The sequence below is a fragment of the Janthinobacterium sp. GW821-FHT03C08 genome, assembly GCF_059420905.1.
Genome location: NZ_JBWKUP010000013.1, coordinates 112196 through 167143 on the forward strand (window position 1 = coordinate 112196; position 54948 = coordinate 167143).

Sequence of the window (54948 nt, forward strand, 5' to 3'; positions counted from 1 at the left end):
CGGCGATAAACATCAGCCGGCACTGGCTGTCGAAATGCGTGGCCAGCGCGCCCGCCAGGGCGATGCCCGGCAGCAGCAGGGCGGCCGCCAGCCAGGCCCGGCGGTAGCGGTAGGCCGCGTGGAAATACAGCGGCAGCAGGGCGGCAAACAGCCAGGTGAGGCCGCTGACGGCATACAGGCGCGCAAGATGCACGGGATAGGCGTAGCCGGCAATGCCACGCCAGCTTTCCGCCACCAGCAGCAGGGCGGCGGCCAGGCACAGCGCCGAAAACACGGCCCAGTGCGGGTGGCGCCGGTAGCGCAGGGTCAGGCCCAGGAAGAGCAGGGCGATGGCGCCCAGCGCGCCGGCCAGCAGCAGCGGCGGCAGCTTGCGCCACGCTAGCGCCGCCTGGTAGGCTTGCTGCTCCTGCAGCCATAGCGCATGCAATGGCGTGTCCAGGCGCGCCGGCACCCGTTGCGTCGACAGCCGCAGGCGCAGCCGGTGCGTGCCGGCGGCCAATTGCCGTGGCGCCAGGGGGAAGGCCACATCGATGTTGCCCGGGCGTTCGTCGGCCGCGCGGGACGCCGGCTGGCCATTGCTGCCGATCAAGACGCCATCGAGCCATAGCTCGCTGGCAGCCAGCGCCGACAGCACCAGCACCTGCGTGGACGCCGGCGTGGCGGCCAGGACCAGGTCGCGCTCGACGCACAGCAGCTGGCCCCGCTCGAGCAGCTGGTGCAGCGGGGCGTCGGGCGCCGCAGGACCGCTGCCGCAGGCGCGCCAGCCATCGTCGAGCGCCAGCCTGGCCATGCCCATGGCAAGGGAGGGCAGGGCCAGGCAGCACAGCAGCAGGGCGCGGAGGAGTGGGGGCATGGCGGGCATTGTAGCTGCTTATTTGCAACATATTCGCGCTCGCCCGTGCCGTTCATGCGGACAGCGTGCATTTCGTGCACGGCCCGCCACCGGCGCGCGAAATCCTTTTACCATGCAGCAGCGCCGCGCGGTGGACGGGGCGATACGGGGGAAAGATCGATGATGCAATGCAGCAAATATGACTGGTCCGCCGGCGCGCTCGCGCTGGCGCTGCTATGCGGCCTGGCGCAGGCCGGCTCCGCGCATGCCGCCGGCGCCGCCTCGGCGCCTTCCGCCGCGCTGGCCGCGCGCCTGGCCGCTTTCGACGGCTGGGTGGCGCAGCGCATGGCCAGGGAGCGCATGCCGGGCATGACCATCGGGTTCATGCAGGACGGGGTGACATGGGTGCAGGGCTATGGCTATGCCGACCTGGAAAACCGGGTGCCGGCGACGCCCCGGTCCAGCTATCGCCTCGCTTCCGTCACCAAGCCCATGACGGCGGTGGCCATCCTGCAACTGGTGGAGCAGGGCAAGGTCGACCTCGATGCGCCCGTGCAGGCCTATGTGCCGTATTTCCCCGTGAAGGCGTTTCCCGTGACGGTGCGCCAGCTGCTGGGCCACCTGGGCGGCATCGACGCCTACCGCGATCCCCAGGCCGAGCAGCATTTCAAGGAACACAAGACGACGCGCCAGTCCATCGCCGTCTTCGAGCAGTTCGACCTGATCGCCGAGCCCGGCACGCGCTACCGTTACACCAGCTACGGCTACAACCTGCTGGGCGCCGTCATCGAAAGCGCCTCGGGCGAAAGCTATGGCGGCTACATGCGGCGCCACGTGTGGCAGCCGCTGGGCATGGACGCCACCGTGATGGACGACCCCGATGCCGTGATCGCCCACCGCGTGCGCGGCTACCGGCTGGCCGGCACGCAGGTGCGCAATGCGGAATTCGTCGACATCAGCAGCCGCTTCTCGGCCGGCGGCACGCGTGCCAGCGTGCCCGACATGCTGGCCTTCGGCCAGGGCATCCACGACGGCAAGGTGCTCTCGGCGGCCAGCCTGGCGGCCATGGTGCAGCCCATGGCCACGCACGCGGGCCGCCTGACGGACTACGGCATGGGCTGGGAAACGTATCCCACGGGCGGGCGCTACGTCATTTCGCACAGCGGCCAGCAGCCGGAAACGGCGACCTACCTGTTCAGCTTTCCGTCGCGCCGGCTGACGCTTGCCGTCGCAGCCAACCTGGAGCGGGTGAATACGGAAGCGTTCGCGCAGCGCCTGTTCGAGGTGGTCACGGGCGAGCCGTGGCAGCTGAAAACCTATGTTGCCGATGCCGCCGCGCAGCGCCATTACCGCGTGGCGCAGGGCCTGTTCGAGGAGGGCCGCGCGTACGCCGAGCGCACGCAGGCACCCTATGCGGACGGGGCCGCCACGCGCGCCGCCTTCCAGCAGATCAACGGGCAAGCCCTGGCGCCCGACGCCGCGGCGGCGCGCCCCTTCATCGACGCGGCCCGCCATCCGGCCGGCGGCCGCGTTTTCCTGGCGGCCGGCGCCAGCATGGCCGAGGTATTGCGCGCATCGGGCGTCGACCTGAACCAATACTCGCGCGGCGGCGCGCTGGCCTTTGCGCGCGACTACGTGCTGCTGTCGCAAGGCGCGCCGGCCGGCGCGCTGCCCCGCTTCGAGCCCGCCTTCGAGCAAGCCGTCGTGGCCCTGGCAGGCAGCTGGGACCGCACGGGGGCCATCGCCTGGCCGGCGGCGCCCGTTTCCGTCGCCACGCTGGACGCGACCTTGCGCGCGGCCTTCCGCGGCCAGCGCGCCTATCCCGATTTCATGCCCGAGCTGCTTGAGCTGGCGCAAACGGCGGCTGCGCGGGGCGACGCCGGCGACGCGCTGGCGGCGGGCAGGCTGGCCGTGGCCCTGTATCCGCTCAGCGATGGCGCGCACGCGCTGCACGGCCTGGCCTTGCTGCGCGCCGGCGCCACCGACGCGGGCATCGCCGCGCTGCGCGTGGCGCTGGAACGCGACCCGCTGGGCGCGGCCAGCCCGGCGGCGCTGAACGGCGCTGCCTACCGGCTGCAAGGCGAAGGCGCCATCGGGCCGGCGACGGCCGTGCTGCAGGCGGCCGTGCGGCTGCATCCGCGCGACGCCAACCTGCACGACAGCCTGGGCGAGTTGTATGCGGAGCAGGGGCTGCGCGCGCAGGCCCTGGCGGCGTACGGGCAGGCATTGCGGCTCGATCCCCGCTATCCGGGCGCGGCGGGGGCGAAGGCGGCGATGCGCCAGCTGGGCGGCGAGAGCGGCGTGGCCACGCCATGATGGCGCTTAGATGATTTACGCATAAACAAGGGTGAAAAGATTCCTTTTTGGAAATAAGGACGCTGCGGTCTAATGGCGGCATTGACAGCCACCCGAGGAATCCCATGCAGACCCGTCTACATTTCGCCGCACTGTTGCTTACCAGCGTAGCCTTTGTCCAGGTGGCGCAAGCCGACCAGCTGGCCAGCATCAAGGCGAAGGGCGAACTGGTCTGCGGCACCCTGGGCACGGACGAACCGAACAGCTTCATCGACGCCAGGTCGCGCGAGCTGGTCGGCTATGAAGTGGACCTGTGCCGGGCCATTGCCAAAAGCCTGGGCGTCAAGCCGGTGGTCAGGCAGCTGGCCGTGGCGGCCCGCATCCCCGAACTGCAGCAGGGCCGCATCGACATCCTGACGGCGTCCCTGACGCACAACAAGGAGCGCGAGGCGCTGATCGACTTTTCCCTGTCCACCTTCTACACGGGCCAGCGCGTGCTGGTGAAAAAGAGCAGCAATATCACCAGCATCGCGGGACTGGCCGGCAAGAAAGTGCTGACCGTCAAGGGCGGCACGCAGGAGCCGAATATCCGCAAGGCCGTGGCCAACGTGGACGTGGTGACGTTCGAGACGGCGGGCCAGGCTTACCTGGGCTTGCAGCAAGGCAAGGGCGTCGGCTATGTCGACGATGAAGTGTCCCTGCTGAACAACTACGCCAAGCTGGGCGCCGCGCAAAAGGATTACCTTGTGCTGCCGCAAAACATCAGCCAGGAAGTCTTTGCCTTCGGCATCCGCAAGGGGGAGAAGGGCTTGAAGACGGCCGTCGACAACGTCCTGCGGGGGCTGGAAAAATCGGGCGAGGCTGAAGCACTGTTCTTCAAGTGGTATGGCCCCACGAGCAATGTGAAATTCCAGAAGCGCACCTTCAAGATCGAATCGGACAAGATCGACGCCTGAGCAAACCTGCTGCGCGGCACGCTTTGCGGCCTGCGATGCTCACCGGCTCGGCGCCCCCGTGCTCCGGCGCGGTGGTGCTTCCTGGCCGCAAATCACTGCCGCTCGCCACGGTTTTCTTAGGCATCAATGATATTTCACCATCATGCTCCAATTTGATCTGAACTTTCTGCTGGCCGGCGACTACCGCGACTGGCTGCTATCCGGCCTGCTGCTGTCGCTGCGCCTGATGGGCATGACCCTGCTGCTGGCCCTGCCGCTGGCGTGCGGCGTGGCCATGCTGCGCCTGGCGCCGTCGCGCCTGCTCAACGGCCTGGGCGCCGCGTATGTCGAGCTGATCCGCAACGTGCCCTTGCTGGCCCATTTCCTGTTCTGGTACTTCGGCGCGCCCGAGCTGCTGCCCGAGGCGTGGAAGGAACGCTTGTATGCCGGCAATATCGAAGCCGTCAGCGCCGTCACGGCCCTGACCCTGTACACGGCCGCCTACATGGCGGAAGACATCCGCAGCGGCATCCGCGCCATCCCCGCCCAGCAATTCGAGGCGGGCCGGGCGCTGGGTTTCAGCTTTCTCGCCACCATGCGCCTGTGCATCCTGCCGCAAGCCTTGCGTCTGGCCGCGCCGCCGCTGCTGTCGCAGACCCTGACCCTGTGGCAAAACACCAGCATCGCCACCGTCATCGGCGTGGCCGAGCTGATGTACCAGACGCAGCGCGTGGAGGCGGCCTCGTTCCGCAGCGTGGACGCTTTCGTCTTTGCCAGCCTGGCTTACCTGGCCGTCTCGCTGCTGATCGCCGGCCTGGCGGCCCTGCTGCACAGGAAGGTGGCCTGATGCTGGAACTGATCCACGATTACTGGCTGTATTTTCTCGTCGGCCGCTATCCGCAGGGGCCGCTGGGCGGCCTGGCGCTGACGGTGCTGCTGGCCAGCCTGGCGCTGGTGCTGAGCCTGCCGCTGGGCTTGTTGCTGGGTCTGGCGCGCCTCAGCTCCTGGCGCCTGCTGCGCTGGCCCGTGGCCGCGCTGATCCACGTGGTGCGGGGCATTCCCCTGCTGCTGGTGATCTTCTGGGCCTACTTTTTCCTGCCCGGTATCACGGGGCATGAAAGCGGACAGTTCGGCACCATGCTGGCCGCCCTCGTCCTCTTCGACGGCATTTACCTGGCCGAGATCGTGCGGGCGGGCGTGCAAGCCGTGCCGCGCGGACAGGTGGAGGCGGCCCGTTCGCTGGGCCTGAATTATCTGGACAGCATGCGCCAGGTCGTGCTGCCGCAGGCGCTGCGCCACATGCTGCCCTCGCTGGTGAACCAGTTCGTCTCCACCATCAAGGAAACCTCGCTGGGCTACATCATCGGCCTGGCCGAGGTGTCCTTCATCGCCTCGCAAATCAACGGCCTCGTGCTGACCAAGCCCGTGCAAGTGTATTTCCTGCTGGGCATGACGTACTTTGTGTTGTGTTTCAGCCTGTCGCGCGCCGCCTTCTGGCTCGAGCGGCGCCAGGCGCGTCTCCTGAAAGCGGCTGCATGATTACCTTTGACAACGTCAACAAATACTATGGCGAGTATCACGCCTTGCGCAACATCAATGAGCACGTGGCCAAGGGCGAGGTGCTGGTCGTGTGCGGGCCGTCCGGCTCCGGCAAGTCGACCCTGATCCGCACCATCAACCGCCTGGAGCCTGTCGCGTCGGGGCGCATCGCGGTGGCGGGCCAGGACATCCACGCGCCGGGCCTGGACGTGAACGCGTTTCGTTCGCAGATCGGTTTTGTCTTCCAGCAATTCAACCTGTTTCCCCATTTGTCGGTGCTGGACAATTGCGCGCTGGCGCCGCAGCGCCTGCGCGGCCTGGGCCACAAGGAAGCGCAGGAGCGGGCGCTGGCCCTGCTGGAACGGGTGGGCCTGGCGCACAAGGCCCGCGCCATGCCGGCGTCCCTGTCGGGCGGCCAGCAGCAGCGGGTGGCGATTGCCCGCGCACTGGCCATGCAGCCGCCGCTGATGCTCTTTGATGAACCGACGAGCGCGCTGGACCCGGAAATGGTGGGCGAGGTGCTGCAGGTGATGCGCGACCTGGCGCGTGACGGCATGACGATGGTGTGCGTGACGCATGAAATGGGCTTTGCCCGCGACGTGGCCGACCGGGTCTGGTTCATGGACCACGGGCAAGTGCTGGAGCGGGCCGCGCCCGAGGATTTCTTTGCGCGGCCGCAACATGCGCGCGCACAACAATTCCTGTCGGATATTCGCAGCCCGTTCAGCGCGAGCGCGTGAATGAGCGCATGATTGCGTCTATGAGTGAGTGGCTGTGTGCGCAAGCGAACGGTATCCCGGCGTTGTCCGGCGCACGCTATCGAGGCGGCGCATGGTGCGCCAGCAGCCGACGAGGAGGGCCGTATCATGTCACGCATCATCGCAGGTCATTTTCAATTGCAGGAGCAGATCGACGCCGCGCGCGCCGCGCTGAACCAGGCGGGGTTTCCCGACAGCCGCATCAGCGCCTTTTTCGTGAACCAGCCGGGACAGCATGATCTGCACGCGCTGGGCGGCGACCGCGACATGTCGCCGGGCGCCAGGGAAACGCCCACGGGCGTGGTGGAAGGCGTGGCCGTGGGCGCCGCGGTGGGCGCCGGCATCGGCGCGGCCACCACCCTGGCGACGGGGCCGCTGGGTCCCGTGGTGGGGGCGCTGGTGGGCGCCCACGTGGGCTCGCTGTACAGCTTCAACAAGATGAAGGAGGCGGGCGAGTCCGAAGGCAATGGCGAAAACCGCCACCAGCCCCGCCATCCCGGCATGCTGATCGCCGTGGCGCTGGGCGGGCTCGACGAGCGCGAACGGGCGCTCGAGGCGCTGCACCGGCTGGGCGCCGAGCATATCGAGGAAGCGCAGGGCACGATCGCCAATGGCGATTGGCACGACTTCGACCCGCTCAGCATTCCCGTGCTGGTGGCGTGAGCGGGCGCGCCGGCCGCGCACCATGCATAAATGCCGCGCTGCACGAAATTTAGGTATTATTCTTGTTAGTATGATTAATGAATGCCGACAGGGATAGTTCCGTGCGCCCCAAGCAAGACTGGACCCAGGTGACTGCCCGCAATACTTGCCTCGCATGCTAACGAGTATGGATAGGAGGGCGCGTCATGACACAGGCATGGTTCATTCTGACACGGGCCGACGGGCGCGACATCTGCGCGCCGTCGCCGGCACAGCTGGCCGATGCGCTGGCCGAGGTCTACCGGGGCACCGCCGTCGCGCCCGATGGCAGCCCGGCCGCCGTCCTGTTGCGTTTTGGCTACGATGACGGCTTGATGTATCAGGTCGAGGTCGCTAGCGGAGGCGAAGTCACTTTCGAGGAATGGTCGGACCGCGATTGCGAAATCGCCCTGGCCAGCCCGCGCCGCATGTCGGCCCTGCCGCAGGACGATGCCCTGCAGCTGTGGCAGTGGCTCACGCAGCGCCAGGTGGCGAAGATCCGCAGCCAGCCCTGGCAGGGCAGCTAGCTTGCCCCTGCCAGGGCGCGGCCTAGTGCGCCATCAGCACGGGGATCGTCATGCTCTGCAGTATCGTGCGCGTGACGCCGCCCAGGATGGTTTCGCGCAGGCGCGAATGGCCGTAGGCACCCATCACCAGCAGGTCGGCCGACAGGTCGGCCGCGTGCGACAGCAGGGCTTCGCCGATATCGCCGCGCCGCACGCCCCCGCCATCGAGCAAATGCACGCGCGCGTCCACGCCGTGGCGCGCCAGGTATTGCAGCAGTTCCGCGCCCGGCTGTTCGCCGTGTTCGGCCGCATGCACCTGGGCATCGAAGATGGCCACGTGCACCTGTTCGGCGCGCTGCAGCAGGGGCAGGGCGGCGCTGACGGCGCGGCTCGCCTCCTTGCTGGCATTCCAGGAAATGAGCACCTTGCGCGCGGCCGCGGGCGGCGCCAGCATGGGCAAGGGCGGCGCATACGGCACGATCAGCACGGGCCGGCCCGAATGCAGCAGCACGTAGGCGGGGAAATCGCGCATCACGGACGGCGACTTGTCCTTGGCATTGTACTGGCTGATGACCACCAGGTCCGCGTAGCGGGCCAGTTGGCTGATGCCGCCCGCCGCTTCGTCGTCGACGACGCGCTGCTCGTATGAGGCGACGCCGGCCGAACGCACCTGCGGCTCGAAGCCGTCCAGGGCGCGCGCGGCCCGTTCACGCAGGAAATTGAGGTGCAGCGCCAGGTTCGGATCGGCGTCGAGGTCGGGCTGGTTCTGGTACAGCAGGCGCGACACGCCCGTCATGGACACGCCTGTCAGGTGGCCGCCGCACGCTTGCGCGATGCTGGCGGCCGCGTCGATGCGGGCGCCGCGGCTGGCGCTGTCGTCAAGGTGGAGCAACACGGTTTTATACGTCATGGCCTGACCTCTCGCTGTGGAGTAAGCCCTATTCTGGCACAGACCGGGGCGCCGGCCGCGCACGCGTGCGGCCGGCGCGGCGCATCAGCTCATGCCGATGATGATGATGTCGGCGTCGCAGTTGCGGTAATGAATCACGATAATGATGATGCGCCGCAATTGCGCAGCCCGCTGCGCCACCTCCATCATGGCGCGGTCGGCGCGGTTCTTCATCGTCACCTGCACTTGCGAGGCGTCGCTGACGGGGATGCCCATGGCTTTCAGCGCCGCCTTCGGGTTGGCCATCAGGGCCAGCGCATGATGCGGATCGAGTTCCGCCTGATGCAGCGATTCCACGTCGCTCATGCCCGGATTGATGTCGTTGAACAAGTCCCTCAATGCTTCTGTGTCGTCCTGGATTTCCATCGCGTTCTCCTTTGGATCATGCCATCAGGCAAGGACTGTCCGCCTTGCCTGCCGAGGTGCCATCACCTCTTTGATGAGTATGGTTTTGATAATTTTTTGCATATGGACACAGCGCAGACGAACGCGGCTATAAGCAGGCCGAGCCTTTGATCTGGCGCAATGCCAGCTTCAAAAGTGCCACCTACACTTGATCCCACGCAGAACAACCATAACAAGCGGGGAGAGACGGCAATGAAGGAACAAAAGGTAGCGCTGGTGACGGGCGGCCTGGGCACGGCCTTGTGCCGGCGCCTGCACGATGCGGGCATGGTGGTGGTGGCGGCCCACACGCCGGGCAATCCGCGCGTGGAACACTGGCTCGATGAACAGCATGCGCAGCAGTATTGCATGCATCCGCTGCCCCTCGACGTGACGGACTTCGCCGCCTGCAGCGAGGCCGTGGCGCGCGTGCTGGCGCAGTTCGGCAGCGTCGACGTGCTGGTGAACAATGCCGGCATCACGCGCGACCAGAGCATGCGCAAGATGGAATTGCCGCACTGGGCCGACGTCATGCGCACCAACCTCGACAGCCTGTTCAACATGAGCAAGCAGGTGCTCGAACCCATGCTGCAAAAGCGCTGGGGCCGCATCATCAATATTTCTTCCGTGAATGGACAGAAGGGCGCGTTTGGCCAGTGCAATTACGCGGCCGCCAAGGCGGGCGTGCACGGCTTCAGCAAGGCGCTGGCGCTGGAAGTGGCGCGCCACGGCATCACCGTCAACACGGTGTCGCCCGGCTATCTGCGCACGCAGATGGTGACGGCCGTCCCCGCCGAAATCATGGAAACGAAGATCCTGCCGCAGATTCCCCTGGGCCGCCTGGGCGAGCCGGGCGAAGTGGCGGCACTGGTGGCCTACCTGGCGTCGGACGAGGCGGCCTTTGTCACGGGCGCGAACATCGCCATCAATGGCGGGCAGCACATGAGTTGAGCGGGCGCGCTTGCAGCAGGGCAGTGGAGGAGACCCGCCCGCTCAGCCGGCACGCACGATGCGGGCGAGGGGCGGCAGCAGTACGGCAGTGCAGCAACAGGTGACAAAGGCAGCAAACAGAGGCAGCAAACAAAGGCTGCAAACAAAGGCTTCAATCAAAGGCTGCAAACAGAGGCAGCAAACAAAGGCTGCAAACAGAGGCAGCAAACAAAGGCAGCAAGCAAGGGGCAGGGCAGCGATGCTATGCCCCTTGTGGCGATGCTGGGGGCACGGCTGGGTCACGGCTGGGTCACGGCCGGGGCGTCAGGGTACGCCGCGCCCGGCTTTTTCCAGCCGCGTCTGGCAATCGATGCACAGCCGCGCTTCCGGGCGGGCGTTCAGGCGCGACAGGCCGATGGCTTCGCCACAGTTGTCGCACAGGCCGTAGCTGCCGTCGGCAAACCTGGCCAGCGCCTGCTTGATGCTGGCCAGCTGCGCCAGATTGTGCTCGGCCGCTTCGCTGACGAGGTCGTTCAACGTGCGCACGCTGGCATTGTCGGCCGGCGAGGCTTCGATTTCATTGAGCAGCGAGGCGCGCGCGTCGGCTTCGGCCATTTCGCTGTCGATCTGCTCTTGCAGCGCCTGCTTGCGCTGCTCCAGCACGCCGCGCAGGCGCTGGAGCTGGTCTTGCGGCAATCCATTCATGGCAGTCACCCGGTAGAGGTCTCCCACCCATCATGGTAGTCCAAGATCGCCATGTCTGCTTGCGCTGGCACCCGCGCCGCGTTTGAGGTGGCGCAGGTGGGCCGCGGCGAATCTATGCTGGATTTTTCAGGCAGTTGATCATCCAGGCGACGCCGAACTGGTCTTTCAACATGCCGAAGCGCTGGGCCCAGAAGGTTTCCTGCAGCGGCATCTGGATGCTGCCGTCGCGCCCCAGGGCGTCGAAAGCCCGTTCCGCTTCCTCCGGCGTATCGAGGGTCAGGCAGACGGAGCAGCCGCTCATGCCCTTGGCGGCATCGCCGGGACAGCCGCCGTCCGAGCCCATCAGCATGGTGGGGCCCAGCTGCACGGAGCCGTGCATGATCTTGTCATACCAGTCTTCCTTGACCTGTTCCTGGCCCGGCGAGCCGCGGAACGGCATCAGGCACAGGTTTTCACCCTGCAAGTGCTGGCGGTAGTATTCCAGTGCCTGCGCGCAGTTTCCATCGAATTGCAAATACGGTTCGATACGCATGTTGGTCTCCTCTGGTCGCCCCGCCGGCAGGATTGCCATGCGGGGACGTCCCAGTATAGGCGCCCGCCAGCGAAATTCAATCAGTCCGGCGCCATCTCTTGCAGCCGCTCACGCACCTTGCCCAGGGTGCTGAGGATGCGCTCGGGATTGCCTGCCAGCACGGCGCTGCCCATATGCAATAAGCTCGTGGCCAGGCTGATCCAGTGGCGTATGTCATCGTTGCGGGCGATGCTCAGGCGTACCATGTCGAGCAGGCCGCTGAGCTGGCGCTGCGCCGTGTCCAGGCCCGCGACCGTGTGCCCGGCGGCATCGGCATACAGCTGGTTGGCTTGCTGGCGCAGGGCCACTTCCAGCGCGAAGACGGCTTGCGCCTGGCTGTGCGTGATGCCGTGCTCGCCCTGGCTGGGGCGCTTGCGGATGGCGCGCATGACGGCGCCATGCAGGGTGACAGCCGCCTGCGACAGGCTGTCGGCCAGCTGTTCCACGCGCATGGCGCTGCTCAAGGCCGCTTCGCGGCGTTCGCTGCCTGGTGATCCGTCCATATTGCCTCCGTGTATGCGGCAGCCAGGCGCGCATGCTCGCGCGCCAGCGTCGCCAGTTGCCGGCGCGCCAGCGTATGGCGCAGGCCCGCCAGCCGGTATTCCTCGCTTTTGCTTTGCTGCAGGGTTTTCGCCAGCACGGCCAGCAGGCGCTGCTGCGGCGCGTCGGCATACGCGAGGTCCATTTCCAGCAGCCCCAGCACCATGTCGCGTTCGTTGTCGCTGCTCTTGTCGTACAGCATCAGCAAATGCTCGAGGGCGGCCAGCAGGGTTTGCAGGGGCGGATCGCCGTCGCGCAGCACCTGCGCCAGGCGCGCCTGCTGGCTGGCACCACCGGCCAGGCGCGACAGTTGCTGCAGCAGGACGGTGTAGGCGCTGACATGGCGGTCGTCGATGCCGCTGCCGGGCCAGGCGCGGATGGCGGCCCCGGCGCCGGCCAGCTCGGGGCCGATGTCGTATGCGTCGGCCTGGGCCAGGCGGCCCAGCGCCTGCAGGTACAGCCGCACGGCTTGCGCCAGGCGCGCCACGTCCGCCTGCGCGGCGCGGCGTCCCGCATCGAGCTGGCGTTCGCGCGCCTCTTCGGCGGGCGACAGGTAGGGGCGCACGCGCTGGTAGCTGTCCACGTGGCGCCGGGCCAGTTCGCCGAAGGCGTTCAAGGCCTCGCCGCTGGCGGCCAGCGCGCGCACTTGCGCCAGGTCCGCGGGCGGGCTGGCGCAGCCGGACAGCATCAGCAGCAGGCAGGCGATGGCGCCAAGGCGGGCAGGCAGGGAAGACACGTCACCTCGCGATACGATGAAATACTGTATGGAAAGGTATTGTGGTTCTACCCGGCCCCGCATGCCTTGTGCGGGCGCAAGCGTCGTGCGATCAGCCCGTCGCCAGCTGCTCGCGCCAGCCCAGTCCGGCCACGGTATCGCCGCTGGGGCGGTATTCGCAGCCGACCCAGCCCGTGTAGCCGACCTGGTCCAGCAGCTTGAACAGGTGGCGGTAATTGATCTCGCCCGTGCCCGGCTCGTGGCGGCCCGGGGTGTCGGCGATCTGGATGTGGCGGATGAGGGGCAGCAGGGCGCGGATGGTGTTGCTCAGTTCGCCTTCCATGCGCTGCATGTGATAGATGTCGTATTGCAGGAAGATATTGCTGCGCTGGCAGTCGGCGATGATGTCGGCCGCCTGCTGGCTATGATTGAGAAAGTAACCGGGCATGTCGTAGTGGTTGATGGGCTCGATCAGCACCCTGATGCCATGGGGGCGGCAGGCGTCGGCCGCAAATTGCAGGTTGCCGATCAGGCTTTGCCGGGCCCGCTCCAGGCTCATGCCGGCCGGCACGATGCCCGACATGCAGTGCAGCTGCGTGGCGCCCAGCGCCAGCGCATAGTTCAGCGCCAGTTGCACGCTGGCGCGGAATTCCTCGCCCCGCCGCGGATCGCAGGCGATGCCCCGTTCGCCCCGCTCCCAGTCGCCGGGCGGCAGGTTGAAGACCGCCAATTGCAGATGGTGGCGCTCCAGCCGCATGGCAATCTGCCGCGCCTCGACGGCATAGGGAAACAGGAATTCCACGGCGTCGAAGCCCGCTTCCCTGGCGGCGGCGAAGCGGTCGAGGAAGGGCAGGTCCGTAAACAGCAGGCTGAGATTGGCGGCAAAGTTCGGCATGGTCTGGGCGCGAAGGGGAAGATGACCCTATCCTAGCCCAAATCGGCAAATGGTGGCGTGCATGAAAAATGCGCCCGCCAACCAGGTTGGGGAGCGCATCTCAAGAAAGGCAAACGGGGTCTGCAAGCGTAGCGAGCGGGAGTGATATTGCGTCGAGTAGCGCAGCCGTACCGGAGTACGGCGAGCAACGCAAACGCAATAGCGTCCCGCGCAGCAGCTTGCAGGCCGCGTTTTAGCGGCCGCGGCCGCCGGAGCGGTGATTGGCCGCCGAACGGGGCGCATTGCCCGAACGGTTGCCGCCGCCGCCCGACGGGCCGGCGCTGCGTGGCTTGGCGCCGCCGCCACCGGTTTTCACGCGCACCACGGCGCCGGCTGGCGCGCGGCTGTTGTTGCGGTGGCCGCCGGTGCCGCTGCGCAATTGCACAGGCTGGGCACGTGCCGTCGGGTCCGGCTCAAAGCCGGCGATCACTTCGCGTGGCAGGGTTTGCTTGATCAGCTTTTCGATGTCTTTCAACATTTCGTGCTCATCCACGCAGACCAGCGACACGGCTTCGCCCTTGGCGCCGGCACGGCCCGTGCGGCCGATACGGTGCACATAGTCTTCCGGAATGTTCGGCAGATCGTAGTTGACGACGTGCGGCAACTGGTCGATATCGATGCCGCGCGCGGCGATGTCGGTGGCGACCAGCACTTGCAGGGTGCCATCTTTAAATTCCGACAGGGCGCGCGTGCGTGCCGACTGGCTCTTGTTGCCGTGGATGGCCAGGGCGCCGATGCCGTCCGCGCCCAGCTGCTCGACCAGTTTATTGGCGCCATGCTTGGTGCGCGTAAACACCAGCACCTGCGTCCAGTTGTTCGACTTGATCAGGTAGGACAGCATCGGGTGCTTCTTGTCGCGGTCGACGGGATGGATCTTTTGCTTGATCACTTCCACGGTCGAATTGCGGCGCGCCACTTCGATCATGGCCGGCTTGTTCAGCAAGCCGTCTGCCAGGGCCTTGATCTCTTCCGAGAAGGTAGCCGAGAACAGCAGGTTCTGGCGCTTCGGCGGCAGCACGGCCAGCACTTTCTTGATGTCGCGGATGAAGCCCATGTCCAGCATGCGGTCGGCTTCGTCAAGGATCAGGATTTCCACTTTCGACAGGTCGACGGTGCCCTGGCCCATGTGGTCCAGCAGGCGGCCCGGCGTGGCGACGAGGATGTCGACGCCATGTTTCAGCTGCTTGATTTGCGGGTTGATGCCGACGCCGCCGAAGATCACGGCCGAGTTCAGCTTGGTGTACTTGCTGTAGGCGCGCACGCTTTCCTCGACCTGGGCGGCGAGTTCGCGCGTCGGGGCCAGGATCAGGGCGCGGATGGGGCGCGTCGAAGTGTTGCTGGTGATGGCAGCGCCGTTCGCGTCGGTGGACAGGCGGTGCAGCACGGGCAGGGTGAAGCCGGCCGTCTTGCCGGTACCGGTTTGTGCGCCGGCCAGCAAGTCGCCGCCAGCGAGCACGGCGGGAATAGCCTGCGACTGGATCGGGGTCGGCACGGTGTAGCCGTGTTCGGTAACGGCACGTACGATAGCGTCGGACAATCCGAGGGAGGAAAAGGACATGGTAACTTTATTGTGAGATCGGCCTGTCGCCATCGTGGGGCGCCAGTCGCAGGCAATCAGATTAGGGGTCGAAAGACAGCGGCAAGGGGACTGGTCATATGTGCCGCACACGCGAAGTATAACAGCCTGGCAAAAAAGCGTTCCAATTGTTTCAAGTCTGCAAGGCCCGCAGCGGGACGGGCTGCTCATGCGACACGTGTCGCAAATTCCGCTTGCAATTGTGTGACAATAGTCGCACAATTGCCTCATTCGTCACAAGAGGAGTCGCCATGGCCACGCCATCCGTTACCGAATTATCGTTATTGAAAGCCTTATGGAAGACCCAGCCCCTGTCCGCGCGGGAATTGCATGCCAGGGTGGAGGACGAGCTGGGCTGGTCGTTCTCTTCCACGCGCAAGACGCTCGAACGCATGCTGGACAAGGGCATGCTGCTCCAGCGCAGCGTGCATGGCGTGCTCGTGTATGAAGCGAATGTGGACAAGGTGGCCACCCTGGCCGCTTTTGCCCACGACTTCGGCCGGCGCGTGATGGAAATCGACAGCCCTTTGCCGGTCAGCATGTTTACCGGCAGCAAGCTCGTCGACCGGGAGGAACTGGCCGAGCTGGAGCAGCTGCTGCACGACTGGCCGCTCGAGCCGAAGGAGTAAGCGATGACGGCCTTGAAACTGCTGCAGGCGACGCTGGCCTGCCTGTTTGCCGGCGTGCTGCTGCAAGGCATGTTATTGCTTGCGCAACGGCGCTGGCCCCTGCTGGCGGCGCAGCGCGGCGTCTGGCTGGGCGCGCAGCTGGTGCTGGCGGGCGTATTCGTGCTGAGCTTCCTGCCCGATAGCCGCCAGGCCAGCGTGGTGCCGGCCATCCGCGTGCCCGCCGCGCTCGCCCAGCCCGTGCCGGTGGCGCAGCTGTTTGCCGCGGAGCATGCTGCGCCAGCCCGGGCCGGCGCGCCCGCGCTGGCCGCTGTCCCCGTCGCCGCGGCCTGGCTCAGCTGGCTGGCGCCGGGCTGGCTGGCCGTGTATGCGCTGGGCGTGGCCGGCGTGGCGTGGCGCCGCTGGCGCGGCCATGCCAGCGTGCAGGCGCTGCTCGCGCTGGCTCGGCCGCTGGATGCGGCGGCGCACGGCGATTTTGCGCCAGCGCAATTGCAGCAGCTGCGGGCGCAGCGCATCGGCGTACTGGAAGTCGATGCGCCCGTCTCGCCCATGCTGCTGGGCGTGTGGCGGCTGCGCCTGCTCCTGCCCGCGCACCTGGCCGCCTGCACGCCGGAGCAGCGTCAGCTCGTCATCGAGCACGAGCTGACGCATGCGCGCCGCCGCGATCCGCTCATCGGCTGGCTGGCGGCGCAGGTGCAGGTGTTGCTGTGGTTTAATCCTGCCGTCCGCTGGATGGGGGACAAGCTGGGCTGGGCGCAGGAACTGGGCTGCGACCGCCAGGTGCTGGCCGGCCGTCCCCAGCGCCAGCGCCAGCAGTATGCGGCCGTGCTCGTGCGCCAGCTGGGCCTGCAGCAATCCTGGCCCGCCGGCCTCGCCTTCGGCGGCCAGCGCGGCGGCATGGCGGAGCGCATCGTCCGCATGCGCGACACGCAGGCCCGCAGCCTGGGCTGGCCTGCGCGGCTGGCTGTGGCCCTGGTCCTGTGCAGCGTGGGCGCCGCCAGCGTGAGCCTGCAGCCGGCGCTGGCCTGGACGGTGGCCGCGCCCGCCGCCAGCCCGGCCGCCGCCGTCCCCGTGCCGGCGCAACCGTGGCGCAATCCGCTGGCCAGCATGCGCGTCACGGGTTTCTTTGGCGTCGTGCGCCCCATCACGCAGCGGGGCTTGCGCGGACTGGACCTGGCGGCCAGGCGGGGCACGCCCGTCTTTGCCGTGGACGATGGCATCGCCACGGTGACGCAGGACAACTGGCTGGGCAAGGCCGTGCGCATCGACCACGGCGGCGGCCTCGTGTCGCTGTATGCCCACCTCGACAGCGTCGTCCCGGCCGATGGCGCCGTGGTGAAGGCCGGCGAGCAGATCGGCGCGGCGGGCGATACGGGCCGGGCCACGGGGCCGCACCTGCACTTCCAGGTGCAGCAGGATGGCCGGCTGCAGGACCCGCAGCAGCACCTGGCCGGTCTCGACGCCAACGCGTCGGCGCGCGCCTTGCGCATGCGCAAGGAACAGTTCGGCCGCTGACAGCGGCACTGCCTCATTGCAGGCCGGGCGGGCGCGCTGCGCCGGCCCGGCCACCATCCACCTTTCCGGAATCCGCCATGCGATTGTGTTTATTTGTGTGCAGCCTTGCGCTGCCGTTGACGGCGCACGTCCGTGCCGACGATGCCGTCCCCGCTGGCGCCGTCCCCACCGTTCCCAGCGTGACGGTCCATGCCGGCGCGGCGGAGCAGCGGCGCCGCGACACCGTCTCGGCCATCGTCGTCGGCCGCGAGGAATTGCTGCGCCAGGGCGAGCGCAGCCTGTCCGACGCCCTGAAGCGCCTGCCCGGCATTTCCATCGGCGCGCAAGCCGCCGCAGGGCAGGGCGGGCAGCTCCAGCTGCGCGGGCTGGGCCAGGGCTATACCCTGATCATGCTCGATGGCGTGCCCGTGCCGCCCGGTTTTTCGCTCGACGCGCTGGACCCGGAGCTGGTCGAGCGCGTCGAGATCATGCGCGCCGCCACGGCGGAGTTTTCCGCGCAGGCGATCGCCGGTTCCATCAACATCGTGCTGAAGAAGACCTCGCGGCGCCGCGAGCGCACCTTCAAGCTGGGCGCCTCCGGCAGCCATGGCATGCCCGCCGGCAGCGCCACCATGCAGTGGGCGGACGGCGACGGGCGCCTGTCGTATGCGCTGGCCGGCACCTTGGGCCACACGGGGCGCCGTGGCCTGTTTGACGAATGGAACCGCGAATACGCGGCCGATGGCGCGCCCACGGTGCTGCGCCATGCGCCGCTCGCCGAGCGCGTCACCACCGATACGCTGGAGCTGGCGCCCCGCCTGCAGTGGGCGCTGGCGGACGAAGGCAGCCTGGCGTGGCAAAGCCTGGTCAACCTGCGCCGCCTGGCCAGCCGCCGCCATGCGCAGGAAACGGCTTACCTCGGCGGCACGACCGCCTACCCGGACAACCAGGCGGACTTCAGCCAGGACAGCGGCACCGTGCGCAGCGACCTGCACTGGCTGCGCAAGCTGGAGCAGGGCGCCAGCCTGGACGTGAAACTGGGCGTCGATCTCAATCACCGCAGCAGCGATTACCTGTTCCAGGGCGCCGGCGGCGGCCCGTCCATCACGCGCTTCGTCGATGCGGGCGTGAACGACGTGGGCGCGCATGCCAGCGGCACGTACCGCCGGACACTGGGCCAGGGTCACACGCTGGCGGCGGGCTGGGATGCGGGGCACCGGCGGCGTACGGAATTTCGCCGCGAACGCCAGCTGGAGCCGGGCGTGCCGCCCGTGCTGTCCGACGACGACTATGCGGCCACGGTGCGGCGCCTGGCCCTGTTCGCGCAGGATGAATGGGAGGTTTCCGCGCGCTGGTCGCTGTCCCTGGGCCTGCGCTGGGAAGCCTGGCGCACGGCCAGCGCCGCCGGCGGCGCCGACCCCGTCGACGTGCGCGCGCAGGTGTGGAGTCCCGTGCTGCACAGCCTGTGGAAGCTGGCCGCCAAGGACCAGGTGCGCCTGGCCGTCACGCGCACCTACAAGGCGCCGCAGATTGTCCAGCTGATTGCGCGCCCCTACACGATCGACAATGGCAACAGCCCCGCCAATCCCGATACCCGCGGCAACCCGGCATTGCGTCCGGAACTGGCCTGGGGCCTGGACGGGGGCTACGAATACTATCCGGGCGCGGGCGCCATGCTCGCTGCCAGCGCCTCGCTGCGCAGGATCGGCGACGTGATGCTGGACCGCCTGGTCCGGGAGCAGGGGCGCTGGGTGTCCACGCCCGCCAACAACGGCAGCGCGCAGGTGCGCAGCATCGAGCTCGAAGCGAAGCTGCCGCTGGCGGCCCTGTTGGCGTCCGCCCCCGCGCTGGAGCTGCGGGCGAACGTGGCGCGCAACTGGTCCACGGTCGATGCCGTCGCCGGCCCGTACAACCGCCTGGACAGCCAGTTGCCGTGGAGCGCCAACGTGGGGGCGGATTACCGGCCGGCGGGCCGGCCCTGGAGCGTGGGCGGCAACCTGCATTACCAGGCGGGCGGCTGGACGCGCGAATCAAGGCAGCTGCTGGCCTGGCAGGGGCCGCGGCGCCAGCTCGATCTCTATGCGCTGTGGACGTTCGGCGAGCGGCTGCGCCTGCGCCTGTCCGGCGCCAACCTGCTGCGGCAGGCCGACCGCACGCGCAGCCTGTATGCGGATGACGGGGGCAGCATGCTGCGCACCGTCGATGCGGGCACCTACCGCAGCTTGCGCGTGATGCTGGAAGGCGCCCTGTAAGCCTAGTCGTCGATCTCTTCGACGGCGTAGCCTGTGCCCTGCGCCTCGAGGTAGGCGCGCAGGGCGGCCAGGCCGTGCCACGGGTCCGGGCGCAGATGCTGGCACACGTACAGCCCCGTGTCCGTCAGCCTGGCGTCCGTGTCGGGCATGGCGCCGGGCGCCTGCGGGCGTTCTGCCAGCAGCCGCGCGATGTGCTGGCGCTGGCCGGCCGTCAGGCTGGCCGCGATCCTGAATTCAAATCCCATGCTGTCCTCCTTGCGTCTGCTGTTGATGCGCCTATTTTATATCATCGAAAAAATCGAATATAGCTTGGCATTCTTTCCGTTTTTCTTTTTCCGGCAGCGCGTCCATACTGCACAGCACTGGCCCGGCACACTCGGCACCACGCAAGGACAGGAGCAGGACCTCACTAAAGAGTGCTTTTTTTTGATATTCAATTATTTTCACTAAGGAAAACATCATGCCTATCGCTACCGCCCAAGCCGCCCCAAAACTGCTGACCCCGAACGACCATACCCTGATCATGATCGACCACCAGTCGCAGATGGCGTTCGCCACCCGTTCCATCGACCTGGCCCTGCTGCGCAACAACGCAGCGCTGGTGAGCAAGGCCGCGTTGGAATTCAAGGTGCCGACGATATTGACGACGGTGGCGGCCAAGTCCTTCTCCGGCCCCATCTTCGACGAAATCCAGTCCGTCTTTCCGGACCAGGCGCCGATCGACCGCACGACCATGAATACCTGGGAAGATGCGCGCATCGCCGACAAGGTGAATGGCTACGGCAAGGGCAAGATCGTGCTGGCCGGCCTGTGGACGTCCGTCTGCATCGTGGGACCGGCCCTGTCGGCGCTGGCGCAGGGCTTCGAGGTGTACGTCATCGCCGACGCCAGCGGCGACGTCTCCGACGAAGCCCATGCGATGGCCACGCAGCGCATGATACAGGCGGGCGCGCAGCCGCTGACGTCGGTGCAATACTTGCTTGAACTGCAGCGCGACTGGGCCCGTGGCGAGACCTACAACGAGACGGTGGCGACGGCCGTGGCGCACGGCGGCGGCTATGGCCTGGGCTTGATCTACGCCAAATCCATGTTCAACGCCAGCGAAGGCCATTGATCTTTCATTGAGTTCGACGGTTCCGCCGCGCGCCGGCGGGGCCGTGTCTTTCACCTGATACCTCTGATACGGGAGTTCCCATGCACGCCAACACGATCTTACTCAATGGCCGTTTTCACACGGTCGACAGGACGCAGCCCCTGGCGTCCGCCGTCGCCATCGCCGATGGCAAATTTCTCGCCGTGGGCGACGTCGAAGACGTGATGCGCCACCGTGGCCCGGCCACTCAGGTGATCGACCTGGCTGGCCGCACGGTCATCCCCGGCCTGAACGACTCGCACCTGCATTTGATCCGCGGCGGCTTGAACTACAACCTGGAATTGCGCTGGGAAGGCGTGCCTTCGCTGGCCGACGCCTTGCGCATGCTCAAGGAGCAGGCCTTGCGCACGCCGAATCCGCAATGGGTGCGCGTCGTCGGCGGCTGGACGGAATTCCAGTTCGCGGAAAAACGCATGCCGACGCTCGATGAAATCAACGCGGCCGCGCCCGACACGCCCGTTTTCATCCTGCACCTGTACGACCGCGCCCTGCTGAACCGCGCCGCCCTGCGCGCCGTCGGCTACGATAAAAATACGCCGAACCCGCCCGGCGGCGAAATCGTGCGCGACGCCGCCGGCAACCCCACCGGCCTGCTGATCGCCCGCCCGAACGCCATGATCCTGTATGCGACCCTGGCGAAAGGCCCCAAGCTGCCGCTGGAACTGCAGGTGAACTCGACGCGCCAGTTCATGCGCGAACTCAATCGCCTGGGGCTGACCAGCGCCATCGACGCGGGCGGCGGCTTCCAGAATTATCCCGAGGATTACGCCGTCGTCGACGAGCTGGCGCAAAAGGAGCAGCTCACCATCCGCATCGCCTACAACCTGTTCACGCAAAACAAGGGCGCGGAACTGCAGGACTTCCAGAAGTGGACGGGCATGGTCAAGCCGGGCGACGGCACGGATTACTATCGCCATAACGGCGCCGGCGAAATGCTGGTGTTTTCCGCCGCCGACTTCGAGGATTTCCTCGAGCCGCGCCCGGAACTGGCGGCTGGCATGGAAGACGAGCTGGAAAAGGTCGTGCGCCACCTGGTCGAGCAGCGCTGGCCCTTCCGCCTGCACGCCACCTATGACGAATCGATCAGCCGCATGCTCGACGTGTTCGAGAAGGTCAACCGCGACACGCCGTTCGGCGGCCTGCACTGGCTGTTCGACCACGCGGAAACCATCAGCCCGAAGAATATCGACCGGGTCAAGGCGCTGGGCGGCGGCCTGGCCATCCAGCACCGCATGGCTTTCCAGGGCGAGTATTTCGTCGAGCGCTACGGCGCCGAGGCGGCCAAGGCCACGCCGCCCGTGCAGCGCATGCTCGACGCGGGCGTGCCCGTGGGCGGCGGCACGGACGCCACGCGGGTGGCCAGCTACAACCCGTGGACGGCGCTGTACTGGCTCGTCTCGGGGCGCACCGTGGGCGGCCTGGCCCTGACGGATGCGGCGGGGCGGCTGTCGCGCGACACGGCGCTGGAGCTGTGGACGGCGGGCAGCGCCTGGTTCTCCAGCGAGCAGGGCAAGAAGGGGCGCATCCGCGAGGGCATGCTGGCCGACCTGGCCGTGCTGTCGGCCGATTATTTCAGCGTGCCGGAAGAAGCGATCAAGTCCATCGAATCCGTGCTGACCATGGTGGGCGGCAAGGTCGTCTACGGCCAGGGCGAATTCACGGCCCTGGCGCCGCCACCGATTCCCGTGCTGCCCGAGTGGTCGCCCGTGCGCACGGTGCCCGGCCATTACCGCCCAGCGGCCAGGCCGGCGCAAGCCATGCTGCCGCACCAGTGCGCGGGCGCCTGCGGCGTGCATGCCCATGCGCACGACCGGGCGCGCAAGTCGGCCGTGCCGGTCAGCGACTTTTCCGGTTTCTGGGGCACGCTGGGCTGCAGCTGCTTCGCTTTCTAGAGGAGGACAGAGCCATGCGCTACCAGAAAGTCATCCTCGGCCTGCTGCTGGCCTTTGTCGTGGGCTTCGTCTGCCAACTGGCGCGCATCCCCGTGCCGGCGCCGCCCGTGCTGGGCGCCGCGCTGCTGGTGTTCCTGACCAGCTGCGGCTACTGGCTCACGGGCCTGTACCTGCAGCGGCGTGAAAATCAAGGGGAGGCGCCATGAACGTCATGCTGGCCGGTTCCGTGCTCGGCGTGCTGGTGGGCGTCGTATGCCGCTGGTTCGACCTGCCATCGCCCACGCCGCCCACGCCGACGGGCGCGGCGATGGTGGTGGCCATGACCCTGGGCTTCGTCGTGGCGGGGCAGCTCGGCCCCTGAATGCGAAAAAACCGGCCAGGGCCGGTTTTCGTGGGTACTGCTTGCGCTATATCAAGCGAATGGCGTCAGCAGGGTGATCATCTGGCCAAAGATCTTCGGGCTGGCGGCGATGACGTCGCCCTTGTACAGGTACTCCGACTCACCACTGAATTCACCGACGATGCCGCCCGATTCCGTGATCATCAGGGCGCCGGCGGCGATGTCCCAAGGCTTCAGGCCTTTTTCGTAGAAGCCGTCCAGGCGGCCGCAAGCGACGTAGGCCAGGTCCAGCGCGGCCGAGCCGGCGCGGCGCACGCCCTGGCTGCGTTCGCCCATGATCGCGTACATCTTCAGGTATTCGTCCAGCGCGCGGGCGCTGCCGGCCACGTAGCCGGTGCCCAGCAGGGCGTTCGAGATGCGGTCCAGCTTGGTCACGCGGATGCGTTTTTCGTTCAGGTAGGCGCCGGCGCCCTTGGTGGCCGTGAACAGGTCGTTGCGGACCGGGTCGTAGATGACGGCTTGCGTGACGACGCCGCGATGCGCGAGCGCGATCGAGATGCAGTATTGGGGGAAGCCGTGGATAAAGTTGGTGGTGCCATCGATCGGGTCGATGATCCACTGATATTCATTCTCGTCGTGCGAGTTGGCGGAAGCGCCCGATTCCTCGGCCAGGAACGCGTGGTCCGGGTAGGCCTTGGACAGCACCTCGATGATGGCTTGTTCGGCCGCCTGGTCGACGTCGGTGACGAAATCGTTATGTTGTTTTTCCGTGACGACGACGCGGTCGAGGTCAAAAGAGGCGCGATTGATGACGGCGGCGCCGCGGCGGGCGGCTTTGATCGCCGTATTGAGCATTGGGTGCATGTGAGCTTCCGTTAAAAGCACGCGACCGCCCGGCGTCGCCTTTCGGCGCCGGTACGATGGAGTGCAAGAATGAATTAAAGAGCGGAGCGGTGCCGAAGTGGTTAAAATCCCGGCCTGGAGTCAGCGTTGTGTGACTCCGTTTCCCGAAATTTCCTGTATCGATACCGCGCAATAGCGCTATTTTAAATGAATCTGCCCGAAATCAACACGTCTCTTTTCACACGCCTGCGATTTATTCTCGTCGAAACTAGTCGATCCGGCAACATTGGCGCCGTCGCGCGGGCCATGAAAACGATGGGTTTTTCCGATCTGGTGCTGGTCAACCCCCGCTTTCCCGATGCCCTGACGGATGCGGAAGCGGTGGCTTTTGCCAGCGGCGCGCAGGATATCCTGTCCGGCGCGCGCATCGTCGGCTCCATCGCCGAGGCGCTCGAAGGCTGCAACTACGCGGCGGCCGTCTCGGCCCGCCTGCGCGAATTTTCGCCGCCCGTCACGGCGCCGCGCGCCATCGCCGCCCAGCTGGCCGCAGGCACGGAGCTGCATGCGGCCGTCATCTTCGGCAACGAGCGCTTCGGCCTGCCCAACGAGATCGTCGAGCAGTGCAATGTGCTGATCAACATTCCCGCCAACCCCGAGTATTCCTCGCTGAACCTGTCGCAGGCGGCGCAGGTCGTCGCCTATGAATGCAGGATGGCGGCCCTGGAGAGGGAAGGCGGGGCGCCAGCGGCCAGCCCCATCGGCTTCCATGGCGACGCGGCCAGCCTGGCCCAGGTCGACGGCATGTATGCGCACCTGGAACAGGCGCTGGTGGCCATCGACTTCCTCGACGCGGACAACCCGAAAAAGCTCATGCCGCGCCTGAAACGCCTGTTTTCGCGCACGGGACTGGAGACGGAAGAGGTCAACATCCTGCGCGGCATCGCGCGCCACATCCTGGCGGCGGCGAAAAAAACGCCATGATCGAGACCCGGCTGCTGCGCCAGTTCATCGCCGTCGCCGAGGAACTGAACTTCCGCCGCGCGGCCGAACGGCTGCACATGGCGCAGCCGCCCCTGTCGCAGGCCATCCTGCGGCTGGAAGACATGCTCGGCTATCCCGTATTCGAGCGCACCAACCGCAAGGTCAGCCTGACTCCGGCCGGCACGGCCTTCCTCGCCACGGCGCGCCAGGTGCTGGCCAGCCTGGAAGAGGGCGTGGCCGCCGCGCGCCGCGTGGCGCAGGGCATCGAGGGCCACGTGCGCCTCGGCTTCATCCACATCACCCCGTATGCCCACGTATTGCATGCCCTGCGCGCCTTCCGCGCCGCTTCGCCCGCCGTGCAATTCACCTTGCGCGAAGCGTCGACGCAGCAGCAGGTCGAGTGGCTGGAGCGGGGCGAGATCGATATCGCCCTGCTGCGCGCGCCCGGGCGCAGCACGCCGGGACTGCGCTTTGAGCGCCTGTCGGGCGAAGACATCCTTGTGGCGCTGCCAGCGGGCCACCGCTGCGCGGGCCAGGCGCGGGTGGATCTGGCGGACCTGGCCTTGGATGATTTCGTCGCCTCGCCGCGCGAACTGGGCCAGGGCTTCCATGACCAGCTGGCCAGCCTGTGCCTGCACGCGGGCTTCGTGCCGCGCGTGGTGCAGCAGGTGCGCCGCCTGCAGACGGTGCTGGGACTGGTGGCGGCCGGCTTCGGCGTGGCCCTGCTGCCGGCCAGCCTGGCGGCCACCATGCCGGCCGGCGTCGCCATGCTGCCGCTGCACGGCGGCGATGTGCCGGAGCCGCTGCGCCAGCTCGACCTGTACCTGGCGTGGGACCCGCGGCGCGACTGTCCCGTGCGCGAACGCCTGCTGGCGCAGCTGCGCCGGTCGGCTGCGGGGCAGTGAGACGTTGCGCATCTCGTTTCAAGATAAATAAGATATTTTACAGATGATGGCCCAAGGGCCAGCATGGCGTTTTCGATTGTCAGGAACTGCCATGTCCACCATGTCCTCGCGCACATTGCTGCCGTCCGCCACGCTGCCACTCTCCATCTACCTGCTGTCGCTGTGCAGCTTTGCCTTCGGCCTGTGCGAATTCATCGCTGCCGGCCTGTTGACGCCCATGGCGCGCGACCTGCATGCCAGCGTGGCGGCGGCCGGCGGCGCCATCGCCGCGTATGCGCTGGGGGCGGCCATCGGCGCGCCCATCCTGACGGCCATGCTGGCGCGCCACTCCGAACGGCGGCTGCTGGTGGCCGCCATGGCCGTGCTGGCGGCCGGCAGCCTGGCCATGGCGGTCGCGCCGGCGCTGGGCGCGCTGCTGGCCGTGCGCTTCGTCGTGGGCCTCGCGCACGGCGTGTTCATGGCCGTCGCCTCGCATGCGGCCACCAGCCTGGTCGACCCGTCCCGCGCGGGCAGGGCGCTGTCCATCGTCTGGCTGGGCCTGACCCTGGCGCTGGCCGGCGGCGTGCCGCTGGGGACGTGGCTGGGCGCCGTCGCGTCGTGGCGCTGGGTGTTTGCCGCCCTCGGCGTGCTGGCCCTGTGCGCCGGCGCCGGCCTGCTGCGGGCCATGCCGCGCGTACACCGGCAGGCGCCCGCCGTATCGGCCCTGGCCAGCCTGCGCGCCATCTTGCGGCCGGCGCTGCTGCTGGCGGCCGGCGTGGCGGCGCTGGTCAGCGTGGCCACCTTCAGCTTCTTCACGTATGTCTCGCCGTTCCTGCTGCAGCTGGGCGGACTCGATGGGGGCTGGCTGGGCGCGGCCATGCTGTGCTTTGGCGCGTGCGCCATCGGCGGCAACCTGCTGGGCGGCTGGTGCGCGGATCGCCCTTCCGCGCTGCGCGCCGCCGTGCTGGCGCTGGCCGCGCTGGCGCTCAACCTGCTGGCCTTTTATCTGCTGCGCGCCTGGCCCGCCGCCCTGCTGGCCCTGTGCGGTAGCCTGGGCCTGCTGTTCTTTGCCCTCGTCACCCTGTCGACCGTGCGTTTGCTGCGCCTGGCGCAGCTGCATTGCCCGGGCAGCGATGCCGTGGCGGCAGGCTTGAACATCGCCGCCTTCAATGCGGGGACGGCGGCCGGCGGGGTGCTGGGCGCCAGCCTGATCGTCGCCTTTGGCTTGCCCAGCATCGCCCTCGGCGGCGCGCTGGCGGCGCTGCTGGCCATGCTGCTGCTGTGGTGCCAGTCGCGCAAACTAGACGGCTCGCTCTAGTTTTTGCGTTCTAGCGCCCGCTGCCTTTGGCGTACACTGGCCTGCAAAAGGCCGTACCAAACAAGGGAGACAGGGCAATGCAACGCAGATCGTTTCTGAAGCTGGGCTTCATCGGCGCCTGTGCGCTGGCCGCCGGCGGCGCTGCCTACCGCGCCGTGCGCCGACCGGCGCCCCCCGGCCGCTTCGTCCTCGACGGCGAGGCGCGCGCGGCGCTGGCGGCCATCGTGCCCGCCATGCTGGGCAGCGCGCTGCCGCAGGAAGCCCCCGCGCGGGCCACCGCCCTCGATGGCGCCATCGCCGGCGTGGACACGGCCATCCATGGCCTGCCCCTGGCGGCACAGCAGGAGGTGCAGGACCTGTTTGGCTTGCTGGCGCTGGCGCCCGCGCGGCGCTTCGTCGCCGGCGTGAAAGGTGGCTGGCCCGGGGCCGACCCGGCCCAGGTGGCCGCCTTTCTGCAATCCTGGCGCACGCACCGCCTGGCCACCCTGCAGACGGCCTACCTGGCCCTGCACGATTTGATTCTCGGCGCCTGGTACGCCGATGCCGCCCACTGGGCCGCCATCGGCTACCCGGGGCCGCTGCCCGAACTGAGCTGACAAGGCCGCCATGAGCACATCTCCCATTCCCGACCCCATCGCCATCGGCGTGGCCAGCGGCTGGCACGTCACCGATGCCAGCACCTTGACTGCCGACCGCACGCTGGAGGCGGACGTCGTCGTCATCGGCAGCGGCGCCGGCGGCGGCGTGACGGCGGAAATCCTCGCGCTGGCGGGCTTGAAGGTCTTGATCGTGGAGGAGGGCGGCCTGAAGTCCTCGCGGGACTTCAAGATGCGCGAGGCGGACGCCTATCCGGCCCTGTACCAGGAATCGGCGGCGCGCAAGACGCGCGACAAGGCCATCAACATCCTGCAGGGCCGCACCGTCGGCGGCTCGACCACCGTCAACTGGACTTCGAGCTTCCGCACGCCTGCCGGCACCCTGGACTACTGGCGCAGGCATTTCGGCCTGTCCGGCTATTCCGTTGACGCCATGGCGCTGTGGTTCGCCATGATGGAGCAGCGCCTGCACGTGGGCGACTGGGCCGTGCCGCCCAATGAAAACAACGATCTGTTGCGGCGTGGCGCCACGGCGCTGGGCATCCCCACGGCGGCCATCCGGCGCAACGTGAACGGCTGCTGGAACCTCGGCTATTGCGGCATGGGCTGCCCGACCAACGCCAAGCAGTCGATGCTGGTGACGACGATTCCTTCCGCGCTGGCGCTGGGGGCGGGCCTGCTCGTGCATGCGCGCGCCGAGCGCTTTACTTTCAAGGGCGAGCGCATCGACAGCCTGCAGGTGACGGCGCTCGATGCGGCCGGGCAAGTTCCCACGGGCGTGCGCCTGACGCTGCGCGCCAAACACTTTGTGCTGGCCGGCGGCGCCATCAATTCTCCCGCGCTGCTGCTGCGCTCGCAGGCGCCCGACCCGCATGGGCTGCTGGGCCGGCGCACCTTTTTGCATCCGACCTTGGTGTCGGCCGGCCTGTTCGCGCAGCGCGTCGACGCCTATGCGGGCGCGCCGCAGACGATTTATTCGGACCATTTCCTGCACGTGGCCCCCATCGACGGCCCCATCGGCTACAAGCTCGAGGCGCCGCCTTTGCACCCGCTGCTGATGGCCACCACCATGGGCGGCTTCGGCGACGAGCACGCGCGCACCATGCGCCAGTTCCCCCACGCGCATGCCTTGCTGGCGCTGCTGCGCGACGGCTTTCACCATGATTCGGCGGGCGGCACGGTATCCATCGACAGCTTCGGCGCGCCCGTGCTCGACTACCCGCTCACGCCCTTCATCTGGGATGGCGCGCGGCGCGCGCTGCTGTCGATGGCGGAAATCCAGTTCGCCGCCGGGGCGAAGAGCGTGTATCCCGTGCACGAACTGGCGCGCCACTACACCAGCTGGGCGCAGGCGAAGCAGGCCATCGCCGACTTGCCGATGCAGGCGCTGCTGGCGCGCGTGGTGTCGGCCCACGTGATGGGCGGCTGCGCCATGTCGGACGATGCGCGCCTGGGCGTGACGGGCGCCGACGGCCGCTACCATGGCGTGCGCAACCTGTCCGTGCACGACGGCTCGCTGTTTCCCACCTCGATAGGCGCCAATCCGCAGCTGACGATCTACGCGCTGGCCGCGCGCCTGGCCAGCGGCCTGGCGCAGCACTTGACGGGAAAGGCGGCGCCCGCGCCCGTGCCCGCCCCGGCCGCAGCATGATCGCGCGCATCCTCAAGTGGCTGATGCTGCTGCAGGTGCTGGCCGTGCTGGGCGTGGCCGGCCTGGCTTGGCGGGCTTGGGGCGTCGCCTCGCCCGCCGTGGCCCTGCTGCTGGCGCTGGGCATGCTGCTGGCCGTGCGCGCCCTGGTCGTGGCGCGCAATTTTTGGGAAAGCCGGCGCCTTGGCAGCCCCGTGCCGCCCGAGTACCGGGTCGGCGCCCTGGGCGCGGCGCGCCTCTTCCTGGACGAGCTGCGTGCCACCCTGTGGACGTCGTCGTGGGGCATGCTGCGCCCGCGACTGCATGTGCAGGACGCCGCTGCGGCGTCCCGTGGCCTGCCGGTGCTGCTGATCCACGGCTATGTGTGCAACCGCGGCTACTGGGCGCGGCTGAGCGGCATGCTGGCGCGGGCCGGCATCGCGCACGACGCCGTCGACCTGGAGCCGATCGGCGCGTCCATCGACGATTTCGTGCCGCAGGTGGACGCCGCCATCGCCCGGCTGTGCGCCCGCACGGGCAGCGCGCAAGTCATCCTCGTCGCCCACAGCATGGGCGGCCTGGTGGCGCGCGCCTGGCTGCGCCGGCATGGCGCGGCCCGCGTGGCGCGCATCGTCACCCTCGGCACGCCGCACCACGGCACGGCGCTGGCCAACCTGGCGACGGGGACGAATGCGCGCCAGATGAGCCGTATCGACGGCGCGCCCAGCGCCTGGCTGGCGCAGCTGGCCGCCGGCGAGACGCCGGAAATGCGCGCCCTGATCACGTCGATGTATTCGCACCACGATAATATTGTCGCGCCGCAATCCTCGGCGCAGCTGCCCGGCGCGCGCCATATCGCCTTTGGCGGCATCGGCCACGTGGCGCTGGCCCGCGATGCGCGCGTGCTGGCCCGGCTGCTGCCGGAAATTACTATCAAGAGCGAAGTCTCTCTGTCCCCATCCCGCCCCCGTTTTGCCTGAGCCCTGTCATGTTTTATCGGTATGGCAAGAGTGTCTCTTTTGACTCTGGCGTTGCTGCCGTTTAACGGGTGCGGGGCGAGAAAATGCTGTTTTCCCCTGGCGTACTGTATTAAGCTAACGACAGGATGGTGCCATGAAGAAATTTATTCCTGAGGCCGCTTGAACCGTCCCCTTGAAACCCGGATGCAAGATTTTTACGGGGATCTATGGCAATATGTTGTAGGATTGTTATGTTGTTCGAGCAAGTGGAAAGATGGGTCGGTGGCATAAAATGAGTCTGTGCAGTTTTTATTGGGAGTGCTAATTGTCCGCACGTATCCTGATTATTGAAGATAACGCCACCAATATGGAATTGATGGTGTACCTGCTGCGTGCCTTCGGGTACACGCCGCTGGCCGCCTATGACGGCGAAGAAGGCGTGCGCATGGCGCGCAGCGAAGTGCCGGACCTGATCATCTGCGACGTGCATCTGCCCAAGCTCGATGGCTACGGCGTGGTGGCGGAACTGAAGAAAGACCCGCGGCTGCGCAAGATCCCGGCCCTGGCCGTGACGGCGCTGGCCATGGTGGGCGACCGCGAGCGGCTGCTCGAGGCGGGTTTCAATGGCTATATCGGCAAGCCCATCGAGCCGGACCTGTTCGTCGCGGAGCTCGAATCTTTTTTAGCCGGGGCGCCGTCGACGCCAGTTAAAAACGACATAGCAACCATATTGATCGTCGATGATCATGTGCTGAACCGCGAATTCCTCACCGCCTTGCTGGGCTACGGCGGCCACCGCCTGCTGGAAGCGGCAAATGGCGCCGACGCGCTCGAACTCATGCGCACGGAGCGGCCGGACCTGATCATCTCCGACATCCTCATGCCGAACATGGACGGCTACGAATTCGTCACGCGCGTGCACGAGGACCCCGCCCTGGCCGACGTGCCCATCATTTTTTACACGGCAACCTACCGCGAGCAGGAAGCCATCCTGCTGGCGCAGGCCTGCGGCGTGCGCTGGGTGCTGCCCAAGCCGTCCGATCCCGACGTCATCGTGCGCACCGTGAACGAGGCGCTGGGCCTGATGCCGGCGGCGGTCCCGCTTCCTGGCAGGCCGGAAGGCGCCCAGGGCTCGGCCGGCAGCAAGCTGACGGGCATCGACCACCAGGTCAGCGGCTATCTCGATGAGCTCGAGTCGTCGAGCCAGAAGATTTCGCAGCTGGCCGGGCAGGGCGAAGGCCAGTCGGCCGTGCCGGAAGACCTGGCGATCATGACGGAACGCCTGTCGCGCTCGCTGGCCAGCCTGCAGGCCGTCAGCCTGCGCCTGACGGCCCTGATCGAACTGGGCATCGAGCTGGGCGCCGAACGCGACCCGCGCGCGCTGATCGAGGCCGGCTGCAAGGTGGCGCAGAATATCTGCGTCTCCAAGTATGCCTGCATCGGCATGCTGGAGCCGGGCGCCGACAAGCTCAGCTATTTTTCCTCGTGCGGCGCCGAGAGCAACCTCGAACGCATCGCCAGCGAGCCGCGCGTGGGCATCCTGAACCGGCTGCTGGAACAGCGCCAGCCTTACCGCGTGAATGGCTTGAAGGGCGACCCCGCCGAGCTGGGCCTGCCCGAATCCCACCCGCCCGTGCATTCCTTCCTGGGCGTGGCCATCGCCTCGCGCGAGCGCAGCCACGGCTGGCTGTACCTGGTCGACAAGCTGGGGGCGAACGAATTTTCCGAAGTCGACGAGCGCGTGGCCGCCACGGTGGCCGCGCAGATCGCCGTCGCCTACGACAACCTGCTGCTGTACGATGAAATCAAGCGCCACCACGAGCAGCTGACCCTGGACATGGCGGCGCGCATCCGCCTCGACGAGGACCTGCGCCGCTTCCGCCTGGCGATGGATGCCACGGCCGACGCGATTTTCCTCGTCGACCGCGCCGGCATGTGCTTTGTCGACGTCAACCAGACGGCCTGCCGCATGCTGGGCTTCGAGCGCGAGGATTTCCTGCGCGTGGGCCCGGGCCGCGCGCACGAGGGCGAGACCCAGCTCGAGGAGCTGTACACCAAGCTGCTGGCCGGCGACCAGGGCGGCCCGATGACGGAATTGCAGCTGCAGCGCAAGGACGGCTCGCGCCTGTCGGTGGAAGTGCAGCGGCGCACCCTGCGCTCGGGCCAGAGCTGGATCCTGGTGGCCGTGGCGCGCGACATCACCGAACGCAAGGACGCCGAGCAGCGCCTGATGAAGCTGGCCCATTTCGACACGCTCACGGGCTTGCCGAACCGCAGCCAGTTCTACGCCTCGCTGACCCATTCGCTGGCGCAGGCAGCCGAACACCAGTGGGCCGTGGCCGTGCTGTTCATGGACCTCGACCGCTTCAAGAATGTCAACGACACCCTGGGCCACACCATCGGCGACGACCTGCTGCGCCAGTTTGCCAGCCGCCTCGTTGACTGCCTGCGCGTGCGCGACACCATCGGCCGCTTCGGCGGCGATGAATTCGCCGCCATCCTGGTGCTGCCCGAAGGGGCGCAGCATTCCGTGGGCGTGGTCGACAAGATCCGCGAAGCGATGCGCAAGCCCTTCGACCTGCAGGGCCATGAGGTGACGGTGACGGTCAGCATCGGCATTTCCGTGTACCCCGACGATGCCGTCGATGCCGATACCCTGATCCAGTATGCCGACACGGCCATGTACCGCGCCAAGGAGGCGGGCCGCGATGCCTTCCGCTTCTTCACGGCGGAGATGAATGCGCAGTCGATGGCCCGCCTGGACATGGAAAACGCCCTGCGGCGCGCCATCGACAACGAGGAATTCGTGCTGTTCTTCCAGCCCAAGGTGAATATCATCTCCGGGCGCATCAGCGGCGCCGAGGCGCTGATACGCTGGCGCCGTCCCGGCCACGGCATGGTCTCGCCCGCGCTGTTCATCCCCCTGCTGGAAGAGACGGGGCTGATCGTGCGCGTCGGCAACTGGGTGCTCGACGAGGCGTGCAAGAAAATCGGCGAGTGGGGTGCCAGCAGCATCGGCCCCGTGCACCTGTCCGTGAACGTCTCGGGCATCCAGTTCTTCGTCGGCGGCCTGGAGGAAGAGGTGCTCAAGGCCATCCGCAAGTACGACATCGCGCCCGACCTGCTGGAACTGGAGCTGACGGAAAGCTCGCTGATGTCGAATGCCGAGGAAACCATCGCCGTCTTGCGCAATCTCAAGGCGCTGGGCATCCAGATTTCCATCGACGACTTCGGCACCGGCTATTCCAGCCTGGCCTACCTGAAGCGCTTTCCCATCGACAAGCTGAAGATCGACATCGCCTTCGTGCGCGAAGTGACGAGCAACCCGGACGACGCGGCTATCGTGCTGGCCATCATCAGCATGGCGCACAGCATGAAGCTGCAGGTGATCGCCGAGGGCGTGGAAAACGATGCGCAGCTGGCCTACCTGCGGCGCCACGGCTGCGACGAGATGCAGGGCTATTATTTCAGCCGTCCCGTGCCGCAGGAAGAGTTCGAGCAGATGTTGATGGGCGGCAAGCTGCTGCAGGCGCCGCACGATGCGGGCAGCGAAGAGCAGCAGACCCTGCTGATCGTCGACGACGACGTCTTCATGCTCGACGTGCTCAGCGATTTCCTGGCGCAGGACGGCTACCGCATCCTCACGGCGCAGACGGCGGCCGAGGGCTTCGACATCCTGGCGCGCCACAAGGTGCAGGTGATCCTGTGCGACCAGTGCATGCCGCTGATGAGCGGCACGGAATTCATGGAGCGGGTCAAGCACCTGTGCCCCGATACCTTCCGCATCATGCTGTCCGCCTTCGCCGACTTGACGCCGATCATGGCGGCCATTAACCGGGGCGCCGTCGACCGCTTCTACACCAAGCCGTGGAAGGGCGCCGTGCTGCGCGAGAACATCCGCGAAGGCTTCCGCCTGCACAGCCTGCTGCACGGCCCCGTGAAGGCGGCCGCCTGAGCGCCCGCTTGCGTGTGCTGGCGCACCCTGCATGCGCGATTCCTGGCGGATTAGACGCCCGTCTCTAGTTTTGCTCTCTAGAATAAAAGCATCCATGATGGTGATGGCCTTGCAAACGACGGGAGCTGGCGATGGTGAAGAAACTGAAGGAACTGGCGGAGGACAAGGAACTGGCGAACGCCGTGCGCTCGTCCGCGCAGCAGATCTGGCAAGCGGGCCTGGGCGCCTTCGCCAAGGCGCAGGAAGAGGGCGGCCGCGTCTTCTCGAAGCTGGTGAAGGAGGGCACGGAATTCCAGAAGCGGGCCGAGGACAAGGTGGCCGGCGTCAGCGACAGCGTCGGCAAGCTGGCCGATGGCGTGGGCAAGCAGGCCAGCGGTTCCTGGGACAAGCTGGAGCAAGTGTTCGAGGAGCGCGTGGCGCGCGCCCTGGCGACCATCGGCGTGCCCACGCAGCATGACATCGCCGCGCTGCAGGCGCAGCTCGCGGCCTTGAGCGCGCAGGTGGCGGCCCTGTCGCGGCCTGCCGCCAAGGCGGCTGTCAAGCCGGCCGCCAAGCGTGCGGCCAGGCCGGCTGCCGCGCCTGCCGTGAAGGCGGCGCTGAAAGCGGCACCCAAGGCTGCCCCCAAGGCCGCCTCCAGGGCCGCGCCCAAGGTAGCCGCGGCCAAGGCGCCGGCCAGGCCCGCAGCCAAGGCCGTGGCCAAGCCAGCGGCCAAGCCCGCGGCGAAGAAAAAAGTGCCGGCGGCCTGAGCTGGCGCCGCTGTTCATCCAGCCTGCTCGCGCAGGCTTTTTTTTGGCCTGCCTTTTCGCCCGGGCCGGCGGGCGCAGTGTTTCATTACGGCTATCTTAGGTGGTATGCTTGTGGCAGAACACAGAGAGATTGCCCGCCATGCTACAAAAAGCACCACGCCGTACCCGCGAACGCATCCTGGAGTTGTCGCTGCGCCTGTTCAATGAGTTCGGTGAGCCGAATATCACGACCACCGTGATCGCGGAAGAGATGAACATTTCGCCGGGAAACCTGTACTACCACTTTCGCAACAAGGACGATATCGTCAATTCCATCTTCGTGCAGTTCGAGGCGGAAATCGAACGCATCCTCACCGTGCCGGACGGGCGCCGCTCGAATATCGAGGACGTCTGGCTGTACCTGCACCTGATGTTCGAACTGATCTGGCGCTACCGCTTCTTTTACCGCGACCTCAATGATTTGCTGTCGCGCAACCGCAAGCTGGAACTGCACTTCAAGCTGATCCTGGCGCACAAGATCAAGGTGGCCACGCAGCTGTGCGAGGACTTGCGCAGCGAACAGTCGCTGGAGGCGTCGGACATGGAGATCGGCGCCATGGCGACGAATATGGTGGTGGTCGCCACCTACTGGCTGTCGTACGAGTACGTGCGCAACCCGCGCAAGTACAGCGAGCAGCAATCCATGTCCGATGCGCTGGCGCGGGGCTGCTACCAGGTGCTGTCCCTGATCGGGCCGTACCTGCGCAATGAAACACATTTGTTGTTCCGCAAATTGTCGGAAGAATATGTGACCAAACTCAAGAACGACTGACGGCCCGGTCCGGCGCGCCGGCGCTGCCGGGCAGGCCGGAGGACCTTATTTACAGGAGACATGGCATGGCTTGGAAACAATTCCCCTATCCTGACGCAGCCTATGCCTATACGGCGCAGAGCCTGGAAGCGGCGTGGCCGCGCCTGCATGCGGGCGACGTCGAGCCGTTTCCCACGCACCCGGCGCTGCTGCAGGCCTGGCTGGCCTTCCACGCCGGGGATTTCGAACGGGCCGTGAAACTGGGTCTGGCCGTCGGCGTGCCCGGCTATGCGGTGGCGCACAAGGCCACCTGCATCTATGCCACCCACCTGGAAGGCAATGACAGCCAGCGGCTCGACATGTACGAAGAGGTGGCGGAACGCTGCGAGCGCCAGCAGAGCGAACAGCCGGACAATCCGGCCGGCTACTACTGGCATGCCTACAGCCTGGGCCGCTACGCGCTGGGCACCTCCGTCGTCAAGGCCCTGGCGCAGGGCATGGGTGCGCGCGTGCGCAACAGCCTGGACCGCACGATGACGATCGCGCCCATGCATGCGGAAGCGCATATCGCGTTTGGGATTTATCATACGGAAATTATCGACAAGGTGGGCGCCATGATCGGCGGCCTGACCTACGGTGCCAACAAGGAAGATGGCTACCAGCACTTCAAGACGGCGCTGGCCCTGACGCCGTATTCGGCGCTGGCCCACAGCGAATATGCGCGGGCGTTGAACATGCTCGACGGAAAGAAAAAACTGGCGGAAGCGCTGGCCCTGTATGAGCTGGCGGCCGAGTGCGTGGCACTGGATGCCAAGGAGCGTCTCGAGGTCGAGGCGGCGATTGATGAACTGAAAGAGTAAGGATTACTGTGATCAAGGCTTTATGTGTGTACTGTGGCGCCAACGCGGGCGTCTCGCCGGACTATGCGGTCGCGGCGCGGGAACTGGCGCGCGTGCTGGTGGCGGAAAATATTTCACTGGTGTATGGCGGCGGCAAGGTGGGCCTGATGGGCGTGATCGCCGATGAAGTGCTGCGCCTGGGCGGCGAAGTGACGGGCGTGATCCCCACGCAGCTGGTCGAGCGCGAGGTGGGCCACACGGGCCTGACGCGCCAGTTCATCGTCAAGGACATGCACGAGCGCAAGGCCATGATGGCCAGCCTGTCCGACGCCTTCATCGCCATGCCCGGCGGCTACGGCACTCTGGAAGAGCTGTTCGAGATGCTGACTTGGGCGCAGCTGGGCCTGCATGCCAAGCCCATCGGTCTGCTCAACGTCGACCGCTTCTACGATGGCTTGCTGGAATTTGTGCAAAACGGCAAGGAGCAGGGCTTCATCCGCCCGCAGCATGCTGCTTTCCTCAATGCGGATGCCGATCCGGCGGCGCTGGTGCAGCGCCTGAAGGATTGCGCGCCGTAAATTTTCCTCACGGAAATTCCACATGAGCCATGCACTGCGAAGTGCGTGGCTTTTTTATTTCCGCACGGGAAAATTGATCAAGCTCAATAAATTAATTAATAAAAATATACATAAATATTTCCAATAAGGCATGTTTTTTTGAAAATGAAGATGCTTTTTAAGCATGAATGTGGTTTACTGGACTGGTTCAAAGTTAGGAATCCCGGACACCGACGAGCGCAGTACAGACTCCCAGAAAATGGTGCCGATCAGTTTCAAGTTGCCACAGCCACGCTACTTCATCATCTCGAAAGGATGCTATTTTGAAAGCAATGACCCTCTTGCGCGCGACTGCCGTCGCCGCCATTCTCGCCGCCGGCGGCGCCCAGGCACAAAGCACCACCATCAGCTTCGATGCGCTGGAACAGCCAGGCATCTTCGGCTCCGTGTTTACGTCGTACTCGGAAAGCGGCTACGACTTCAACAGCAGCTTCCTGGGGCTGCTGAGCTCTGCCCATCAAGGCAATTTTGCCTACGCCGGCTCGGCTGGGCTGGGCGCGTCGGCCCTGACGACGACGACCCTGAAGCGCACGGACGGCGCGGCATTTTCGCTGAGCACCATCAGCCTGGCCGATTTCGTGAGCTTTCCCGGCTCCTATGACGTGACCTTCGTCGGCCACAAGGTGGGCGGCGGCACGGTGACGCAGACGTTCAGCCTCGACGGCAGCCATAGCTTCAGCGACTACACCTTCACGGGGTTCAGCAACCTGCTGTCGGCCACGTGGAAGGAAGGCGCCTTCCATACCTTCCAGGTCGATAATATCGGCGCCAGCGTGAGCGCCGTGCCGGAACCGGCCACCTACGGCATGCTGCTGGGCGGACTGGGCCTGCTGGCCTTCCTGCGCCGCCGCAAGAACGCCGCCTGAGCGTGAACCCTGCGCCGGCCACGCCGGCGCGCAAGCCGCCCAGCCGCTGCCAGGGCGGCTTTTTTACGTCCATCATGATCATGGAGCGCGGCATGCGGCATGCGGCATTCGCCGCTCGGGCCGCATGGATTGTCGTACTGCGCATGTCGCGGGGCAGGGCGCAAGGCACGGACGCGGCGTCGTTGGCGCCGGCGTCATGGCCCTGCCGTCCCGCTCATGACCAGAGGCGCTGGCCGGACAGGTCGAGCTGGGTCAGGTACAGCCGCACGTCGAATTCGTACTGGTGGTATTGCGGCTCCATGTAGGTGCACAGCTTGTAGAAGGCCTTGTCGTGCTGCTTTTCCTTCACGTGCGCCAGCTCGTGCACGGCGATCATGCGCAGGAATTCCAGCGGCACTTCCTTGAACATGGTGGCCACGCGGATTTCATGCTTGGCCTTGAGCTTGCCGCCCTGCACGCGCGAGATGGACGTGTGCAAGCCCAGTGCATGCTGGATCACGTGGATCTTGCTGTCGAACGCCACTTTGTTGATGGGTTCGGCGTTGCGCAGGAACTCATTCTTCAAGTCCTGCACATACTGGTACAGGGCCTTGTCGTTGCGCACGTCGTGCGCGGCGGGATAGCGCTTGAGCAGCACCTCGCCCAGCTTGTCCTGCGTGATCAGTTGCTGTACTTGCGCTTGCGTCTGTTCGGAATAGGCGCTCAGGTATTTCAGGGATGGCTGCATGCGGGGAAGGGAGGGGCGGGTCGCGGGTGTGTCGGTAAGGCGAGAATGTACCATATCGCCCCGCCCGGCGCAGTGCCCCGCTCCGCCCCATCCGCCCGCCAGCCCTCGCTAGCCCTCGCTAGCCCCCACCAGCCCTCGCCAGCCTGCGTCGCGCCGCCCGGTGCAGGCGTGCCCCGGGGTTCAGCCCTTGTCCTCCTCGCCCTTGTTGTCCTGCCTGCCCGTCTTCGCCTCGGCGCTGCCGCTGCGCGCCGCCGTGGCGCTGCGGCTTTCATTGGCGCGCTGGGCCGATTGCCGGCTTTCGCCGCCCTTGCGGCCGATTTCCGCCATGTGCTCGCGGTTGCGGCTGACGGCTTCGCCGCCTTTCTGCCCGGCCCGGCGCGCCTCTTCCGAATCGAATTCGTGCGCCGTGCCCTTCTGGTGGGCGGCCTGGCCGCCCTTGCTGGCGATTTCGCGCTGCTGTTCTTCATTCATGGCAGCGAAGCCGCGCTTGCTCGTGCCTTTCGTGCTGCCGGGATCGCTTGCCTTCTGGCTGCTGCCGGCGCCCTTGCCTTGTTCGTTTCCTTGATTGCTAGCCATGCTGTTCTCCTTGCGGTCGGGTGGGGATCAGGCGCTCAACGCGCCTGGTCAGGTTGCGGGCTGGTATCGCGCTTGCGGCCGGCGCCATCGCGGTGCTCGCCGGCGTGCATTTTTTCGATCAGTTCGCGCTGGCGCTGCGTGGCTTTTTCCGTTTCTTCGGCCGTCTTGCGCACCACTTCGTCGGCGAAGGCGGCAGCCGTGCGGCTCGCTTCGGGGATATGCGTTTCCGCTGCCCGATTCATCTCGACGTTGGCGTTGGCGACGAGATTGCCCAGCTGCTGCTGGTACTGGCGCAGCTTGTCGCTGCCCGGCTGCAGCTGGGCCGCGGCCAGCGACATGAACTCGCCCGTGTCGCGGGCGCACAGCAGCTGCTGGCTGGCGCGGCTCCATTCCTGGAGCAGGTCTTGCGCCAGCCGCAGGTGGAGCTCGCTCATTTGCTGTGCCGTATCGAACAGCTTGCGCGACAGTTCTGTGGCGAAGTTGAGCTGGGCTTCCAGGTGGGACTTCAGGGCGGGGCTGAGACTGGGATTGATGCTGTCTGTGAACATGTTCTACCTCAATGAAAATCTGGTCCGAGAAACACCCGGTGCACCGGATGCGACGTATGCCGTAACAAGCAAAGGGATAGACGCCGCAGGGCGCGCCAGGTTCCGTGCCCGATGCCGGTTTCAGGGCAGAATGGCGCCTGGCCGATGGAAAAACGCAGTGGTTTTGCGCCAGATCAAAGGAACGTCAATCAGCGTGCCGCCGCAGGCCGCCATGCTCACTGTGTGGAAAATGCGGGTTGAGCGGCCCAGCCGTGCGACAATAGCCGGCTCGCGGCAGCGCAGCCGATGGCCGGCGCGCGTGGCTGAGCCGAGCACCGCCTTATTTTTTGACCTGATTCCGCGACCATGACGCATCCCGAATACATCCTGACCCTGTCCTGCCTGGACCAGCGCGGCATCGTGCACCGCGTCTCCGGCTTCCTGGCCGAACGCGGCTGCAATATCCTCGATTCCGCCCAGTTCGGCGACCAGGAATCCCGGCTGTTCTTCATGCGCGTGCATTTCGCGCTGGAAGACGGCGCCGTCAGCGACGCCCAGCTGCGCGGCGACTTCGCCGAGCTGTCGCAAGCCATGCAGGTGAATGGCCCCTTCCACGGCCAGCTGCACGATGCGCGCGTCAAGCCGCGCGTGATGCTGATGGTGTCGAAGATCGGCCATTGCCTCAACGATTTGCTGTTCCGCTACAAGAGCGGCTTGCTGAACGTGGAAATTCCCGCCATCGTGTCGAACCACATGGAGTTCTACCAGCTGGCGGCCAGCTACAATATCCCCTTCCACCACTTGCCGCTGGCCACGGGCGCGCCGGAAGCGGCCAAGCTGGCGCAGGAAGCGAAGATCATCGAGCTGATGGACACCCACAAGATCGACCTGGTGGTGCTGGCGCGCTACATGCAGATCCTGTCGCCCGGCCTGTGCCAGGCGCTCGACGGCCGCGCCATCAACATCCACCATTCCTTCCTGCCCAGCTTCAAGGGCGCCAAGCCGTATGCGCAGGCGCACCACCGCGGCGTCAAGCTGATCGGCGCGACGGCCCATTTCGTCACGGGCGACCTGGACGAAGGCCCGATCATCGAGCAGGACGTCGAGCGCGTCGACCATGCGATGGATGCGGACACCTTGACGGCCATCGGCCGCGACGTCGAGTGCGTGGTGCTGGCACGGGCCGTGAAATGGTTCGTCGAGCATCGCATCCTGAAAAATGGCGACAAGACCGTGGTTTTCCGCTGATACCGACTTCATCTTCACTTTTTACCGAGACAGAAACACGATGGCCCTCAAAGCAACAATTTTCAAAGCCGATCTGCAGATCGCCGACATGGACCGCAATTACTACCAGGATCACGCGCTGACCCTGGCGCGCCACCCGTCCGAGACGGATGAGCGCATGATGGTGCGCCTGCTGGCGTTCGCCATCCACGCCAACGAGGCGCTGACGTTTACCAAGGGCCTGTTCGACACGGAAGAGCCCGACCTGTGGCAGAAGGACTTGACGGGCGCCATCGAGCTGTGGATCGAAGTGGGCCAGCCCGACGAGAAGCGCATCCTGAAGGCCTGCGGCCGTTCCGAGCAGGTGATCGTCTACAGCTATGGCGCAACGAGCCACATCTGGTGGAAGCAGATCGCCAACAAGCTGGAACGGGCGAAGAACTTGACCGTGATCAACTTGCCATCGGAGGCGGCGCAAGAGATGAGCAAGCTGGCGCAGCGCACCATGCAGCTGCAATGCACGATCCAGGATGGCCAGATCTGGCTGACGGACAGCGTCAACACGGTGCTGATCGACCGCGAACCGGTCAAGCCGGCCCGCTGATGTTGGCTGCCTGAAATGCAAAAAGCCCGGATCGCTCCGGGCTTTTGTCATTGCGGGCGCTTAATTCGGTGCGCTGCCCAGGTGGCGGATGCTGCTCGAGCGCTGCATGCTGCGGCTGATGCGCGGCTCGCCGTAGTAGCTCACTTCGCCGGAGCCGCCGATGCTGATGGTCAGCTCGTCCCTGGCCCACACTTCGGCCGCGCCCGAGCCGCCGATGCTTACCTGCACGTCGCGGGCGGCCAGGCGGCCCGCCTGGATATTGCCCGAGCCGCCGATCGATGCCGTCAGCTGCTCCGTCTTGCCCTGGCCCTTGAAGCTGCCGCTGCCGCCGATGGCCACGGCCACCATGCGGCCGTCGAGGTCGCGCACGTCGATGGAACCGGAGCCGCCCACGTCGAAGCGCAGTCTTTCCCCGCGCAGGCCCGCTGCCGTGATGTTGCCCGAGCCGCCCACGCTGACGCGCTCCACGTGGCGCGCCTGGATGACGATGGTCAGGCGGGTCTGGCGGAAGTTGGCATTGCGCCTGGCGGGCCGGATGCGCAGGGTGCCGTTTTCCACGGCCGTGTCGATCAGCGGCAGGATGTTGTCGTCCGCTTCGATGGTGACGCTGTCCGTGTTGCCGATGCGCAACTCGACATTGCCCGGCACGTTCAGCGCCACGCCATTGAAGCTGCCCACTTCGCGCGCCTGCTTCTGCAGCTTGCCGCTGCCCTGGATGCTGTCGCCGGAAATCCAGTCCAGCGGCGAGGCCAGCACGGGCATGGCGGGCAGCGCCAGGGCGCAGGCGGCCAGCAGCAGGGCGCGCGCGGCGCGGGCAGGACGGTGATGGAAAGTGGCGTATGTCATTCTTGCTCCCTGTTTGGAATTGGACTGCGTGCATGGTAGGGCAGCGGGACGCTCCTGCGTACCGTGCTGCGACAGACTGCAAGGCCGGCGGCACAGAATGCAGGAGGATGCGACAGGATGGCTTGAGGTATCATGCCGGTATTGGACATACGACGACCGGCACGCGCCGGTCCCACTACTGGAATTACATGCTGATCATCACCATCAAACAGGGCAAGGAAAAGAGCTTGCTGGGCCAATCGTGGATTTACGCTTCCGCGATTGAAAAAGTCGACGGCAAGCCGCAGGAAAAGATGAAGCCCGGCTCGACGGCCATCGTGCAAAGCTCGTCCAAGCAATTCATCGCCCGCGCCGCCTACAATTCGAAGTCGCAGATCCGCGCGCGCATCTGGAGCTTCAAGGAAGACGAGCCCGTCGACCACGCGCTGATCAAGCGCCGGGTCAAGGCCGCCATCGAGAAAAAGCTGCCGGCGATCAAGAAGGCGGGCGACAGCCAGCTGTTGACCCTGATCAAGGGCGAAGACGAAGGCTTGCCGGGCCTGGTGGTGCAGCTGTTCGGCGGCGTGCAGGGCTACCTGATCTGCGAATTCAACGCGGGCGGCGTCGATGCGTGGAAAGTGGCCATCGTGCAATCGCTGATGGCCTCGACGGGCTGCGCGAACGTGTACGAACGGTGCAACGAGCTGATGCGCAAGGGCGAGGGCCTGCCCCTGATCGACGGCGCCCTGGCCGGCGAGGAACCGCCCGATGAAGTCATGCTGACGGACAACGGCGTGCGCTATGCGCTGGACCTCAAAACGGGGCACAAGAGCAAGTTCCGCTGAGAACGGCTATTTGACATGAAAAGAACCGGCCCTGGCCGGTTTTTTTATAGGGAACCCGCAAACCACTGGGGTCGGACCCTCAGGGTCCGACCCCGGCTGTAGCCGGGCTTACGGAGTGATTGACGGCTACTCCAGCGGCACGCTGCGGTACTTGTTTACCTCCAGGGCCGACACCGCCGGCGCATCGTTGCCCCAGGATGCGCGCAGATACGTCACCACGGCCGCCACTTCGGCGTCGTCCATGACGGGGCCGAACGGCGGCATGCCGTAGGGGCGCGGGTTGCCGCGCGTGCCGGGCGCGAAGCCGCCGTTGAGCACGAGGCGGATGGCGTTCACGGCCGATTCCGTCGTCAGCGCGCGGTTGCCGGCCAGCGGCGGGTAGCCGGGCGGCACGCCCTTGCCATCGTCCTGGTGGCAGCTGGCGCATTGCGCCGCATACAGTTTCGCCCCCAGCGCCAGCTGCTGCTTGGCCCGCTCCGACGTGTCGCGCGGCGGCCGTTTGACCGCTTGCGCGGGACCGGGCAGGCTCTTCAGGTAGACGGCCATGGCTTGCACGTCGCCAGTCTCCATGTGCTGCAGGCTTTGCCGTACCACCTCGGCCATGGGGCCGAAGACGGTGGCGCGGGGCGAGACGCCCGTTTGCAGCAAGTCCACGATATGCGCCGTGTCCCAGTCGCCCAGGCCCGCTTCCGCATCCGACGTCAGCGACGGGGCATACCAGCCCAGCACGGGAATCAGGCCGCCCGACAGGCCGTCGTCGCTGCCGCCCAGGGTGGTGCGGCTGCTATGGCAGGCGCTGCAGTGGCCCAGGCCCTGCACCAGGTAGGCGCCGCGGTTCCATTCCACGCTGTTTTCCCTTGCCGGCTGGTACACGCCCGGCTTGAAATACAGGGCGCGCCAGGCGGCCAGGGCGATCTGCTGGTCGTAGGGGAAGCGCAGCGCATGCGGCTGGTTGCTTTGCCGGTGCGGCGGCACGCTCTGGAAATACGCGTACAGGGCGTCGCTGTCCTCGCGCCGCACCTTGGTGTAGTTGGTGTACGGAAAGGCGGGATACAGCAGGCGGCCATCCTTCGATTTGCCGTTGTGGAGGGCGCGCCAGAAATCGTCGGCCGTCCAGCTGCCGATGCCCGTTTCCCTGTCCGCCGTGATGTTGGGCGAGAGCACCTTGCCGAACGGCGTCTGCAGGGCGCGGCCGCCCGCGTAGGCGACGCCGCCCCGTGTCGTGTGGCAAGCCATGCAGTCGCCGGCCTTGGCCAGGTAGGCGCCGCGTTCGATCAGCTGTTGCGGGGTCAATGTGCTGGCGGCCGCAGGCGGCCCCGGGTCGTCGCCCGGGTACAGCAGGAACAGGGCGCCGGCAGCGGCGATGGCCACGCAAGCCGTGGCGATGATGGCTTTTTTCATGGCGTCACCTGCGCCGTGGAACCGGGGACGCCGCCGCAGTGCAGGGGCAGCGGCAAGGCGATGCTGCCGGCGGGGCGCGCCTCGGCGCTGGCTACCTGGGTGCCCAGCCAGGCCGACACGGCGCCCACGTCCGCGTCCGACAGGCGCTGCGCCACCTGCGCCATGCAGTCGGGCGCCTGGGCGCGGCGGATGCCGTTCTTCCACGCGCCCAGCTGGGCGTTGATGTAGTCGCGCGGCAAGCCCAGCAAGCCGGGGATGGCGGGCGCCGCGCCGGCCAGCTGCTGGCCGTGGCAGGCGATGCAGGCGGGAATCTTCTTGCCGGGATCGCCCTGCAGCACCAGCTGCCGGCCCCGTGCCAGGGCCGCCGTGCCGGCGCCGCTGGGCTGGGCCGGCGGCGGGGCAGGGTGCTGCGCCGCGAAATACCCGGCGATCTCGCGCAGATAATCGTCCGGCAGGTGCTCCACCATGTAGTTCATCAGCGGATACTGGCGCCGGCCCTCGCGAAAGTTCAGCAGCTGGTTGTACAGGTAGCCGGCCGGCTTGCCGGCGATGCGGGGAAAGAAGGCGTCATGCTTTTCCTGCTGCGCATGGCACGCCGTGCACGCCTTGATGCGCTGCTCCAGGCTGTCCGGCACCGTGGCCGGGGCCGCCATGGCCAGGGCGGGCAGCAGGACCGCCATGCCGACAAGGAGGAAAGGAAGCCTGGCAATGGGAAATCGCATGTAAGTGTCACCTGTCTGGGCTGGCCGGGGCTGCTGGCATCATTGCCAAGGATATACTGTGTGCTGATATTGGAACAGGATCAGTTGTGCGGAAAAACTACGGATCAGTTTTAGGGGAGGCAGGCGTGCGCCTGAAGCGATATGAAGTGCTGGCGGAAGAGGTCGCCGCCATGATAGCCACGCAGCTGCTGCTGCCCGGCGACAGGCTGCCCTCCGTGCGCCAGCAGCATGCGCGCAGGGGCGTGAGCCCGTCGACGGTGTTCCAGGCCTATTATCTGCTGGAAGCGCGCGGCATGATCGTCTCGCGGCCCCGCTCCGGCTATTACGTGGCGCCGCAGCGCGCCGCGCTGGCCCCCGAGCCGGACAGTTCGCGCCCTGCGGATGCCAGCACCACCGTCGACGTCAGCGACCTCGTGTTCGAGGTGCTGGGCGCCGTGGGCGCGCGCGACATCGTGCCCTTCGGCTCGGCCTTTCCCAGCCCGCATTTGTTTCCGATGGAAAAGCTGGCGCGGGCCGTGTCGGCCAGCATGCGCCGCCTCGACCCGTGGAGCACGGTGACGGACCTGTCCATGGGCAATGCCGAACTGCGCCGCCAGATCGCCCTGCGCTACCAGCAGGACGGCGTGCCGGTGTCCAGCGACGATATCGTCATCACGAATGGCGCGCTGGAAGCGCTGAACCTGTGCCTGCAAGCCGTCACGCGGCCCGGCGACACGGTGCTGATCGAGTCGCCCAGCTTCTACGCCTGCCTGCAGGCGCTGCAGCGGCTGGAACTCAAGGCCGTCGAGATCGCCACCAGTCCCCGCGACGGCGTCGATCTGGCGGCGCTGGAAGAGCTGCTGCAGCGCCACCGTCCCAAGGCGTGCTGGCTGATGACGAATTTCCAGAATCCCCTGGGCAGCCTGATGCCGCCGGAAAAGAAGCGCGCGCTGGTGGACTTGCTGGCGCGCCATGCGGTGCCGCTGATCGAGGATGACGTGTATGGCGAGCTGTATTTCGGCAAGCAGCGTCCTGGCCTGACGAAAAGCCACGACAGTGCGGGCCTCGTCATGCACTGCAGCTCGTTTTCCAAGACCCTGGCGCCCGGCTTCCGGCTGGGCTGGGCCGTGGCGGGCCGTTACGCGCGCCAGGTCGAGCGCCTGAAGCTGACGACGAGCCTGTCGGCGCCCATCCCGCTGCAGATGGCGCTGGCCGACTACCTGGCGCAGGGCGGCTACGACCGCCATTTGCGCCAGCTGCGCCTGACCCTGGCGGCGCAGCAAAACACCATGCTGCAAGCCATTGCCGTGCACTTTCCGCCCGGTACGCGGGTGACGCGGCCGCAAGGGGGCTATTTCGTGTGGGTCGAGATGCCCGTGGGCGTCGATGCGCTGGCCCTGCACCGCAGTGCGCTGGCGGCCGGCATCAGCATCGCGCCCGGCCCCATCTTTTCCGCCACGCGCGCATTCCGCCACTGCATCCGCCTCAATTACGGCCACCCGTGGAGCCCGCAGCTGGAAGCGGCCATCGCCACTCTGGGGCGGCTGGCGCTGGCGGCGACGGCATAGCCGAGAAAAAATCCCTGCTGCAGACAAGTGTTTCATTCCAAAAAGAAATATTGCTGTTATATTGGTGTATCTATAACTAATGATGGGAATGATAATGGATAACACGCAGCCGGAAGTGGGTCGTACGCAAGATACGACGATCGCCATCCTGTCCCATATTGGCGGCCTGTTCACCAGCTGGGTGGCGCCGCTGATCATTTATCTGATCAAGAAGGATGATGCGGACAAGTTCTCGGCCGAGAATGCCCGTGAAGCGCTCAATTTCCAGATTACCCTGATTCTCTGGTACATCGTCTGCTTCATCCTGACCTTCGTCATCATCGGCATTTTCATGTTCTGGCTGGTGGCGCTGGGTAATCTGGTGTTTTCCATCATTGCCGCCGTGAAGGCCAGCAATGGCGTCGTCTACCGCTATCCCCTGACCTGGCGTCCCGTCAAGTAAGGCCGTGCCGGGCGTCCCGCTTCAGCCGGGACGGCCGGGCAGCGCGAGAAATGCTGCGAAGTCGGGCGCCACCGCGGTGGCGGCCCCTGTTTCATGCGACCACAGCACGACCACGGGCTCGCCCGACGGTCCCGTTTGCGCATAGTCAAAGCAATAGTAGTCGCCCGTGCCGAACTGGGCGAAGGGCAGCAGGGCGGCGGCATTGTCGCCGTCTGCATGCGCGAGCCATTCCTGCCAGTCCGTGTTGTAGTGACGGCTTATCGACTCCCACGTCTTGCGCGCATTCGCCGCGTCGTAGACGGGAAACACGCACAAGGCGCCCAGGGCGCGGCCATTGTTTTCCAGCAGCCATGCCACGTAGGACGGGGGCAGGGCGCGCGCCAGCGCCTGCTCGGCGGCGGCGATCGCGACCGGGCTGGTGCCGATGGACTTGTTTTTGCTCATGAGTAGCTGTAACGGTGCCGGCCCGCTGCGGCCGGTTCAGGCGGGGATGGCTGGCGGGGCGGGCGGCGCGCTGGCGCGCGGCGCCTTCTGCGGCGCCACCTTGCCGCCGTCGGCGATCCAGCGGCGGTACACGCGCAGGGCCACTTGCGCATCGTCGGCCGCGTACAGGATCTGCTTTTCCGTCAGGCGCGACGTGGCCCAGTTGGTGGTGGAGATCTTTTTCGACTTTTGCAGGTGCAGGCCGAAGAACTTGGCCACGGCCGTTTTCGCGCCCAGGTCGTTGCGCTGGCCGCCGCGCAGGGCGACGGACAGGTCGAGCACCTGGGCCGGCGCGATGCCCAGCTTGGCGCGCAGGCGCTTGACGTCGTCGGACAGGCCGAAGCCCACCTTCAGGGTGGTGGTCGATTCGAGGATGGCCTTCAGTTCGGCCAGGGCCGGCGCCGGCGTGGCGCCCACCTGGAACAGGTAGGCGATGTCGTCGGTGGCCAGCTGGATCAGGTGCGGTCCCGTGGATGACTCGCCCTTCACGAAAGTCGGCTTCGATTCCGTATCGAAGCCGATGGCGTCCGTTGCCAGCAGGGCGGCCATGGCCGCCTTGGCATCGTCACTGGTGCGTACCAGCTTGACGTGGTCGAGTTCGATACCCTGGTAGGGCGGCAGTGGCGGCGCGGCAGCAGTGTCCATGAAACCGGATCAGCCTTTGCGCGAGAATTTCGCGGTCAGCTGATTCAGTTTTTCCAGGCGCAAACGGTTCGCTTCTTCGGCGGCGGCCGCGTCGCGTTCGGCTTTCTTGCGCTCGGCTTCCTTCTTGAAGCGCTGCTGCAGCACTTGCGTGGCGTGGTCGCGGTGGGTTTGCGTCACTTCCGCGCCGGCCGTGCCGTCGAGGTCGTAGCGCACCTTGGCTTTTTCCATCACGCGCAGGTAGCGCAGGGAACCCGTGTGGATGCCCAGCGCCGTGCGCATCAGCTTGCGGTCCAGGTCCGGCAGGCGCGCCAGGATCTGCTTGTCGATGCCGATAGCCAGGGGCAGGCAATCGCGGAAAGGCGGGAATTGCTCCTGGAACTGCTTCAACAGGGCGCGCGCGGTCAGTCCGGCGGGCGCCGGTGTGGCCGCCGCGGCCGGTGCCGCCGCTGGGGCTGCATCTGCTGGCGTGACAGGAGTGGTGGCTTGCTGGTCTGGCGTGGAGCTGGTCATCGACATCATTGGTTGGGCTATAAAAGGGGAGCATAGCACGCGCCACAGGCAAGTGCATTGTCTTTTTTGGCAACTTGACCTGCATTAAGCCCGTGTTCGCCTAGCCGCGGGCAGCGCGAAATGCGGGAAATGTGTATAATGTCGGCTTGCGCTGAGGACAGAGCCCGGTTTTTGAAGGCTGGACTCAGGTGTACAGGGGATAGGAGCAGTACGGTGCAGGGCGACAATTATTGGTATTTTTGATATCGGACATTCCGCTTATCAATTATCCAGATAACTGGCCTTCGTGCATAATCTTGCTCTCCGCTGTGTCTTCACTGAACAACAATAGATTCAAGCCCGTTCTGGTACGGGCTTTTTTTCATTCCGCAATGTACATCGCCTATTTATCTGACCCGGCTTCGGCCTCGCCGTACGGTCCGCCGCTCCGCATGCCGGATGCGCGGGCTATGAACGTTCCGATAGACAGGCGCCGCTGCCCTTGACGGCAGCCGCAACAATACGCTCCATCGAGTCCGGTTTCGCAGGCTTAGGTGGAATCATTCACTTCGCGCCGACACCATCTGGTCTCGCATTAAGAGATATCTCATGAAGAATACGCCAAAAACTTTAACGTTGTCCGCCAAGGCGCCACGCCCAGCCGCGGCACCACTTGCCGTACCCAAAACGACTTTATCTTACTTCATCGATAATGCGCAAGCGAATCCGGAAGCCACCGTCACGACGGCGCCCACCGTCGTCACCGTGGTGAAGAAAAGCCGCTCGCGCCTGGCTGCCGTGCCGCCGGCCGACGCCGCCGTGGAAGCGCCCGTGGCCGCCCCTGCCGCCGAAGCCGTTGCCGAGTCCGCCGAAGCGGCGCCGGCCAAGGTGCCGAGCGTGAAGATCGCCCCGGCCGCCAAGGTTGCCGTCGCGCCGCGCAAGGTCAGCGAAAGCGCCGCCACGAACAAGGTGGTGACGGCGGCCCGCTCGAAAGTCGTGCGCGCCAAGCCGGAAGCGGCACCCGTGACCATCATCACCGGCGCGCAAGTGGTCAGCAAGACCACGGATGCCGACGCCCTGGCCGCCATCGATACGTCGAATTATTTCTTGCCGACCGTCAAGGTGCCAGGCCGCCGTGGCCGCAAGCCGAGCGAATTCACGCCGGAAAACGATGAAGTGGCAGCACTGAACGCCGTCGAACGCGCGGAACTGAAGGCCGTCTCGAAGGCGCGCGACCGCAAGGCCAAGGGCGGCCTGGCCGATGCACTGGGCGATCCGGAAGCGTCCGCAGCGGACCTGGAACGCCGCCGCAAGCAGATCACGGGCCTGATCAACATGGGCAAGGAACGCGGTTTCCTCACCTATGCCGAGATCAATGACCAATTGCCGGAAAACATCATCGATCCGGAAGCGATCGAAGGCATCATCGCCACCTTCAACGACATGGGCATCGCCGTCTATGAGCGCGCCCCTGACGCGGAAAGCCTGTTGCTGACAGACAACGTTGCCACCGTCACCAGCGACGACGAAGTGGAAGCGGCTGCCGCCACGGCCCTGTCGACCGTCGACTCCGACTTCGGCCGCACCACCGACCCCGTGCGCATGTACATGCGCGAAATGGGCGCCGTGGCGCTGCTGACGCGCGAAGGCGAGATCGAGATCGCCAAGCGCATCGAAGGCGGCCTGAAGGACATGATCCAGGCCATTTCCGCCTGCCCCACCACCATCGGTGAAATCGTTGCGCTGTCGCAAAAAATCGCGCGCGATGAAATCAAGGTCGATGAAGTGGTCGATGGCTTCGTCGATTTGAACGAAAGCAATGCTCCTGCCCCGGCCGCTGCCGCCGCGCCTGCCGTCGCCAGCGACGACGAGGAAGAGGAAGAGGAAGCCGAGGAAGAAGATGGCGACGCCAATGGCGGCGCGGCCGGCTTCTCCAGCGAACAGCTGGCGCAGCTGAAAAAGAATGCGCTGGAAAAGTTCGCCGTCATTTCCACGCAGTACGACAAGATGCGCAAGGCGCCCGAGGGTTACAACTCGAAAGCCTACGTCAAGGCGCAGGAAGCCATTTCGCAGGAATTGCTGGGCATCCGCTTCACGGCCAAGGTCGTCGAAAAGCTGTGCGACACCCTGCGCGGCCAGATGGAAGAAGTGCGCCACATCGAGCGCGCCGTGCTGGAACTGTGCGTGAACAAATGCGGCATGCCGCGCGCCCACTTCATCAAGGTGTTCCCGGGCAATGAATGCGACCTGGAATGGGTTGACCGCGAAGTCGACTGCAAGTATCCGTACAGCGCCATCCTCAGCCGCAACGTGCCTGCCGTCAAGGAACTGCAAAAGAAGATGATCGACCTGCAAGCCCGCGTGGCCCTGCCGCTGGCGGATTTGCGCAAGATCAACAAGCAGATGGCGGCCGGCGAAAAGCGCGCCCGTCACGCGAAACGCGAAATGACGGTGGCCAACTTGCGCCTGGTCATTTCGATCGCCAAGAAATACATCAACCGCGGCCTGCAATTCCTCGACCTGATCCAGGAAGGCAACATCGGCCTGCTGAAGGCCGTGGATAAATTCGAATACCGCCGCGGCTACAAGTTCTCGACCTACGCCACCTGGTGGATCCGCCAGGCCATCACGCGTTCGATCGCCGACATGGCGCGCACCATCCGCGTGCCGGTGCACATGATCGAAACGATCAACAAGATGAACCGCATCTCGCGCCAGATCATGCAGGAAACGGGCAGCGAGCCGGACCTGGCGACCCTGGCCGTCAAGATGGAAATGCCGGAAAACAAGGTGCGCGAGATCATGAAGATCGCCAAAGAGCCGATTTCCATGGAAACGCCGATGGGCGAAGATGGCGATTCGCAACTGGGCGACTTCATCGAAGACAACACCACCCTGGCGCCGCTGGACGCCGCGCTGCACGCCTCGATGCGCAACGTGATCAAGGAAGTGCTGGACTCGTTGACGCCGCGCGAAGCGAAAGTGCTGCGCATGCGTTACGGCGTGGAAATGTCGAACGACCACACGCTGGAAGAAGTGGGCAAGCAGTTCGACGTGACGCGCGAGCGCATCCGCCAGATCGAGGCGAAAGCCATGAGCAAGCTGCGCCAGCCTTCCCGTTCGGACAAGCTGAAAACGTTCCTGACACAGAACTAAGCGGTCAGCAGGCAATAAAAAAGAGGCGCAAGCCTCTTTTTTTTCGTCTGTACTGTCGTGGTCTACATGAATCGCGTGCGCGCCCCCAGCAGACCCATGCGGTAGTTGCGCTGCAGCTTGTACAGCACCACGCCGCTGGCGCCGATGACGAAGGTGATGACCAGCCAGTCCAGCGGGTTGCCGCGCTGTGGCGGCGGCGCCGCGCGCGACGAGACGGCAAAAGCCTGGAATTTATGTCCCGTGTAGACGGCGCCCACCACCAGGCCCGCATCCGTGATCTTGTTGGTCAGGTACAGGCCGTCGTCGCGGCGGCGCACCGTCATCACGCCTTCCTTGTAGACAAAGGTCATCGGCTCATAGCCATTGATCTTGACGCTGCCGACGACGTGGCCGGCCGCGTTGACGGCCGTGGCGTAGCTGTCGCCCTGGCCGATCATGGCGCCCAGGTCGAGCATGCGCTTGCCGTCCCAGGCGAACGCATGCCAGCGGCGTTTTTCCGTTTCCGACGCGCCCACGACCAGGCCCGCATCATTGATGGCGGTGGCCGAGCTGATGCGCCCGCCGGGCAGGGTGCCGATTTCCTGCATGCCCTCGCCGGGGCGGTAGACGAAGGCGCGGCGGAAGCCGTCGCTGCGCTGCGCCGTGCCCACCACCACGCCATGCGTGTTCAGGCCGCTGGCATAGCTGCTGGCGCCGCCCAGGGTGCCCAGGTCTTGCAGGCTGTGATCGGCTTTCGTGACGAAGGCGTGGAAATCGCCGCCGCTCGTATCGGCATAGCCGGCGATCGTGCCGTCGCGCGTGATGGCCGTGGCATAGCTGCTGGTGCCGCCCAGGGTGCCCAGGTCGCGCATGCCGCCCGCCTCTTCATAGCGGAAGGCATGCCAGGCGCCGCTGGCCGTCTGCGCGGAACCGACCACCACGCCATGGGTATTGATGGCCTTGGTGAAACCTTCATGGCCACCCAGGGTGCCCAGCTCGCGGATGCGGCCGTGCTGGTAGACCACGGCGCGGCGCCGGCCTTCCTCTTCCGTGATGATGCCGGCCACCAGGCCCGCCGGGTTCAGGTCGGACGCGATGCTGCCATCGCCGCCTTTCTCGCCGAAGCCATGTTCGGCATAGATGCTGGCGCCGGCAGGGGGCGTCATGGACAGCAACAGCAGCAGGGCCAGGCGTGGCAGCGGCGTGGCGGGAAAGCAGGAGAACCGTGGCGGCATGGTAGTTTCCTTAAAGAAAAACCTCACTATACGTCCTTGTGCCGTCGATGCATACCTAATTTGCTACTGTTTTTGCTAACTTCTCAGCGTTCATGCCCTGGCTGTGACCGGAGGGTGCCTGCGGCAGGCGGATCGCCAGCGCCGTGCCCTGGCCCGCCTGGCTGTCGATGCGCAGCTCGCCGCCCAGCGCGTGCACGCGCTCGCGGATGCTTTTCAGGCCGAAGGCGGCCTGCTTGCCGTGGTCGCCAGGCTGCATGCCGATGCCGTTGTCGCTGATGCGCAGCACGACGGCTTGCGCATCCTGCGCCAGCGCCACGTCCACTTCGCTGGCCTGGGCGTGGCGCACGATGTTCGACAGCGATTCCTGCAGCACGCGGAAGATGGCCGACGTCTGGCGCTGGTCCAGGCCCAGGTCGGGCGCGTCGCTGGCGATGTGCAGGCGGTAGCGGATGGCGCCGCGGCCTTCCATCTGGCGTATCAGCCATTCGGCCGCCGGCACCAGGCCCAGTTCCAGGGTGCTCGGGTGCAAGTCGTTGATGATGCTGCGCACGGAGCGGATGGTGGCGTCGATGGTGTCGAGCACGCGCTGCGCATGGCGGTGCAGGCGCGGGTGCGCGGCGGCCGTGCGCGCGTGCAGCAGCGACACGTCGATGCGCAGCACCATCAGGCTTTGTCCCAGGTCATCGTGGATGTCGAGCGCGATGCGCCGCCGTTCCTCTTCCTTGATGGTTTGCTGGTGGTCGGACAGCTCGCGCAGCTGGGCCAGCGAGCGCTGCAGGTTTTCCTCGTTGCGCTTGCTGTCCGTGATGTCGATGGCCATGGCGATGATCATCTGCGGCCGGCCATCGGCGTCGAAGACGGGTTTCTTGTGCGTCTGCACGAGGCGGTTTTCCTGCAGCTGGGCATTCCATATGAGTTCCTCGCGGATCACCACCTGGCGGGTGGCAAAGGCTTGCCGGTCCGCCGCCTGGAAACCGGCGTTCTGGTCCTGGGGAAAGTGCTGCAGGTCGCGCCCTTCGGCGATGTCCTGGTGGCGCACGCCCCATTGCTGCTCGCACGCCTGGTTCATCAGCACGACGCGCGATTCGGCATCCTTCAGGAATAGCGACAGGGGCATCATGGAGATGATGTCCTGCAGCCGCTCCTCGCTGCGCGCCAGCGCCGCTTCCGTCTGCGCGCGCATGGCGACCTCGGCGGACAGGCGGGCATTCACGTCCTGCAGCTGGGCCGTGCGCAGGGCCACGCGGCTTTCCAGTTCCGCATGGGCGACGCTCAAGGCGTGCTCGGCCCGTTTCTGTTCGGTGAGGTCGCTGGCCAGCACGAGGGCGCCCGTCAGGCTGCCCTGCTGGTCGTACAGGCAGCGTCCGCTGATCATGGCCCAGCGCTCCGTGCCGTCGCTGTGCCAGTACTGCAGTTCACCCATGCAGCTGTGTTCCTGCGCGCGCATCAGCGGACACAGGCGCCGTATGGTCGCCTCATCGTGGAATTCTCTCATCTTGTGGCCCAGCAGATCTTTCGCCGGCATGCCCAGCATGTCGCACAGGCGCTGGTTGACGTGCAATATCGTGCCTTGGGCATCCGTCTGCCACATGCCGTCCTGCGCCGTCTCGCTCAGGTCGCGGTAGCGCATGGTGCTGGCATCGAGCAGCTTGCGCGTGCTGGCGAGGTGGGCCCGCAGCTTGCGCATCAGCCACATGGCCGTGCCGGCGGAAGTCGCCAGCAGCAGCGACAGCCAGACATGCTCCCAGAAGTCGAGCTCCTGCCAGGCCACGCCCGCCAGCCAGCCCAGCATGACCAGGACGAGGGCCGCGCATGCCGCACTCAAGGTTTCAATCGACCATTTGCTCATCCGCGCCCCTGGCGTCATGGTTGGCCGCTGCGGTGCGCGTG

The 54948-nt window shown here is 66.3% G+C and carries 56 protein-coding genes (1 of these 56 running past the window's edge); 34 read left to right on the forward strand and 22 right to left on the reverse strand.

Annotation, left to right across the window (positions count from 1 at the left end; genetic code table 11):
- Positions 1–853 carry the 5' portion of a histidine kinase gene (locus tag AC07VL_RS19770; RefSeq protein WP_494807336.1) on the reverse strand. It extends 797 nt beyond the left edge of the window, so 853 of the gene's 1650 nt are visible here — the first part of the coding sequence; the start codon lies at positions 851–853; the stop codon falls past the left edge of the window.
- Between the two features lie 159 nt (positions 854–1012).
- Between AC07VL_RS19770 and AC07VL_RS19775 the strand changes: the two genes are divergently transcribed.
- From AC07VL_RS19775 to AC07VL_RS19805, 7 genes are all read left to right on the forward strand, one after another.
- Positions 1013–3148 (forward strand): serine hydrolase domain-containing protein, encoded by a 2136-nt coding sequence (locus AC07VL_RS19775; protein ID WP_494807337.1) that lies wholly within the window; start codon positions 1013–1015, stop codon positions 3146–3148.
- Positions 3149–3252: 104 nt separating this feature from the next.
- A complete protein-coding gene (locus AC07VL_RS19780) occupies positions 3253–4083 on the forward strand; it encodes a transporter substrate-binding domain-containing protein (protein ID WP_494807338.1) in 831 nt (276 codons plus the stop codon).
- Between the two features lie 142 nt (positions 4084–4225).
- Positions 4226–4909, forward strand: a complete 684-nt coding sequence (locus AC07VL_RS19785; RefSeq protein WP_494807339.1) for an amino acid ABC transporter permease — start codon at positions 4226–4228, stop codon at positions 4907–4909.
- On the forward strand, positions 4909–5601 hold the full coding sequence (locus AC07VL_RS19790; protein ID WP_494807340.1) for an amino acid ABC transporter permease: 693 nt from the start codon (positions 4909–4911) through the stop codon (positions 5599–5601). Before AC07VL_RS19785 ends, AC07VL_RS19790 begins: the two co-directional genes overlap by 1 nt.
- The gene (locus AC07VL_RS19795) at positions 5598–6341 is read left to right on the forward strand and encodes an amino acid ABC transporter ATP-binding protein (RefSeq protein WP_494807341.1); all 744 of its coding nucleotides are present in this window, start codon (positions 5598–5600) and stop codon (positions 6339–6341) included. Before AC07VL_RS19790 ends, AC07VL_RS19795 begins: the two co-directional genes overlap by 4 nt.
- 126 nt (positions 6342–6467) lie before the next feature.
- A complete protein-coding gene (locus AC07VL_RS19800) occupies positions 6468–7022 on the forward strand; it encodes a glycine zipper domain-containing protein (protein ID WP_494807342.1) in 555 nt (184 codons plus the stop codon).
- Positions 7023–7207: 185 nt separating this feature from the next.
- Positions 7208–7567: a hypothetical protein gene (locus AC07VL_RS19805; protein WP_290606864.1), complete on the forward strand. Its 360-nt coding sequence runs from the start codon at positions 7208–7210 to the stop codon at positions 7565–7567.
- A 22-nt stretch (positions 7568–7589) separates the two neighbouring features.
- Here the strand turns inward: AC07VL_RS19805 and AC07VL_RS19810 are convergent, their stop codons facing one another.
- Together AC07VL_RS19810 and AC07VL_RS19815 are read right to left on the reverse strand one after the other, a co-directional pair.
- A complete protein-coding gene (locus AC07VL_RS19810; RefSeq protein WP_494807343.1) occupies positions 7590–8456 on the reverse strand; it encodes a universal stress protein in 867 nt (288 codons plus the stop codon).
- Between the two features lie 84 nt (positions 8457–8540).
- Positions 8541–8861 carry a hypothetical protein gene (locus AC07VL_RS19815; RefSeq protein ID WP_494807344.1) on the reverse strand — a complete coding sequence of 107 codons (321 nt, stop codon included), beginning with the start codon at positions 8859–8861 and terminating at the stop codon, positions 8541–8543.
- Between the two features lie 231 nt (positions 8862–9092).
- Here AC07VL_RS19815 and phbB point away from each other — a divergent pair, with 231 nt between their 5' ends.
- A complete protein-coding gene (gene phbB / locus AC07VL_RS19820; protein ID WP_494807345.1) occupies positions 9093–9830 on the forward strand; it encodes an acetoacetyl-CoA reductase in 738 nt (245 codons plus the stop codon).
- 303 nt (positions 9831–10133) lie between these two features.
- On the opposite strand, the gene AC07VL_RS19825 is transcribed toward phbB, so the two are convergent.
- The 6 genes from AC07VL_RS19825 to AC07VL_RS19850 form a co-directional block, all read right to left on the reverse strand.
- Positions 10134–10514 (reverse strand): TraR/DksA family transcriptional regulator, encoded by a 381-nt coding sequence (locus AC07VL_RS19825; protein ID WP_494807346.1) that lies wholly within the window; start codon positions 10512–10514, stop codon positions 10134–10136.
- Between the two features lie 112 nt (positions 10515–10626).
- A complete protein-coding gene (locus AC07VL_RS19830; RefSeq protein ID WP_494807347.1) occupies positions 10627–11046 on the reverse strand; it encodes a VOC family protein in 420 nt (139 codons plus the stop codon).
- A gap of 80 nt (positions 11047–11126) precedes the next feature.
- Positions 11127–11588 (reverse strand): hypothetical protein, encoded by a 462-nt coding sequence (locus tag AC07VL_RS19835; RefSeq protein WP_494807348.1) that lies wholly within the window; start codon positions 11586–11588, stop codon positions 11127–11129.
- A complete protein-coding gene (locus AC07VL_RS19840) occupies positions 11546–12361 on the reverse strand; it encodes a hypothetical protein (RefSeq protein WP_494807349.1) in 816 nt (271 codons plus the stop codon). Before AC07VL_RS19840 ends, AC07VL_RS19835 begins: the two co-directional genes overlap by 43 nt.
- 91 nt (positions 12362–12452) lie before the next feature.
- Positions 12453–13235, reverse strand: a complete 783-nt coding sequence (gene otnI / locus AC07VL_RS19845; RefSeq protein WP_494807350.1) for a 2-oxo-tetronate isomerase — start codon at positions 13233–13235, stop codon at positions 12453–12455.
- A 232-nt stretch (positions 13236–13467) separates the two neighbouring features.
- The gene (locus AC07VL_RS19850; RefSeq protein WP_290606841.1) at positions 13468–14832 is read right to left on the reverse strand and encodes a DEAD/DEAH box helicase; all 1365 of its coding nucleotides are present in this window, start codon (positions 14830–14832) and stop codon (positions 13468–13470) included.
- A 269-nt stretch (positions 14833–15101) separates the two neighbouring features.
- On the opposite strand from AC07VL_RS19850, the gene AC07VL_RS19855 reads away from it, so the two are divergent.
- From AC07VL_RS19855 to AC07VL_RS19865, 3 genes are all read left to right on the forward strand, one after another.
- Positions 15102–15479, forward strand: a complete 378-nt coding sequence (locus AC07VL_RS19855) for a BlaI/MecI/CopY family transcriptional regulator (protein ID WP_290606839.1) — start codon at positions 15102–15104, stop codon at positions 15477–15479.
- Positions 15480–15482: 3 nt separating this feature from the next.
- Entirely contained in the window at positions 15483–16991 is a 1509-nt protein-coding gene (locus tag AC07VL_RS19860; RefSeq protein WP_494807351.1) for a M56 family metallopeptidase, read from the forward strand.
- A 77-nt stretch (positions 16992–17068) separates the two neighbouring features.
- Entirely contained in the window at positions 17069–19222 is a 2154-nt protein-coding gene (locus tag AC07VL_RS19865) for a TonB-dependent receptor plug domain-containing protein (protein ID WP_494807352.1), read from the forward strand.
- A 2-nt stretch (positions 19223–19224) separates the two neighbouring features.
- Here AC07VL_RS19865 and AC07VL_RS19870 read toward each other — a convergent pair whose 3' ends face one another.
- Positions 19225–19467, reverse strand: a complete 243-nt coding sequence (locus AC07VL_RS19870) for a hypothetical protein (RefSeq protein WP_494807353.1) — start codon at positions 19465–19467, stop codon at positions 19225–19227.
- Between AC07VL_RS19870 and AC07VL_RS19875 the strand changes: the two genes are divergently transcribed.
- The 5 genes from AC07VL_RS19875 (at position 19466) to AC07VL_RS19895 (ending at position 22628) form a co-directional block, all read left to right on the forward strand.
- On the forward strand, positions 19466–19672 hold the full coding sequence (locus tag AC07VL_RS19875; RefSeq protein WP_494807354.1) for a hypothetical protein: 207 nt from the start codon (positions 19466–19468) through the stop codon (positions 19670–19672). The genes AC07VL_RS19870 and AC07VL_RS19875 overlap by 2 nt on opposite strands.
- Positions 19673–19682: 10 nt before the next feature.
- The gene (locus tag AC07VL_RS19880; RefSeq protein WP_494807355.1) at positions 19683–20336 is read left to right on the forward strand and encodes a hydrolase; all 654 of its coding nucleotides are present in this window, start codon (positions 19683–19685) and stop codon (positions 20334–20336) included.
- 80 nt (positions 20337–20416) lie between these two features.
- Entirely contained in the window at positions 20417–22267 is a 1851-nt protein-coding gene (locus AC07VL_RS19885; protein WP_494807356.1) for an amidohydrolase, read from the forward strand.
- A 14-nt stretch (positions 22268–22281) separates the two neighbouring features.
- Positions 22282–22473 carry a DUF1427 family protein gene (locus tag AC07VL_RS19890; RefSeq protein WP_494807357.1) on the forward strand — a complete coding sequence of 64 codons (192 nt, stop codon included), beginning with the start codon at positions 22282–22284 and terminating at the stop codon, positions 22471–22473.
- On the forward strand, positions 22470–22628 hold the full coding sequence (locus tag AC07VL_RS19895; RefSeq protein WP_290606825.1) for a XapX domain-containing protein: 159 nt from the start codon (positions 22470–22472) through the stop codon (positions 22626–22628). The genes AC07VL_RS19890 and AC07VL_RS19895 overlap by 4 nt, the downstream gene beginning before the upstream one ends.
- A 51-nt stretch (positions 22629–22679) precedes the next feature.
- On the opposite strand, the gene AC07VL_RS19900 is transcribed toward AC07VL_RS19895, so the two are convergent.
- Positions 22680–23462 carry an inositol monophosphatase family protein gene (locus AC07VL_RS19900; protein WP_100876268.1) on the reverse strand — a complete coding sequence of 261 codons (783 nt, stop codon included), beginning with the start codon at positions 23460–23462 and terminating at the stop codon, positions 22680–22682.
- 195 nt (positions 23463–23657) lie between these two features.
- On the opposite strand from AC07VL_RS19900, the gene AC07VL_RS19905 reads away from it, so the two are divergent.
- From AC07VL_RS19905 to AC07VL_RS19960, 12 genes are all read left to right on the forward strand, one after another.
- Complete coding sequence (locus tag AC07VL_RS19905) at positions 23658–24431, forward strand: RNA methyltransferase (protein WP_494807358.1); 774 nt, start codon at positions 23658–23660, stop codon at positions 24429–24431.
- Positions 24428–25336, forward strand: coding sequence for a LysR substrate-binding domain-containing protein (locus AC07VL_RS19910; RefSeq protein WP_494807359.1), 909 nt, complete (start codon positions 24428–24430; stop codon positions 25334–25336). Before AC07VL_RS19905 ends, AC07VL_RS19910 begins: the two co-directional genes overlap by 4 nt.
- Positions 25337–25427: 91 nt before the next feature.
- Positions 25428–26633: an MFS transporter gene (locus tag AC07VL_RS19915; RefSeq protein ID WP_494807360.1), complete on the forward strand. Its 1206-nt coding sequence runs from the start codon at positions 25428–25430 to the stop codon at positions 26631–26633.
- A gap of 77 nt (positions 26634–26710) precedes the next feature.
- Positions 26711–27229 (forward strand): hypothetical protein, encoded by a 519-nt coding sequence (locus tag AC07VL_RS19920; protein WP_494807361.1) that lies wholly within the window; start codon positions 26711–26713, stop codon positions 27227–27229.
- A gap of 10 nt (positions 27230–27239) precedes the next feature.
- A complete protein-coding gene (locus tag AC07VL_RS19925; RefSeq protein WP_494807362.1) occupies positions 27240–28880 on the forward strand; it encodes a GMC family oxidoreductase in 1641 nt (546 codons plus the stop codon).
- Positions 28877–29836, forward strand: coding sequence for an esterase/lipase family protein (locus tag AC07VL_RS19930; RefSeq protein ID WP_494807363.1), 960 nt, complete (start codon positions 28877–28879; stop codon positions 29834–29836). The genes AC07VL_RS19925 and AC07VL_RS19930 overlap by 4 nt, the downstream gene beginning before the upstream one ends.
- Before the next feature lie 304 nt (positions 29837–30140).
- Entirely contained in the window at positions 30141–33770 is a 3630-nt protein-coding gene (locus AC07VL_RS19935; RefSeq protein ID WP_494807364.1) for an EAL domain-containing protein, read from the forward strand.
- Positions 33771–33901: 131 nt separating this feature from the next.
- Entirely contained in the window at positions 33902–34516 is a 615-nt protein-coding gene (locus tag AC07VL_RS19940; protein ID WP_494807365.1) for a phasin family protein, read from the forward strand.
- A 139-nt stretch (positions 34517–34655) separates the two neighbouring features.
- Positions 34656–35327 carry a TetR/AcrR family transcriptional regulator gene (locus AC07VL_RS19945; protein WP_071324565.1) on the forward strand — a complete coding sequence of 224 codons (672 nt, stop codon included), beginning with the start codon at positions 34656–34658 and terminating at the stop codon, positions 35325–35327.
- Between the two features lie 65 nt (positions 35328–35392).
- The gene (locus AC07VL_RS19950; protein WP_494807366.1) at positions 35393–36166 is read left to right on the forward strand and encodes a hypothetical protein; all 774 of its coding nucleotides are present in this window, start codon (positions 35393–35395) and stop codon (positions 36164–36166) included.
- Between the two features lie 11 nt (positions 36167–36177).
- A complete protein-coding gene (locus tag AC07VL_RS19955) occupies positions 36178–36723 on the forward strand; it encodes an LOG family protein (protein WP_219116399.1) in 546 nt (181 codons plus the stop codon).
- Positions 36724–37025: 302 nt separating this feature from the next.
- Positions 37026–37628 carry a PEP-CTERM sorting domain-containing protein gene (locus AC07VL_RS19960; protein WP_494807367.1) on the forward strand — a complete coding sequence of 201 codons (603 nt, stop codon included), beginning with the start codon at positions 37026–37028 and terminating at the stop codon, positions 37626–37628.
- A 214-nt stretch (positions 37629–37842) separates the two neighbouring features.
- On the opposite strand, the gene AC07VL_RS19965 is transcribed toward AC07VL_RS19960, so the two are convergent.
- The 3 genes from AC07VL_RS19965 to AC07VL_RS19975 all read right to left on the reverse strand — a co-directional run bounded on the left by AC07VL_RS19965 (position 37843) and on the right by AC07VL_RS19975 (position 39479).
- Positions 37843–38355 carry a YgjP-like metallopeptidase domain-containing protein gene (locus AC07VL_RS19965; protein WP_494807368.1) on the reverse strand — a complete coding sequence of 171 codons (513 nt, stop codon included), beginning with the start codon at positions 38353–38355 and terminating at the stop codon, positions 37843–37845.
- A 180-nt stretch (positions 38356–38535) separates the two neighbouring features.
- A complete protein-coding gene (locus AC07VL_RS19970) occupies positions 38536–38931 on the reverse strand; it encodes a KGG domain-containing protein (RefSeq protein WP_494807369.1) in 396 nt (131 codons plus the stop codon).
- 35 nt (positions 38932–38966) lie between these two features.
- Positions 38967–39479 carry a phasin family protein gene (locus AC07VL_RS19975; RefSeq protein WP_494807370.1) on the reverse strand — a complete coding sequence of 171 codons (513 nt, stop codon included), beginning with the start codon at positions 39477–39479 and terminating at the stop codon, positions 38967–38969.
- Positions 39480–39824: 345 nt separating this feature from the next.
- On the opposite strand from AC07VL_RS19975, the gene purU reads away from it, so the two are divergent.
- Complete coding sequence (gene purU, locus AC07VL_RS19980; protein ID WP_494807371.1) at positions 39825–40706, forward strand: formyltetrahydrofolate deformylase; 882 nt, start codon at positions 39825–39827, stop codon at positions 40704–40706.
- Between the two features lie 40 nt (positions 40707–40746).
- Positions 40747–41289 (forward strand): YaeQ family protein, encoded by a 543-nt coding sequence (locus AC07VL_RS19985; protein WP_494807372.1) that lies wholly within the window; start codon positions 40747–40749, stop codon positions 41287–41289.
- A gap of 60 nt (positions 41290–41349) precedes the next feature.
- On the opposite strand, the gene AC07VL_RS19990 is transcribed toward AC07VL_RS19985, so the two are convergent.
- Positions 41350–42135, reverse strand: coding sequence for a head GIN domain-containing protein (locus AC07VL_RS19990; protein WP_494807373.1), 786 nt, complete (start codon positions 42133–42135; stop codon positions 41350–41352).
- A gap of 188 nt (positions 42136–42323) precedes the next feature.
- Between AC07VL_RS19990 and AC07VL_RS19995 the strand changes: the two genes are divergently transcribed.
- Positions 42324–42959, forward strand: a complete 636-nt coding sequence (locus AC07VL_RS19995) for a class I SAM-dependent rRNA methyltransferase (RefSeq protein WP_494807374.1) — start codon at positions 42324–42326, stop codon at positions 42957–42959.
- A 126-nt stretch (positions 42960–43085) separates the two neighbouring features.
- Here AC07VL_RS19995 and AC07VL_RS20000 read toward each other — a convergent pair whose 3' ends face one another.
- Positions 43086–44360, reverse strand: a complete 1275-nt coding sequence (locus tag AC07VL_RS20000) for a c-type cytochrome (protein ID WP_494807375.1) — start codon at positions 44358–44360, stop codon at positions 43086–43088.
- Entirely contained in the window at positions 44357–45082 is a 726-nt protein-coding gene (locus AC07VL_RS20005; RefSeq protein WP_494807376.1) for a c-type cytochrome, read from the reverse strand. Before AC07VL_RS20005 ends, AC07VL_RS20000 begins: the two co-directional genes overlap by 4 nt.
- A gap of 131 nt (positions 45083–45213) precedes the next feature.
- Here AC07VL_RS20005 and AC07VL_RS20010 point away from each other — a divergent pair, with 131 nt between their 5' ends.
- Positions 45214–46629: an aminotransferase-like domain-containing protein gene (locus AC07VL_RS20010; protein WP_494807414.1), complete on the forward strand. Its 1416-nt coding sequence runs from the start codon at positions 45214–45216 to the stop codon at positions 46627–46629.
- 94 nt (positions 46630–46723) lie between these two features.
- The gene (locus AC07VL_RS20015; protein WP_326457244.1) at positions 46724–47071 is read left to right on the forward strand and encodes a DUF4870 domain-containing protein; all 348 of its coding nucleotides are present in this window, start codon (positions 46724–46726) and stop codon (positions 47069–47071) included.
- Between the two features lie 21 nt (positions 47072–47092).
- Here AC07VL_RS20015 and AC07VL_RS20020 read toward each other — a convergent pair whose 3' ends face one another.
- Genes AC07VL_RS20020 through AC07VL_RS20030 form a run of 3 tightly spaced genes read right to left on the reverse strand, consistent with a single transcriptional unit; the run spans position 47093 to position 48718 of the window.
- A complete protein-coding gene (locus AC07VL_RS20020) occupies positions 47093–47515 on the reverse strand; it encodes an SMI1/KNR4 family protein (protein ID WP_494807377.1) in 423 nt (140 codons plus the stop codon).
- 36 nt (positions 47516–47551) lie between these two features.
- The gene (locus AC07VL_RS20025; RefSeq protein ID WP_494807378.1) at positions 47552–48199 is read right to left on the reverse strand and encodes a 3'-5' exonuclease; all 648 of its coding nucleotides are present in this window, start codon (positions 48197–48199) and stop codon (positions 47552–47554) included.
- A 9-nt stretch (positions 48200–48208) separates the two neighbouring features.
- On the reverse strand, positions 48209–48718 hold the full coding sequence (locus AC07VL_RS20030; protein WP_290608778.1) for a ProQ/FINO family protein: 510 nt from the start codon (positions 48716–48718) through the stop codon (positions 48209–48211).
- Between the two features lie 579 nt (positions 48719–49297).
- On the opposite strand from AC07VL_RS20030, the gene rpoD reads away from it, so the two are divergent.
- Positions 49298–51844, forward strand: coding sequence for an RNA polymerase sigma factor RpoD (gene rpoD / locus AC07VL_RS20035; protein ID WP_494807379.1), 2547 nt, complete (start codon positions 49298–49300; stop codon positions 51842–51844).
- A gap of 62 nt (positions 51845–51906) precedes the next feature.
- Here the strand turns inward: rpoD and AC07VL_RS20040 are convergent, their stop codons facing one another.
- Positions 51907–53058: an HAF repeat-containing protein gene (locus tag AC07VL_RS20040; RefSeq protein WP_494807380.1), complete on the reverse strand. Its 1152-nt coding sequence runs from the start codon at positions 53056–53058 to the stop codon at positions 51907–51909.
- Between the two features lie 55 nt (positions 53059–53113).
- Positions 53114–54907, reverse strand: a complete 1794-nt coding sequence (locus tag AC07VL_RS20045) for a PAS domain-containing sensor histidine kinase (protein ID WP_494807381.1) — start codon at positions 54905–54907, stop codon at positions 53114–53116.
- Positions 54908–54948: the final 41 nt, after the last annotated feature.

Excerpts from the sequence above, each read along its gene's own strand:
- AC07VL_RS19775 (WP_494807337.1), top strand. The coding sequence starts at position 1,013 with ATGATGCAATGCAGCAAATATGACTGGTCCGCCGGCGCGCTCGCGCTG.
- AC07VL_RS19780 (WP_494807338.1), top strand. The coding sequence starts at position 3,253 with ATGCAGACCCGTCTACATTTCGCCGCACTGTTGCTTACCAGCGTAGCC.
- AC07VL_RS19785 (WP_494807339.1), top strand. The coding sequence starts at position 4,226 with ATGCTCCAATTTGATCTGAACTTTCTGCTGGCCGGCGACTACCGCGAC.
- AC07VL_RS19790 (WP_494807340.1), top strand. The coding sequence starts at position 4,909 with ATGCTGGAACTGATCCACGATTACTGGCTGTATTTTCTCGTCGGCCGC.
- AC07VL_RS19795 (WP_494807341.1), top strand. The coding sequence starts at position 5,598 with ATGATTACCTTTGACAACGTCAACAAATACTATGGCGAGTATCACGCC.
- AC07VL_RS19800 (WP_494807342.1), top strand. The coding sequence starts at position 6,468 with ATGTCACGCATCATCGCAGGTCATTTTCAATTGCAGGAGCAGATCGAC.
- AC07VL_RS19805 (WP_290606864.1), top strand. The coding sequence starts at position 7,208 with ATGACACAGGCATGGTTCATTCTGACACGGGCCGACGGGCGCGACATC.
- AC07VL_RS19810 (WP_494807343.1), bottom strand. The coding sequence starts at position 8,456 with ATGACGTATAAAACCGTGTTGCTCCACCTTGACGACAGCGCCAGCCGC.
- AC07VL_RS19815 (WP_494807344.1), bottom strand. The coding sequence starts at position 8,861 with ATGGAAATCCAGGACGACACAGAAGCATTGAGGGACTTGTTCAACGAC.
- phbB (WP_494807345.1), top strand. The coding sequence starts at position 9,093 with ATGAAGGAACAAAAGGTAGCGCTGGTGACGGGCGGCCTGGGCACGGCC.
- AC07VL_RS19825 (WP_494807346.1), bottom strand. The coding sequence starts at position 10,514 with ATGAATGGATTGCCGCAAGACCAGCTCCAGCGCCTGCGCGGCGTGCTG.
- AC07VL_RS19830 (WP_494807347.1), bottom strand. The coding sequence starts at position 11,046 with ATGCGTATCGAACCGTATTTGCAATTCGATGGAAACTGCGCGCAGGCA.
- AC07VL_RS19835 (WP_494807348.1), bottom strand. The coding sequence starts at position 11,588 with ATGGACGGATCACCAGGCAGCGAACGCCGCGAAGCGGCCTTGAGCAGC.
- otnI (WP_494807350.1), bottom strand. The coding sequence starts at position 13,235 with ATGCCGAACTTTGCCGCCAATCTCAGCCTGCTGTTTACGGACCTGCCC.
- AC07VL_RS19850 (WP_290606841.1), bottom strand. The coding sequence starts at position 14,832 with ATGTCCTTTTCCTCCCTCGGATTGTCCGACGCTATCGTACGTGCCGTT.
- AC07VL_RS19855 (WP_290606839.1), top strand. The coding sequence starts at position 15,102 with ATGGCCACGCCATCCGTTACCGAATTATCGTTATTGAAAGCCTTATGG.
- AC07VL_RS19860 (WP_494807351.1), top strand. The coding sequence starts at position 15,483 with ATGACGGCCTTGAAACTGCTGCAGGCGACGCTGGCCTGCCTGTTTGCC.
- AC07VL_RS19865 (WP_494807352.1), top strand. The coding sequence starts at position 17,069 with ATGCGATTGTGTTTATTTGTGTGCAGCCTTGCGCTGCCGTTGACGGCG.
- AC07VL_RS19875 (WP_494807354.1), top strand. The coding sequence starts at position 19,466 with ATGCTGTCCTCCTTGCGTCTGCTGTTGATGCGCCTATTTTATATCATC.
- AC07VL_RS19870 (WP_494807353.1), bottom strand. The coding sequence starts at position 19,467 with ATGGGATTTGAATTCAGGATCGCGGCCAGCCTGACGGCCGGCCAGCGC.
- AC07VL_RS19880 (WP_494807355.1), top strand. The coding sequence starts at position 19,683 with ATGCCTATCGCTACCGCCCAAGCCGCCCCAAAACTGCTGACCCCGAAC.
- AC07VL_RS19885 (WP_494807356.1), top strand. The coding sequence starts at position 20,417 with ATGCACGCCAACACGATCTTACTCAATGGCCGTTTTCACACGGTCGAC.
- AC07VL_RS19890 (WP_494807357.1), top strand. The coding sequence starts at position 22,282 with ATGCGCTACCAGAAAGTCATCCTCGGCCTGCTGCTGGCCTTTGTCGTG.
- AC07VL_RS19895 (WP_290606825.1), top strand. The coding sequence starts at position 22,470 with ATGAACGTCATGCTGGCCGGTTCCGTGCTCGGCGTGCTGGTGGGCGTC.
- AC07VL_RS19900 (WP_100876268.1), bottom strand. The coding sequence starts at position 23,462 with ATGCTCAATACGGCGATCAAAGCCGCCCGCCGCGGCGCCGCCGTCATC.
- AC07VL_RS19905 (WP_494807358.1), top strand. The coding sequence starts at position 23,658 with ATGAATCTGCCCGAAATCAACACGTCTCTTTTCACACGCCTGCGATTT.
- AC07VL_RS19910 (WP_494807359.1), top strand. The coding sequence starts at position 24,428 with ATGATCGAGACCCGGCTGCTGCGCCAGTTCATCGCCGTCGCCGAGGAA.
- AC07VL_RS19915 (WP_494807360.1), top strand. The coding sequence starts at position 25,428 with ATGTCCACCATGTCCTCGCGCACATTGCTGCCGTCCGCCACGCTGCCA.
- AC07VL_RS19920 (WP_494807361.1), top strand. The coding sequence starts at position 26,711 with ATGCAACGCAGATCGTTTCTGAAGCTGGGCTTCATCGGCGCCTGTGCG.
- AC07VL_RS19925 (WP_494807362.1), top strand. The coding sequence starts at position 27,240 with ATGAGCACATCTCCCATTCCCGACCCCATCGCCATCGGCGTGGCCAGC.
- AC07VL_RS19930 (WP_494807363.1), top strand. The coding sequence starts at position 28,877 with ATGATCGCGCGCATCCTCAAGTGGCTGATGCTGCTGCAGGTGCTGGCC.
- AC07VL_RS19940 (WP_494807365.1), top strand. The coding sequence starts at position 33,902 with ATGGTGAAGAAACTGAAGGAACTGGCGGAGGACAAGGAACTGGCGAAC.
- AC07VL_RS19945 (WP_071324565.1), top strand. The coding sequence starts at position 34,656 with ATGCTACAAAAAGCACCACGCCGTACCCGCGAACGCATCCTGGAGTTG.
- AC07VL_RS19950 (WP_494807366.1), top strand. The coding sequence starts at position 35,393 with ATGGCTTGGAAACAATTCCCCTATCCTGACGCAGCCTATGCCTATACG.
- AC07VL_RS19965 (WP_494807368.1), bottom strand. The coding sequence starts at position 38,355 with ATGCAGCCATCCCTGAAATACCTGAGCGCCTATTCCGAACAGACGCAA.
- AC07VL_RS19970 (WP_494807369.1), bottom strand. The coding sequence starts at position 38,931 with ATGGCTAGCAATCAAGGAAACGAACAAGGCAAGGGCGCCGGCAGCAGC.
- AC07VL_RS19975 (WP_494807370.1), bottom strand. The coding sequence starts at position 39,479 with ATGTTCACAGACAGCATCAATCCCAGTCTCAGCCCCGCCCTGAAGTCC.
- purU (WP_494807371.1), top strand. The coding sequence starts at position 39,825 with ATGACGCATCCCGAATACATCCTGACCCTGTCCTGCCTGGACCAGCGC.
- AC07VL_RS19985 (WP_494807372.1), top strand. The coding sequence starts at position 40,747 with ATGGCCCTCAAAGCAACAATTTTCAAAGCCGATCTGCAGATCGCCGAC.
- AC07VL_RS19990 (WP_494807373.1), bottom strand. The coding sequence starts at position 42,135 with ATGACATACGCCACTTTCCATCACCGTCCTGCCCGCGCCGCGCGCGCC.
- AC07VL_RS19995 (WP_494807374.1), top strand. The coding sequence starts at position 42,324 with ATGCTGATCATCACCATCAAACAGGGCAAGGAAAAGAGCTTGCTGGGC.
- AC07VL_RS20000 (WP_494807375.1), bottom strand. The coding sequence starts at position 44,360 with ATGAAAAAAGCCATCATCGCCACGGCTTGCGTGGCCATCGCCGCTGCC.
- AC07VL_RS20005 (WP_494807376.1), bottom strand. The coding sequence starts at position 45,082 with ATGCGATTTCCCATTGCCAGGCTTCCTTTCCTCCTTGTCGGCATGGCG.
- AC07VL_RS20015 (WP_326457244.1), top strand. The coding sequence starts at position 46,724 with ATGGATAACACGCAGCCGGAAGTGGGTCGTACGCAAGATACGACGATC.
- AC07VL_RS20020 (WP_494807377.1), bottom strand. The coding sequence starts at position 47,515 with ATGAGCAAAAACAAGTCCATCGGCACCAGCCCGGTCGCGATCGCCGCC.
- AC07VL_RS20025 (WP_494807378.1), bottom strand. The coding sequence starts at position 48,199 with ATGGACACTGCTGCCGCGCCGCCACTGCCGCCCTACCAGGGTATCGAA.
- AC07VL_RS20030 (WP_290608778.1), bottom strand. The coding sequence starts at position 48,718 with ATGATGTCGATGACCAGCTCCACGCCAGACCAGCAAGCCACCACTCCT.
- rpoD (WP_494807379.1), top strand. The coding sequence starts at position 49,298 with ATGAAGAATACGCCAAAAACTTTAACGTTGTCCGCCAAGGCGCCACGC.
- AC07VL_RS20040 (WP_494807380.1), bottom strand. The coding sequence starts at position 53,058 with ATGCCGCCACGGTTCTCCTGCTTTCCCGCCACGCCGCTGCCACGCCTG.
- AC07VL_RS20045 (WP_494807381.1), bottom strand. The coding sequence starts at position 54,907 with ATGAGCAAATGGTCGATTGAAACCTTGAGTGCGGCATGCGCGGCCCTC.